Raw genomic sequence first — 56,152 nt, 5'->3', positions numbered from 1 at the left:
CGATGGATTTTTGTGGGATCGGTGAAGATGCCGCGCTTGCGGTCGCGCAGCACGGCGTCGTCCTCCCAGCTCCCTTCCCAGAGCTTGTAGACGACCTCCATATATTCGTCTGCGATCTCGTAGCGGTCGTCATGCCCGGTCTGCTTGTCCTTGCCGGCTCCACGCGCGGCGCTGTCGAGATAACCGGTGACGACGTTCCAGCCGATCCGTCCCTCGGTGAGATGATCCAGCGTCGACATCCGCCGCGCGAACGGATAGGGCGGCTCGAAGGAAAGATTGCTGGTGACGCCGAAGCCGAGATTCTGCGTCACCGCCGCCATCGCCGACAGCAGCAGCAGCGGTTCGTTCGACGGCGTCTGCGCTGCATTGCGCAAGGCTGCGTCAGGGCTGTTGCCATAGACGTCGTAGACCCCGAGCACGTCAGCCAGGAACAGGCCATCGAAGCGGCCGCGCTCCAGCGTTTTGGCGAGATCGATCCAGTAGGGCAGGCGGTTATATTCGGCCGTGCGGTCGCGCGGATGGGTCCACAGGCCCGGTGACTGGTGCGCGACGCAATTCATCGCAAAAGCGTTGAGCCTGATCTGCTTGGCCATGATGGTCCCCCGGCGCCCTATACCGGGCGCTCTTCGAATGATAGAGCTGCGCTCGAACTTGGCGAAGTTCTTGCATATAACTCGACCTTGGCAAGGCCAAAATCGGCGGTGCTGCTGCGCTTGGCAAGCCAATCTCAAGAGAGCAAGAACGAAATCCCAAGACTATCGAAGTCCCCGCCACTTTCGGAGGCCCACCCGTCTCGGGTATGCTCCTTCGTCTCGCAACCTAAAAAAAGAAAATAATGACCAGAGCCGATGCCATCGCCCGCGCCCGTGACGATTTCAAATCCGGCGCGTTCCTCACCGAACTCGACCGTCGCGTCGCCTACCGGACCGAGAGCCAGAATCCGAACCGGAGCGTCGAGCTGCGCGCCTATCTGGAACAGGAGATGGTGCCCGCTTTCGCCGCGCTCGACTTCGAAAGCCGCATGGTCGAATCTCCCAGCGGCAAGGCGCCGTTTCTGTTCGCCGAGCACCACGAGAGCGAGACGGCGCCGACCGTGCTGATCTACGGTCATGGCGACGTCGTCGACGGCATGGAGGGCGAGTGGCGCGACGGCCGCGATCCCTGGCGCACGACGGTTGCGGGCACGCGGCTCTATGGCCGCGGCACCGCCGACAACAAAGGCCAGCACAGCATCAACATGGCGGCACTCCGCGCGGTGCGCGACGCCCGCGGCGGCAAGCTCGGATTCAACGCCAAGTTCATCGTCGAGATGGGCGAGGAGATCGGCTCGCCCGATCTCGGCAAGGTCTGCGATCTCAATCGCGATGCGCTCAAGGCCGATCTGTTCATGGCCTCGGACGGGCCACGCCTGTCCGCCGACCGCCCCACACTGTTCCTCGGCTGCCGCGGCGGCATACGCATTCATCTCGATGTGAACCTTCGTGACGGCGGGCATCATTCCGGCAATTGGGGCGGCGTGCTCGCCAACCCTGCGACCGTGCTGGTCAATGCGATCTCGACGCTGGTCGACGGCCACGGCCGCCTTCAGCTCGATGCGCTGAAGCCGCCCCGGCTCACCAACCAGATCCGCAGCTATCTTGCCGACGTGCAGGTGGTGCCGACCGAGGACGAGCCGGCGCTCGCTGAGAGCTGGGGCGAAGAAGGGCTGTCGGCGGCCGAGCGGCTCTATGCCTGGAACACGCTTGAAGTGCTGGCGATGTCATCCGGCAATATCGAGAAGCCGGCCAACGCCATTCCCGGCCACGCCAATGCCGTGCTGCAGCTGCGTTTCGTGGTCGGCACCAAAATCGACGGCCTGATCGACGCCGTCCGCGCACATCTGGTCCAGAAGGGTTTTCCGATGGTCGAGGTGCGGGCGGCGCAGAGCTTTGCCGCCTCGCGCACGGATTTCGACAGCCCCTGGATCAAGTGGGCGGCGGATTCGGTGCAGGAGACCACCGGCAAGGTGCCGGCGGTGCTGCCGAACTTCGGCGGCTCGCTGCCCAACGACGTGTTTTCCGAAATCCTGGGCCTGCCGACGATCTGGGTGCCGCACTCCTATCCCGGCTGCTCCCAGCATGCGCCCAATGAGCACATCCTGCTGCCATTGACCGAAGAGGCCTTGACGGTGATGGCCGGCCTGTTCTGGGATCTCGGGGAATTGCCAGGACCGCTCACACGTCCGCTAACCCGAGCGTTAACCTGAGCCGCCATCCAGTCGAAAGTCACATTCTATTCCGGCTTGTTTTGTGCTTGCATCCCGCCGGCATCATCCTGAAAGGGGACCAAAAGTGAAACACTTCCGTAGCATCGGCCTCGCGCTCGCCGCGACCTTCGCCGTCAGCCAGGCTGGGGCCGAGGAGCTGACCGGTACGCTGAAGAACATCAAGGACACCGGCGCCATCACGCTGGGCTTCCGCGACTCCTCGATTCCGTTCTCCTATCTCGACGACAACCAGAAGCCCATCGGATTCGCGATGGACATCTGCTACAAGATCGTCGACGCCGTGAAGAAGGAGCTCAAGCTCGACAAGCTCGAGGTCAAGCTCAACCCGGTGACCTCGGCGACGCGTATTCCGCTGATGGCCAACGGCACCATCGACCTCGAATGCGGCTCGACCACCAACAATGTCGAACGCCAGAAGCAGGTCGCCTTCACCAATACCCACTTCCTGACCGCCAGCCGCTACGTCTTCAAAAAATCCAGCGGCCTGAAGTCGATCGACGACCTCAAGGGCAAGACGGTGGTCTCGACCGCCGGCACCACCAACATCAAGCAGCTCACCGAAGCTAATGTTGCGAAAAGCCTCGGCGCCAACATCATTCCGGCCAAGGATCACGCCGAATCCTTCCTGATGGTCGAGACCGACCGCGCGGTCGCCTTCGTGATGGACGACATCCTGCTCGCGAGCCTCGTTGCCGGCTCGAAGTCGCCGGACGACTACGTTATCTCCAAGGATGCGTTCTCCAAGCCTGAGCCCTACGCCATCATGCTGCGCAAGGACGACGCGCCGTTCAAGAAGGTGGTCGATGCGGCGACCGCTGCGGTCTACACCTCCGGCGAGGGCCAGAAAATCTACGACAAATGGTTCACGGCCAAGATCCCGCCGAAGGGTCTCAACCTCAACACCCCGATCTCGCCCGAGCTGAAGCACGAGTTCGCCAAGCCGAGCGACTCGCCGAATCCGGACGACTATAAGTAAGCTCCGATCCGTCCTGGAATCAGGACTTCGGGATCAAAATGATGTCCGGTCACTCTTGACACCAGGGTGGCCGGACATTTGCATAGGCGCCCGGGACATCTGTGATTGGCGCGTTCGCGCGGGGGACACGTGAACTACCACTGGAACTGGGGAATTTTCTTCGAGCCCAACCCGATGGGGACCGGCACCTACCTCGACATGCTGCTGTCGGGACTGGTGCTGACCCTGAAGACGGGCGTGGTCGCCTGGATCATCGCGCTGATTTTCGGCACGATCGTCGGCGTGCTGCGCACGTTGCCGTCAAAGACCGCGTCCTGGATCGGCTTTTGCTGGGTCGAATTCTTCCGTAACATGCCGCTGCTAGTGCAGCTGTTTCTGTGGTTCTTCGTGCTGCCGGAATTGCTGCCGAAATCGGCCGGCACTTGGCTGAAGCAAATGCCGAACGCACCGTTCTGGACGGCGGCGATCGGCATCGGCTTCTTCATGTCGGCGCGCGTCGCAGTGCAATTGCAGGCCGGCGTCGGCTCATTACCGCGCGGGCAGAGGATGGCCGCGACTGCGCTGGGCCTGACCACTGTGCAGGGCTACCGCTACGTGCTGCTGCCGATGGCGTTCCGCATTATCCTGCCGCCGCTGACCTCCGAATTCCTCAACACCATCAAGAACACGGCCGTGGCCATCACCATCGGCCTGCTCGAGCTCACCGGACAGGCGCGCTCGATGCAGGAATTCTCGTTCCAGGTGTTCGAGGCCTTCACCGCCGCAACCCTGCTTTATCTCCTCGTCAACGTCGTCGTCGTGACCGCGATGCGCTTCCTCGAGCGCTGGGTCGCGATCCCCGGCTACATCACGGGGAAATAGCGCCATGTTCAGCAATCTTGATTTCGACGTCATCCGCCGCGCACTGCCCTATCTGTTCTACGAGGGCATGACGTTCACGCTGATGCTGACGGCGCTCGCGGCACTCGGCGGCCTGGTCTTCGGCACGGCGATCGCGCTGATGCGGTTGTCCGGCTACAAGACGCTCGGATACATCGCCGGCGTCTATGTCGACTTCATGCGCTCGCTGCCGCTGGTGCTGGTGATCTTCTGGTTCTACTTCCTGGTGCCCTATATCGGGCAATGGCTGACCGGCGCGTCGCGCCCCATCGGCGTCGGCGCGTTCGCGTCCTCGCTCATCACCTTCATCATGTTCGAGGCCGCGTACTTCTCCGAGATCATGCGTGCCGGCATCCAGTCGATCTCGCGCGGCCAGCCTGCCGCGGCCAACGCGCTGGGGCTGACCTACGCCCAGACCATGCGCTACATCGTGCTGCCGCAGGCGTTCCGCAACATGCTGCCGGTTCTGATCACGCAAACCATCGTGCTGTTCCAGGACACCTCGCTGGTCTACGTGCTGTCGATTACCGACTTCCTGGGAGCTGCGAGCAAGGTCGCGCAGCGCGACGGTCGTTTGGTCGAAATGTATCTGTTCGCCGCAATCGTCTACTTCACCATCTCCTGTGTCGCATCCTACGGCGTCCGCCGCCTCCAGGCGCGCATCGCCATCATCCGTTAGAGCGTATCGGTCATGATCGAAATCAGCCACGTCGACAAATGGTACAGCCCGACCTTCCAGGTGCTGACCGACTGCACCACCAGCGTCACCAAGGGCGAGGTCGTGGTGGTCTGCGGTCCCTCGGGCTCAGGCAAGTCGACGCTGATCAAATGCGTCAACGCGCTGGAGCCGTTCCAGAAAGGCGACATCAGCGTCGATGGAACCAAGGTCAACGATCCCAAGACCAATTTGCCGAAGCTGCGCTCGCGGGTCGGCATGGTGTTCCAGCACTTCGAGCTGTTTCCGCATCTGAAGATCATCGACAATCTCTGCCTCGCACAGCAGAAAGTGCTCGACAGGTCGCGCGACAAGGCGGTGGCGAAAGGCATGCAGCTGCTGGAGCGCGTCGGCCTGAAGGAACAGGCGCAGAAGTTTCCCGCGCAACTGTCCGGCGGCCAGCAGCAGCGCGTGGCGATCGCCCGCGCGCTCGCGATGGATCCCATTGTCATGCTGTTCGACGAGCCGACCTCGGCGCTCGACCCCGAAATGGTGAGCGAGGTGCTCGACGTCATGGTGGACCTCGCCCATGAGGGCATGACCATGATGGTCGTCACCCACGAGATGGGCTTTGCCCGCAAGGTCGCCAACCGCGTGATCTTCATGGATCGCGGCGAGATCGTCGAGGACGCCCCGAAGGAGGATTTCTTCGGCAAGCCCCGCAGCGACCGCGCGCAGAAGTTCTTGTCGAAGATTTTGTCGCACTGACTCCAGCGCCGTCGTCCCGGGTTCATTCGCTGCGCGAACGCCCACATTGCGCAAGTGCGCAATGGAGAATGATGAAACGAGGGGTGATCGGTGCCCCCGATTCGCGTATAACCGCGCCAATTTCCTCTTCCCGCCAGGAGACCTGCCTTGGACTCGATCGCCTACGTCAACGGCTCATTCGTCCCGCTCTCGGACGCTAAAATCTCGGTCCTCGATCGCGGTTTCCTGTTCGCCGACGGCATCTACGAGGTCTCGGCGGTGCTCGACGGCAAGCTGATCGACAACGCCTCGCATCTGACGCGGCTGGAGCGCTCGGTCGGCGAGATCCAGCTGAAGCTGCCCGAGACGGTCGAGCGCATCACCGAGATCCAGAAGGAACTGATCGCGCGCAACAAGGTCGAGAACGGCCTCGTCTATCTCCAGGTCACGCGTGGGGCCGACAAGGGCCGCGACTTCGCCTTCCCCAAGGGCGACGTCAAGTCGAGCCTGGTGATGTTCACCTCGGAGAAGGACATCATCAACGCGGCGTCGGCCAAGACCGGCATCAACGTCATCACCGTGCCGGACATCCGCTGGGAGCGGCGCGACATCAAGAGCGTCGCGCTGCTGGCGCAGGTGCTTGCGAAACAGGCCGCGGCCGAAGCCGGTGCGGGCGAGGCCTGGATGCTGGAGGACGGCTACGTCACCGAGGGCGGCTCGTCCTCGGCGTTCATCCTGACGCAGGACGACGTCATCGTGACCCGCAAGAATTCCAACGCGATCCTGCCGGGTTGCACCCGCAAGGCGGTGGTGGCGCTTGCCGAAGAGCGCCAGCTCCGGGTCGAGGAGCGTTCCTTCACGGTCGCCGAAGCGCTCGCCGCCAAGGAGGCCTTTGCCACCTCGGCGTCGCTGTTTGTCCAGCCGGTGGTTGCGATCGACGGCAAGAAGATCGGCGACGGCAAGCCCGGCCCGATGGCAACAAGGCTGCGCGAGATTTATGTGGAGTTCGCCAAGGCGACGGCGGTCTGACGAAGCTGCCGTAGGTGGGCAAAGGCGCGCTTGCGCCGTGCCCACCTGTTCTCTCGCGTTCGCTGAAAGACGGTGGGCACGCTTCGCTTTGCCCACCCTTGTATTAGCGCGCCGCAGCTCACGCCACCGACGCCTTCACCTTCACCGGATGAACCGCACGGAACGCGATCGCCAACCTGTTCCAGGCATTGATGGCCCCGATCAGCATCGTCAGGTTGACCGTCTCCACCTCGGAGAATTGTGCGCGGACCTGTTCGTAGACGTCGTCAGGCGCGTGCGTCTCGGAGATCAGCGTCACCGACTCGGTCCATGCCAGCGCGGCGCGCTCGCGGTCAGTATAGAGCGGGGATTCGGGCCAGGCGTTGAGCAGATAGATGCGCTGCTCGGTCTCGCCGCGCTTGCGGGCGTCCTCGGTGTGCATGTTGATGCAGAAGGCACAGCCGTTGATCTGCGACGCGCGGATCTTGACGAGCTCGATCAGCGACTTCTCCAGTCCCGTCGACTGGATCTGCTCTTCCAGCGCCATCAGCGCCTTCATTGTGTCGGGTGCGGCCTGGTAGAAATTCATGCGGGATTTCATGGTCGTTCTCCTTGCTTGCTGGGTTGATGTCAGTGGGCGCCGCCGGCCGAGGCATGGCCGGCCTTCTTCAGGAAGAGGGTAGCGATCAACGCGACGATCAGTGCCACGCCGAGCAGATAGAAGGTGTCGCTGAAGGCGAGGATATAGGCCTGCTTCTGCACGATATGGCCGATCGCGACATAGGCGCGATGCGACGCGTCCGCACGGTCGAGGATGCCGTGATTGACGAAGTATTGCGTGAGCTGTTCCAGCCGCGTCCGCGTCGCCTGCTCGAACAGCGAGACCGACTGCATCAGCACGTTGGAGTGATACTGCTCGCGCTTGGTCAGCAGGGTCTGCAACAGCGCGATGCCGACGGCGCCACCGAGATTGCGCATCATGTTGAACAAGCCGGAGGCCGAGCCCGCGTTCTCCGGTTCGATGCCTGACGTCGCCACCGCAGACAGCGGCGCCATCACCAGCGCCTGCCCGATCGCACGAACCACGTTGGGCCAGAGCAATTGATCGGCGGCATAGTTGCCGGTCATGTAAATGTTCATGAAGTTGGAGGCCGCGAACAGGACGAAGCCGACGCCGATGATGAGCCGCGCATCGAGCCTCTGCATCAGGCGTGGCACCAGCGGGATCAGCAGGAGCTGCGGCAGGCCGGTCCATGCCAGTACCATGCCGATCTGCTCGGCATTGTAGCCCTGGATGCGGGCCAGATATTGCGGCAGGATGAATACCGAACCGTAGAGAGCGATTCCCAGCAGGAAGTTCGCGAGCATGCCGAAGCCGAAATTGCGGCGGACCAGCAGACGCAGGTTCAAAAGCGGCTTCTTGACCGTGAGCTCGATGATCAGGAAGGCGGTCAGCGCGACGGCCGCGATGACGGAGAGCTTGACGATGAAAGGCGAGCCGAACCAGTCGTCCTTGTTGCCTTCCTCCAGGACGGTTTGCAGCGCGGACAGTCCGATCGCCATGGTGATGATGCCGGCCCAGTCGCCCTCGCGCAGCAACGACAGCTTCATCGGCTTTGCGTCCAGCGCGTACCAGAGCATGCCGACCATGATCGCGCCGGGGACGACATTGACGTAGAAGATGTACTGCCAGCCAAAATTCTCGGTGAGATAACCGCCGATGGTTGGGCCGATCGCGGGCGCGAACGTCGCCGACAGCGCAAACAGCGCAAGCCCGACCGGCTGTTTTCCGCGCGGCAGCAACGTGATGATCAGCGTGAACGCCATCGGGATCAGCACGCCGCCGGTGAAACCTTGCACCGCCCGCAGCACGATCATCTGCGGCAGGTCCTGCGCCAGCGCACAGGCGGCCGACAGGATCAGGAACAGGACCGCGTTGGTGAGGAGATAGATGCGGATCGAAAACACCTGCGCGAGCCAGCCGGACAGCGGGATCACCACGATCTCCGCGATCAGATAGGAGGTCGAGATCCAGCCGCCGTCGTCGATGCCGGCGCCGATCGCGCCCTGGATGTCGGCGAGCGAGGCGTTGACGATCTGGATGTTCAGCACCGCCATGAATGCGCCGAGCGTCGCGCCGATCACGGCGATCCAGGTCTTGGTGGAAACCGCCGGCGTGGCGGGAGCGGCTCGAGCGGGAATGCCGGCGGCGGAAGCGGCGTTCAGGGCGGGTTGGAGAGTGCTCATGGAAGGCCTCGTCTCGGATACGAGACAGGATGCATCAGGCGAGTGTTTTCGATAATCGAGGAAGCGTTGGAAGGATCGTCCGGCAGGACTTGATAATGCTGCCGGAGTTGGCCTTTAGCCGCCGTTGGGTCGCGTCGCATTGTCGGCGAGGCGCTTGGCCGTCTCGCGCTCGGCCAGCACGGTCGCCTTGGTGTCGACTGTCGGCTGCGCCGACATACCGGGGCGCAGCAGCCCGGTCAGGCGGTGGTCGTCGAGCACGATCTTCACCGGCACGCGCTGCACGATCTTGGTGAAATTTCCGGTGGCGTTGTCGGGCGGCAGCAGTGCGAATTCGAGGCCGCTCGCCGGCGACAGGCTGTCGACATGGCCGCGCAGGATCTGGTTGCGGAAACTGTCGACATGCAGTTCGACCGGCTGGCCGGCGCGGACATGGGTGAGCTGGGTCTCCTTGAAATTGGCGACCACATAGACCGCATCGAGCGGCACCACCGCCATCAATTGCGTGCCGGCCTGCACGAACTGTCCCACGCCCAGTGAGCGGGCGCCGACCGTGCCGTCGACCGGCGCGGCAATCTCGGTGTAGGAGAGATTCAGCGTCGCCTGCTCCGCGACCGCGCGCGCGTGTTCGAGCTGGGCTGTGGCCTGCGCGCGCTGGGTGGTGAGTACGTCGATCTTGCGCTGTGCGGCCACGAGGCCCGACTTCGCGTGTTGCAGTTGCGCGTTGCTGGCGCGCAACGCAGCGTCAGTCTGCTGGGCGCGCTGGATCGTGCCGGAGCCCGACTTCATCAAATCGTCGTAGCGGGCGCGCTCCTCCTGCGCGAATTTCAGATTCGCGTACGCGGCAGTCACATCGGCCGTGCTCTGCTCGATGATAGGCTGCTGAAGTTCGAGTTGGGCATCGAGGTTACGCACCGACGCTTCCGCCGCAGCCACATCGGCGCGCGCCTGGTCGAGCGCCGCCTTAAAGTCGCGGCCGTCGATCTTTGCCAGCACCTGGCCCGCTTTGATCTTTTCGTTGTCGCTGACCAGCACCTTGGCGATATAGCCCGAGACTTTTGGCGCGATGATCGTGGAGTCGGCCTTCACATAGGCATCGTCGGTTGTCTCGAGGTAGCGCCCGGTGGTCCAGTAATCGTGTCCGTAATGGACAATCGCTGCCGTGCCCGCGAGAAGGGCGAGCACCAATGCCGCGCGCCGGACGATATTCCGCGCCGGGACCGGAAGCGGAACCTTGGGGTTATCATGAGTGATTTCAGTCGCTTGCTGGAAGTTTTCGGTGCGGGGCATCTCGGACATCGCGATCTCCTATCGGCTGACTGAGAGTATCGGTCTTCCTGACTCGCGCGATAATCGGCAAAATGCCGGAAGGATTATCCATTTTGAGTGGATAGTTGGGGCCATCGCTTGGGTGTGGGGTATACCGAGCCAGGGGGGCGACTGCCCCAGAGCGATTGCCGCGTCTGTCGCGCGATTGCTGCTAATGCATGCGCGAACCGTGGGACGATCGGACGGATAATCCGACTAAATTCCTTGCGATTATCGAACAAGAGCGGATAATCAGCCTGCATGGATCGATTGACCAGCCTTGAAGTCTTCAGCCGGGTGGTCGAGACCGGCGGCTTCTCTGCAGCGGCCCGTAAGCTCAACATGTCGACCACCATGGTGAGCAATCACGTTCAGGCGCTGGAAGACCGGCTCGGCGTGAGGCTGCTCCAGCGCACCACGCGCAAGGTCAACCTCACCGAGATCGGCAGGGCCTATTACGACCGCTGCATCCAGATCCTCGCCGATATCGAACAGGCCGACGATATCGCGAGCGAGTTGCAGTCGGTGCCTCGCGGCACGCTACGGATCCACGTCGCCACGCACATGGTGCCGTTCGTCGCGCCCGTGGTGGCGAAGCTCCTGTCGACCTATCCAGAGCTCAGGATTGATCTGCGCATGGGCGAAGCCGACATCGACCTCATCGAAGAAGGTTATGACGTTGCCCTGCGCATGACCTCACCGCCGGATTCGAGCCTGATCGTCCGCAGCCTCGCCACCTGGCGCCACGTGCTGTGCTGCTCGCACGACTATCTCGAAAGGCACGGTCGCGTGCAGAAGCTCGATGAGCTCACCGCGCACAATTGCGCCCGTCACTTGAACTATCCGTTCGGCGACGATTGGCGCTTCTTCGATCGCAAGGGCACGCCGGCATCGGTGCGAATTTCGGGCAGCTTCATCACCAACAGCGGTGAGGCCTTGCGAAAGGTGGCGCTGGAAAGCGCTGCCGTCTGCCTGATGGCGGGTTTTCTCGTCCAGGACGATCTCGAAGCCGGTCACCTCGTTCGCCTTCTGCCAGAATATCGTCCCGTCGAGATGTCGATGAACGCGGTCTATCCGCACCGGCATCATCTGTCGGCGAAGGTCAGGACCTTCATCGACATGCTCGTGCATCACAGCGCCGAGCAGCAGAAGCTGATCAATCCCTACTCATGACCGGGGCGGCGCCGGCAGCCGCCCGAACACTTTTTCGAGCGCCATGCCGACCGCAAGCAGGCAGCGATCGCTGCCTGCGGGACCATCCAGCTCGAGCCCGATCGGCAGTTTGCTGACCGCGCCGAGCGCAATCGGAATCTGGATTCCGGGAAGCCCGGCATTGCTGCCGGGATCGGTGTTCTGGATGAACAGGCCAAAATTTTCGGGGCTGCTGGCGTCGGGGTTGGAAGCGATCGCAACGCGCGGCGTGGTGGGGAAGGCGATGGCGTCGAGCCGGTTGTCCGCAAAGGTCCTGCCGTAGAGCGCCTGCAGGGCGGGACGCGCGGACTTGATGGCGGCCTCATAGATCGGGCCGGCATCGACCAGGGTAGTGTCGGGACCAGGCAGTTTGCGCGGGATCACGAGGCCGTCATAGGTACCCTTGACGTCGGGGCTCGCGATCTCCCGCGCCAGTGCGTCGATGGTGATGCCGGTGCCGGTGTGCGCGAGATAGGCCACCATGTCGTCATAGGCCTCGTACAGCGCGACGGGAAAGCCGACCTGGCCGTTAAGTTCGGCCAACTGCGGCATCTCGATCTCGACGACCGTGACGCCCTCTGCCTTCACTTTCGCGACCGCCGCCTGGAAGGCGGCATCGGTGTCGGTATCAAGATTGATCAGCATCGACCTGACGATGCCGATTCGTATCTGCTTCAGATCAGCCGGCTGAACGGCGTCGCCGCCCGCAATGACGCGGTCGAGCAGTTCGACATCCGCCATGGTCGCGGCCATCGGGCCCGCGGTGTCGCGGGTGTGCGAGATCGGCGCGATGCCAGCTTGCGGATAGCGTCCGACCGTCGGGCGCAGCGAGGCACATCCATTCAGTGCGGCGGGCACGCGGACCGATCCGCCAGTGTCGGTTCCGAGCCCGCCCGCAACGATCCGCGCGCCGATCGCGGCACCCGTGCCAGACGAGGAGCCGCCCGCGATCAGGGCGCGGTTATAGGCGTTGCGCACGCCGAACTCCGTGCCGGACTTGAACGCAGTGTTGTAGCCGGAGATGCCGAAGGCGAGCTCGTGCATGTTGGTCTTGCCGATGATGATCGCGCCCGCGGCGCGCAGCTTTGCGACAACAGGCGCGTCAGCCTTCGGAACGTATCGCTTCAGCGCCGGCGTTCCTGCGCTACAGGGAAGCCCCGCGACCTCGATATTGTCCTTGATCACGATGGGCACGCCGCCGAGAGGCTTGCTGTCGCCGGTCGCGTCGAATGCGGCCGAGGCCTTCAAGGCACCAGCCTCGTCCAGGGTGACGAAGGCATTGAGATCGGCATTGGCCTTGGCGCGGGCAAGAGCTTCCGTCGTGAGCGCGGTGCTCGTGATTTTTCCGGCGCGGAGGTCGGCCACGGCCTGGGTCAGGGTTAACCGGTCGAAATCCATGATGCGTCACCCGATTGCAGGAGCGCCATCAGGGCGCCCCTCAGGTTCAGAGGCTGAAGCCTCATCGGCGCCCCGTCAACCGTAGGCACGCATCTTTGCAGGTGACGGCGCATCGAGCTCGGCGAACAGCCGTTCGACCTCGGCCTTCACCTTTCCGATCGCGGCATCTTTAACCGGCCCGTAGCCGCGGATATCCATCGGGGCTTTTGCAATGGCGATGAGGTCAGGCAGATGCGCTGCGTCGAGCCCGCCGAGCAGCCGTTCGATGACGCGATCGTACCAGGTGATCAGCTCCCGTTCGGCGCGCCGTTCCGCCGTGTAGCCGAACGGATCGAACGGCGTCCCGCGCAATCCCTTCATCCGCGCGAGCATGGCAAGCGGTGTCTGGATCCATTGCCCGAAGGCGCGTTTGCGCGGACGTCCGCGGGCGTCGCGCCTCGACGGCAGGAACGGCGGGGCGAGGTGATATTGGATGCTGAAGTCGCCTTCGAACTCGCCTTTCAACGCGTCGAGGAAACCACCCTGCATATGCAGCCGCGCCACCTCGTACTCGTCCTTGTAGGCCATCAGCTTGAACAGGGCGCGCGCGACGGCCTCGGTCAACGCCTCGCTATTCAAATTGGCTTCGGCATTGCGAACGTTTGCAACGAGTGTCCGATAATGCGTCGCGTAGGCGCGGTCCTGATAAGCGGTGAGGAAATCGGCGCGGCGGTTGATCAACTGGTCGAGCGTCTCGGCCTTGGACGCCTCGTCCGTCTTCGGCAGAAAGTCCGGATCGGCGGTCGCGATCCGGCCCCAGGCAAAGGCCTGCTTGTTGCGCTGGACCGCGACGCCGTTGAGCTCGATCGCGCGCAACAGCGCCGACAGCGAGACCGGCAGCAGCCCGCGCTGCCAGGCAAAGCCCAGCATGATGATGTTGGCATAGACGGCATCGCCGAGCAGGCGCTCGGCAAGCGCGTTGGCGTTGATGGTGTCGAGATTGCCGTCGCCGATCACCTGGCCGATCGCGCGCAGGCGAGCGGGTGAAGCGAGATCGGCGTCGCGGAAACGGACGACGTCGCCGGTCGGCATCTCCGCGGTGTTGACCGCGGCGCGCGTGCCTTTCCGATAGGTGCCGGACGCCTTTGGCGACGAACTGACGACGAGGTCGCAGCCGATCAGCGCATCGGCCGCGCCCTGGTCGATACGCACCTGATGCAGCGCCTCGGGGGTTGAAGCAAGCCGGATATAGCTCAGCACTGGCCCGAATTTCTGCGCAAAGCCGGTAAAATCCAGCACCGAGACGCCGCTTCGTTCGAGATGCGCCGCCATGCCGATCAGCGCGCCGACTGTGATCACGCCAGTGCCGCCGACGCCCGTGATGAGCAGATCATATGGACGGTCGAGCGTTGCGGGCGCGGGCAGGGGAAGCGTGGCCGCGTGGCCGACCGCGTCGATCTGGCTCGCGCCCTTCTTCCGGCGCGTCGCCCCCTCAACGGTGACGAAGCTCGGGCAGAACCCGTTGAGGCAGGAGAAGTCCTTGTTGCAGGACGAGAGATTGATCTGGCGCTTGCGGCCGAACGGCGTCTCCTTGGGCTCGACGCTGAGACAGTTGGATTCGACCGAGCAGTCGCCGCAGCCTTCGCAGACGAGATCGTTGATATAAGCAAAGCGTTTGGGGTCGGCCATCTCACCACGCTTGCGCCTGCGCCGTTTCTCTGTGGCGCAGGTCTGCTGATAGATCAGCACCGAGACGCCGGAGATTTCGCGCAGCTCGCGCTGCACGCTGTCCATCTCGTTGCGCGGATGGATGGACACGCCGACAGGCAGGTCCCCTGGCGAAAATTGCGTGGGATCGTCCGACACCAACGCGATGCGCGAAACGCCCTCGGCGCGGACGCTGTGCGCGATGGCGTGCACGCTGACCGGGCCGTCAACAGGTTGGCCGCCGGTCATCGCGACCGCATCGTTGAACAGGATCTTGTAGGTGATGTTGGCTTGAGCCGCGATCGCCTGCCGGATCGCCATCGAGCCCGAATGATAATAGGTGCCTTCGCCGAGATTCTGGAAGACGTGCTTTTTGCCGGTGAAGCGTGACGAGGCCGCCCAGTTCACGCCTTCGCCGCCCATCTGGATCAGCGACGATGTCTCGCGGTCCATCCAGCTCGCCATGAAATGGCAGCCGATGCCGGCCAGCGCCTTCGATCCTTCCGGCACTTTTGTCGAAATGTTGTGCGGGCATCCGGAGCAGAAATACGGCGTGCGCGTCGCACCGCTGACATTGATCGTGCGCGCGGCCTCAGGCATCAAGCCGGCTGCGCGTGCGGCGAGATTGAGCCCCGGAAACATCGGATCGAGCCGGCGCGCCAGCACGGACGCCAACGCGCGCGGTGACAATTCGCCGATCCAGGAGATCAGCCGCGCGCCGGTCTCGTCATGCTTTCCGACCATGCGCTCGGGCTTTGCGCCGGGATAGTCGTAAAAATATTCCTTGAACTGGCTCTCGATGATGCCGCGCTTCTCCTCGACCACGAGGATCTCGCGCTTGCCCTTCACGAACGCCATCGCGTCATGCAGCGCCAGCGGCCAGACCATGCCGACCTTGTAGATGTCGATGCCGATGCTGCGGCAGGCCGCTTCGTCCAGGCCCATCAGACGCAGCCCTTCCATCAAATCGAGATGCGCCTTGCCCGTGGTGACGATGCCGTAGGTGGCGCCCGGGATGTCGTAGATGTGACGGTCGATCGGATTGGCCTTTGCGAAGGCGTAGACCGCGTGCTTCTTCGCCTCCAGCCGCTCCTCGATCTGCGGCCCCGGCAGATCGGGCCAACGATAGTGCAGCCCGCCCGGCGGCGGCGCGAAGTCCGGCGTGTGGAAGGCGCGCGGCGGGCGCAGCGCAACGGACGCGCCGGATTCCACGATCTCCGAGATTGCCTTGAAGCCCACCCACATGCCGGAGAAGCGGCTCAGCGCATAGCCATATGCGCCGAACTCGAGATATTCGGCGACGCTGGCGGGGTGCAACGTCGGCATGAACCAGCTCATGAAGGCGACGTCGGACTGGTGCGGCATCGAGGATGAGACGCAGCCATGGTCGTCGCCGGCGACCACCAGAACGCCGCCATGCGGCGAGGAGCCGTAGGCGTTGCCGTGCTTGAGCGCATCGCCGGAGCGGTCGACGCCGGGACCCTTGCCATACCAGAGCCCGAACACGCCATCGACCTCGCGGTCGGCTTGCGTCTCGACCTGCTGCGAGCCCAGCACCGCGGTCGCGGCAAGATCTTCGTTCACTGCGGGGAGGAATTCGATGCGGTCGCGCTTCAGCCGCTCCGGGATGCGCCAGAGCTCGAGATCGACGCCGCCGAGTGGCGAGCCGCGATAGCCTGAGATGAAGCCGGCCGTGTTCAGCCCCGCGGCACGGTCACGCCTGATCTGGTCCAGCGCGATGCGGACGATGGCCTGCGTGCCGGTGAGGAAAACACGGCCCTCGTCGCGATCGTAGCGGTCGGACAGCTCGTAGGCGTCGAGTGACGGAATGGCGTCCATGGCGGACCTCCCGCGGCATCCTTGCCGAATGGGAGAAGAGTAGGCTTGGGTGACTGGTAGGTCTTACCTGATTTTCCCGATGACGGGCCTGTTCTGGTAGAATTATCCGGTACGGTCTATAAGGTGGTTGGATAATCCATCTTAGTGGTTTGCATGATCGAAGACCAGGACGCGCGGATTCTCGCCTACCTTCAGAGGGACGGCCGCGCCACCAACCAGCAGCTCGCCGACGCGGTCGGCATGTCGACCTCGGCGTGCTGGCGCCGGGTGCGTGCGCTGGAGGAGAGCGGAGCCATCCAGGGCTATGCGGCCCTGGTCGCGCGCGAGCAGGCGGGCTTTGCGATGTCCGCGATCCTCCACGTCTCGCTGGAACGACACGACGCCAAATTCGTCGACGAGTTCGTCGCGCGGGTGACCACGCGGCGTGAGGTGCTGGAGTGCTTTGCGACCACGGGCGATGCCGATTATCATTTGCGTGTCGTGGTGCAGGACATGGCGGCCTACAACAGATTCCTCGACGAGTTCATGTTCCGCATCCCCGGCATTCGCTACGTCCGCAGCAACGTGGTGCTGAAGGAAATCAAGACCAGCGTCGCGTTGCCGTTTTGAGGCAACTTCATCCGCGTCGACGCAGTTGGCGCAGCGACAGCATATGCAACACGATCGAGCTTGGCACCACGAAGGCAGGGGTCAGCACATTCGGAAAGATGTCTACAGCCATGGCCGGGCCCTCTGGAATGATGAGCTGGAACGGGCCGGGCGACATGATCATCCCCAAGGTGATCGCGACGGCCAAATCAGCGAGGCCGAAGATGTTCCAAAGCATCGCCGCTTTTCGACCCTCGGCCGTTCCGGTCGCCACGGCAATCGCCGCCGGTACCGCGAACAGGCCGGTCAGCACATCGCCAGTTCCTGCCGGCAGCGCCCATAGGCCCGGCATCACCCCCCACAGCCACTAAACGAGCCATTGGCTGCCAAAGACGCGGTAAAGCTGCAGCGCGATGAGCCACGTCATCGGCATTGCATCGAGCAACTGTCCCACCCGCTTCGACAGCAGCAACACCGGAGCAGCGACGATCACGGGCAGCAGCATCGCCGCCGGAAGCAGCGGCAGGGAGGAGGCACCGGTGCGGAATGCGCCGTTGATGGCTGCCGTCCAGGTGACGGCTGCCCACAGCGTGAAAGGGACCATGACGGCTAGCCAGGTCGCCTGGCGTTGTCTTGGCGTGAACGCTGTGCTTTCGAGACCGATCCACAAGCCAAGCGCTATCAGCCCGTGGGCCATCAGCCGAACGCCAAGGGCCGGAAAGCCGCTCTCCGGAAGCGCGGGTAGCGCGTAGACCAACCAGGTCCATAACGTCGTGAATGCAACGATCCACATCAGGCTGAGCCAGGCGGGCCGCGGGGCCATCACGGCAGCGGAAACAGTATCGGCGTTCATCGGCGTTCCTCCCGCTGCGTCACGGTGCTTTCTTCCGCTGATCCGGCCCTCAAGAGAAGCATGAAGACGAGAATATGGCTGACGAGCAGCAGCGGCACGTAGAGGGCCGGGATATAAATCCCGGCGCCGAACAGGCCCGGATTCTGGATTTTGGTTACGCCCATGTAGTACGCATTTAAAAGGTCCAGCGTGCCCCAGACGTTGAATATCCAGACCATCGGAATGGCGATCGACCATCGCCAGGACAGCGCTGCCATTGACATGAGAGCGAGCGTGGCGGCGATGAGATCTCCCCATCCGACCTCGCTGGCGAAATCCGGGCTCAACTCCGAAGACACGAATCCGGCAACCATGAAGTTCATCCCCAAAAACCTGAACGCATGGAACGCAGCGAGAAGTCTCAGGGCGTCATGGCGCGTCATGGCGCGGAGCGCCGGCCAAACATAGATGGCGGCCACCACCGAGCTTGTCAGGAAAGCCCCGGCGACGCTGAGAACGAACGGAAGATTAAAGCTCGGTGGCACGTTCGGATGTCCTTGTGATTGTCCGTCCGGTCGAGTGAGTCGAAGCCGGTAGTTTCGATCCGGCGTCGACGCGCGCTCAGGGTTTGGTCATGAGCAGGCGGAGCGGCATCAGCGGACCGACTGCAATGTATTCGTGATCGATGAGATCCTGCTTGGCGAGCGGCAGGGCGTCCATGATGGCGTGCCCTTCGATGACATCCTTGACATCCAGCAGGAAGACGGCTCCGCGCCCGTCGGACCGCGAATACCATTCACGAACCTTTCCATTGAGATAGAGCTGTACGGTCTGCCTGATTTCATCGGGCATGACGGCCATGACCTGTTCGCGTGTGACGCCTGGCTTGACGGACAGGATGACCATCACCCCGGTTGTGGGCGATGCGGCTTGTGCTTGGGCAGGGGATGTATCGGCCATGGAAGTCGCACCTATCAATGTGAGGGTGAGTGCCAAGACGGCGTGACGGATTGCTTTCATTGGTCTCATTTCTCCGATCACGGCGGTCGCTGTGGTGTCGCGAGTGTCAGCGCATGCAGCGGTGCTGCTTGCAGGCTGGATGTAAGTCTGCTTTGCACCGGCGACTATTCGCGATAATGTTGACGGGTTATGAAGCAGAACTTCACAGTCAGGCATGGTGCACTCGACGGCGTGGAGGCCTTCCTGAGTGTCGCCCAGCACCGCAGTTTCCGCCGGGCGGCCGCTGAACTCGGGGTCACGCCATCGGCCATCAGTCAGGCGGTACGAGCGCTCGAGGCGCGCGTGGGCGCGGCGCTCTTCATCCGCACGACCCGCAGCGTCGGTCTGACCGAAGCCGGCGAAAGGTTCTTTGCTCGCGCAAGACCAGCCTTCGAAGAGCTCATCGCAGCAAGCGGGGCGGCGCGTGAGCTCGGACAGCGGCCAGCCGGTCTCCTGCGTCTCACCGTACCGCGCTCGGTCGTGCCGATCCTGCTGGAGCCGGTGGTCGCGTCGTTCTGCCGGGCGTTTCCCGAGATTGAGGTGGAGCTTGCTGCGAGCGAAGAGCTGGTCGACCTCGCTGCCGGAGGTTTTGACGCCGGCATCAGGATGGGCCAGTTCATCACCCCAGACATGATCGCGGTGCGGCTGACGAAGCCGCTGCCGCTCATCATCGTGGGCAGCCCGGCTTACCTCGACCGCCGCGGCTGGCCCGAGCGCCCGGACAATCTGCGTGAGCACGCGTGCCTGAGATTGCGGCGATCGAACGGTGCGCTTGCATCATGGTCCCTCAACGACAACGGGCGTTCGATCGAGATCGCCGTTTCGGGACCTTTCATCGCCAACGACTTTCCCACGATGCTCGGCGCTGCCGTCGAGGGTGTAGGTCTTGCGCAAGTGCCCGCACCGCTCGCCGCCGGTGCCTTGACGACGGGAAAACTCGTCCACGTGCTGGAGCAATTCGCGCCGATGACGCCGGGGGTGTTCCTCTACTATCCCGGCCATCGACAAATCATGCCGAAGTTGCGAGCCTTTATCGATCATGTGAAGGGCCGCTCAGGAGCCACAAGCTGATCCGAGTCCGGATCTAACGAACTGACGCTGCCGTTTTGATCGAGCTGCGGGGTGCGCAAAAGTGTTCCTGCGCCGTGCCCCACCACGCAAGCAGCCTACCGCTCCTCCCGCACGAACCTGTTCCGCAGCGTCCCGACACCGGTGATGTCGATCTCCACGACATCGCCGTGCTTGATGTCCGGCGACGCACCGTCGGTGCCCATCCAGATCACATCGCCGGGCCATAGCGTGAAGTATTTCGTCAGCTCCACCAGGAACGCCACCACGCCGAAGATCATGTCGTTGGTGTGGAAGCGGTTGGTCTCCTTGCCATTGACCCGGACGACGGTTTCCATTTTCGCAAGATCGGCCTCGGTTTCGATCCATGGGCCCATCGGCTTGAACGTGTCGGCGTTCTTCGACCGCCACAGGCTGCGGTCGGCCTTCTGCCAGCTCCGCTCGCTGACGTCGTTGCCGATGGTGTAGCCGAACACGCAATCCATCGCGTTCTGTTTGGTGAGATGCTTCACCTTCTTGCCGATGACGACGACGAGCTCGCCTTCATAGTGGATCTTGTCCGTCGCAAAAGACGGGATCACCACCTCCTCGTCATGGGCGATCAGCGCGTTCTGTGCGCGATAGCCGATCTCGGGCCGATCAGGCACGGCCGGCACCTCGCCGCGCTTGTCGGCGGCCTCTTTCAGGTGTTTCAGGTAGTTCAGGCCGACGCAGTAAAACGTGCGCGGGATCAGCGGCAGCTCGATCTTGACCTGCGACAGCGGATGCGTGCGCGAGGTGCGCTGCCATTCGCCAAAGGGATCGCCGGTGACCGCGATCACCTGGTCGCCCTCGACGATTCCCCATGAAGCCTTGTCCGAGGCGGTGAATTTCAGCCAGCGCATGCCGTGTCTCCGTTGCTATTCCGCGGCATGGCGCGGCTGCATTTTCCAGGCGCCGGCAGCCGGCCGCTTGAGCCCGAGATTTTCCCGCAGCGTCTTGCCGCGATACTCCTTCTGGAATAAGCCGCGCCGCTGCAATTCCGGTACGATATGTTGCACGAAGTCGGCATAGGACCCGGGCACATAGGTGGCGGCGATGACAAACCCGTCGCAGCCGCGCTCGACGAACATCTCTTCGAGCTTGTCCGCGATCTCCTTGGGACCGCCGACCATCGCATCCTGGACCTGACCGCGGCCGGAAAAGGTGACGAAGTCGCGCGCGCTCGGATTGCACTTTCCGGAGTTCTTGAGCACACCGTCGCGAATGCCCAGAATGCCCTGCATGCTCTTCAGCTCTTCCGTCGTCAGCGGCTCGTCGAGATCCTTGGAGGCGAAATCGTAGTTGAGCGCTTCGGCCAGCAGCGACAGCGCGTCGATCTGCAGCGGCAGCTTGTTGATCAGCGCCATCTTGTCTTCAGCCTCGGCTTTGGTTGCGGCGCAGACCGGCGTCGTCAGGTTGCAGAGGAACATCGCTTCCGGATCGCGGCCGGCTTTCGCGGCCTCGTTACGCACCGCCGCATAGCCTTCCTTGGCGGCGGCGAGGTTGCGCGCGGCGGTGAAGATCACCTCACCCCATCGTCCTGCAAAGCGCTGGCCGCGGCCGGACGCGCCGGCCTGGATGATCACGGGATGGCCCTGGTCCGAACGCGGCACGGTGAACGGACCGCGGGACTTGAACGCCGGTCCCCTGTGATCGAGCCGCTTTACTTTGGCCGGATCGGCAAAGCGGCCGCTCGTCTTGTCCATGATGAGCGCGCCGTCTTCCCAGGTATCCCAATGGCCGAGCACCACCTCCATGAACTCGTCGGCCTTGTCGTACCGCGAATCATGTTCGGGATGAGAGGCGCGCCCCATATTGTGTGCCTCGCCGTCGTTGAGCGAGGTGACCACGTTCCACCCGGCGCGTCCACCGGACATCAGATCGAGCGTTGCGAAGCGGCGGGCGATGTCGAAAGGTTCGAAATAAGTCGTCGAGCCGGTCGCCCCCAACCCGAGCTTCTCTGTAACCATACCCATCGTGGTCAGCACGATCAGCGGGTCCATCTTCACGCAGCGGATGCCGTATTCGACGGTGTGGGCGTGATCGTTGCCGTAGCGGTCCGGCATCGCCAGGCGATCGTCGAAGAACGCCATGTGGAACTTGCCGGCTTCGAGGATCCTGGCGATCTCTTGATAATAGTCCGCCGACATCGAATCGTCGCGCGAGTCCGGATGCCGCCACGAGCTCGGCAGATTCGTGCAGTTTTGCGCCTGGAGGAAGCCGACCAGTACCATCTGCCGCGCCATGCTGCTGTTCTCCAAAATACCGTCAGGCCAGATCGAGGACCGTATCGAGTCTGTATTCGCGCGCCAGCGCTCGCAGTTTTTCCCAGGTCGCATCCTCGATCTCGATGCCGTCGCGCAGGCGCTGCTGCTCGCGCACGCCTTCGATCTCACCGGGATAGTAGACGCCCTTGCTGCCCTCGGACGGCGGAGTCGATTTCAGGTATCGCGCGAAATCCGCGACCTCACGCTTGAACGCCTTCAGCGGGCGGAACGCTGCGACGTTGAACACCGCCATGAAGCAGCCGTCATTGTGCCGGCCCGTCGGCTCGACGCCGAAGCCGAGGCCGGTGAGCAGGCCACAAAGGACCTCGACCATGGCGGCGAGGCCGCTGCCCTTGTAGCCCTCGGTGCCGCCGAGCGGCAGCAGGGCGCCGCCCTTGCGGTATTGGGTCGGATCGGTGGTGTGTCGTCCTTCGGCATCGATGATCCATCCCGTCGGAATCTCCTCGCCGCGGGCGACCGCGAGCTGGATCTTGCCGGCCGCGACCGCAGAGGTCGCCATGTCCAGGTAGAAGGGCGCATCGAGATCGGACGGCACCGCGATCGAGATCGGATTGGTGCCAAGCCGTGCCTCCTTGCCGCCGAACGGCGCCACGTGTTTCGGCGAGCGGCCGGAATCTGCCGTTGCGATCCCGATCATGCCTTCGCGCATCGCCATCAGCGGATAGGCGGCGAGGCGGCCGACATGGCTTTGCCGGAACACGGTGCAAGCGGCGACATTCGCCGTCTTCGCCTTCTCGATCGTCAGCGCCATCGCCTTGGCGTTGACGTGGAAGCCGAAACCCCAATGGCCGTCGATCACGGTCGTCGTCGGCGATTCCTGGACGATGCTCCATTTGGCGCCGGGCACGATGTGGCCAGCCTTGATACGGTCGATGTAGGTGGGAACAGCGATCACGCCGTGGGAATCATGGCCGGCGAGATTGGCGTTGACGCAGCCGATCGCGACCGCGTCGGCCTCTTCCTCGGAAGCTCCGGCGGCACGGAGCAGCGCGGCGCTGACGCGCGTGAGGCGGCTGGCCTTGACGATGGGCATCGCGTTTCCTCGGTCATCGCCCTTGGCGGGCGGTTGCTGAGAGCCATCGTCTCAAAGCGTGGGAGCGATATCAATCTCCCGTAAACCAATACAGGGCTGCAAATTCGTAGAGAGCACGCGCCTTTGGTCGAAGATTCGTCCCGTGCGGCGGTATTTTCGACAGTTTCCCGCCGGCTGTTCGCAGCTCGTTCACTTTGATCGAGGGTTTGCGGCGCGCAATAACGACCACTTAGGCGATCGCCGGTCATAACGTCATCCGGGAAAAAAGGCAGAAATGCCCGGGGAGTTGAGATCGTGCCGACGACACTCGCGCGCACCTTTGCGGCGTTGAGCGCCATAAACGAAGCGATCCTCTACGCGAAATCGCCCGACGAGCTGTACCAGAAGGTCTGCGACGCCGGGTTTTCGAGCGGGGATTTCATGGCGGTCGCCGTGTTCCTCGTGGATTCGGACGGCCGTCTGCTGCGCTTTGCCGCCGGTCGCGGCGACGACGTCGCGCGGCTGAGCGCAATCGAGATCACCACGGAAGCCGGAAGTGCCGAGGGATCGGGCGTCAGCGGGGAGGCCTTCCGCAGCCGGAAGCTCTGCATCAGCAACGATTTTCTGAACGATCCGCGCTCGCTCGCGTGGCGCGAGGGCGCGTTTAAGGCGCATGTCGGCGCCGCGGCGGCGTTGCCGCTTCTGTGCAGCGGCAAGAGCGTCGGCGTGCTGCTCGTGACCCGCAGTGAGGCCGGTTCGCTAAGCGATCAGATGGTATCGCTGTTCGAGCGCATGTCGGCCAACATTTCCTATGCTCTGGACAATTTCGCGCGCGAGACTGCACGGCAGACCGGCGTGCGGGCGATGCGCCGGCTCAACCGCATGTACGGCGCGATCAGCGCAACCAACGAGGCCATCCTGCGCGCCAAGAGCGAGCAGGAGCTGTATCAGCTCGTGTGCGACGCATCCGTGCACAGCGGCGAATCGCTGGCGACTATCGTGTTGCTTCGCGAGCCGGATTCTCACTGGATGAAGCCGGTCGCCTCCACCGGGCAGAACCTCGAGCTGGTCACCCAGGCACGCTATTCGATCGATCCGGAAAATCCCTGCGGCAAGGGCATATCCGGCGAGGTGTTCCGGACGCAAAAGCCGATCGTCGAGGACGATCTCGCTCGCCGCACCAGGGGCACTCCGTGGGAGCGCGCCAACGTCAACACTGGCGTTGCCGCCTGCGTGGTCGCGCCGCTGATCAGGCACGGTGAAAGTGTCGGCGTGCTCTTGTTCTTCATCAGCCGATCCTGGGCCAAGGACGAGGAGATCGTTGCGCTCCTCTTGCGGATGGCTGAGAACGTCTCGTTCGCGCTCGATAATTTCGGGCGCGAGGCTGAAAAAGCCAAGATCGCCAGAGAAGAAGAGCGCCTGGCACGCATGTATGCGGCGCTCAGCGCCACCAACGAGGCGATCTTGCGCGCGCGGTCGCGCTCCGAGCTGTTCGACCTTGTCTGCGAGGCGACGGCGAAGGGAGCCAAGTTCACTTCGGTCACCATTGCGCTCGCCGATCGTCACGCCGAACTGCTGCGTGTCGTCTCCTGCTACGGACCGAACGCGGATCAGGTTCGCAACTTCAAATTCTCGATCTCCGACGATGTGCCCGAAGGCCGCGGGCTGACCGGCACCTCATTCCGCACGCTCCAGCCCGCCGTCAGCAACGACGTGCTCGCCGACGACCGCATTGCGCCGTGGCAGGCCAGCGCCCGCCGCAACGGGATCGCGTCCTCCGCGGCGTTGCCGCTCTTCAACGGCGACCAGGTCGAAGGCGTGTTCCTGTTCAACTCTCCGGAGCGCGACACCTTTACGGGCGAATTCATCGAGCTGCTGCGCAAGCTCCAGGCCAATGTCGCCTTCGCGCTGGAGAATTTCGACCGCGCCGACGAGAAGGCCAGGGCCGATATGCAGCGCAACCGTCTGCGCGGCATGCTTGAGGCGCTGAGCGCGACCAACGAAGCGATCATGCGGGTGAAGACCCGCGCCGAACTGTTCGAGGTGGTCTGCGAGGCGGCGGTGCTCGGCGGCACCTTCTCCTCCGCGACCATCGCACTCGTGGACGACACCGGGCACTACCTCGACATTGCCATGACCAAGGGCGAGAGCTGCTATCAGGTCAAGCAATGGCGGTTCTCGACGTCGGCTGGCGATCCGGAAGGCCGGGGGCTGGCCGGCACGACGTTCCGTACGCGCGCCCCTTGCGTCGCCAACGAGCTTCTTACCGACATCCGTACGGCCCATTGGCATCAGATCGCTCGCATCCAGGGCACGAAATCGGGCGCCTGCTTCCCGTTGCTCAGCAATGGCTGTGAGGCGATCGGCGTGCTGCTGTTCCTCTCGCCGGACGAGGGCACGTTCACGCCGGATCTCATCCAGCTGCTGGGACGGCTTGCCGAGAACGTGTCGTTCGCGCTCGACAATTTCGAGCGCGCCGAGGAAAAGGCACGCACCGAGGCGCAGAAGGAGCGCCTGACGCGCATGTTCGCGGCGCTGAGCGCGACTAACGAAGCGATCATGCGGGCGAAGTCGCGGGCCGAGCTGTTCGGCCTCGTTTGCCTGGCAGCGTCGAACGGCGCTAAGTTCACCTCGACCACGATTGCGCTGGCTAGGTCAGGCAGCGACCAGCTCGAGATCGTGTCGGCGGCCGGGCCGTCCGCCGACACCACGCGCAACGTCCGTCTCTCCGTCGACCCCGAGCGACCCGAGGGGCGCGGAATGAGCGGCACGGCGTTCCGCACCCGCCAGCCCTGCATCAGCAACGACTATCTGAACGACGACCGCGTCCGCGTCTTCCACGCTATCGTCCGCAACGATGGCGCGCGGTCTGGCGCGGCGTTTCCGCTCGTCGTGCACGATCAGGCCGTCGGTGTCATGATCTACATGTCGACCGAACCGGGTACCTTCACGATCGAGTTCGTCGAGCTGCTGCAGCGCCTCGCCGACAACGTCTCCTTCGCGATGGAGAATTTCGATCGCGCGGACGAGAAGGACGAGGCGGACGAGCGGATCGAGTACCTCGCCTCTCACGACAGCCTGACCGACCTGCCGAACCGAGAGACGTTCAACGGGCTGCTGCGCGAGGCGATCGACGCGGCGCAGCGCCACGATCACCGCTTCGCGGTGCTTTTCATCGACCTCGACCGCTTCAAGGTCATCAACGATTCACTGGGACACGAGGCCGGCGACCTGCTCCTGCTCGAAGTGGCGAACCGGCTGCGCGGTGCGCTGCGGGCAAGCGACGTCGTGGCGCGGCTCGGCGGCGACGAGTTCGTGGTGATTCTCGACCAGTGCGGTGAGATCGACGACGTCCAGCGCATCGCGACCGGGTTGCTGAAGGCGCTCGCCGAGCCCATGGAGCTGGCCGGGCACGAGTGCCACACCACGGCCTCGATCGGCATCGCGATGTATCCGGCCAACGGCGCCGACGTGCAGACGCTGACCAAGAACGCCGATATGGCGATGTATCTCGCCAAGGAAGACGGCAAGAACGGTCACCGCTTCTTCTCCAAGGAAGTGAAGACCCAGTCGATAGAACGGCTGTCGCTGGAGAGCGCGTTGCGCCGGGCGCTGGAGCGCGAACAGTTTTCGCTGAACTATCAGCCCAAGGTGGACATGGAGACCGGCCAGATCACCGGCGTGGAAGCGCTGCTGCGCTGGACACATCCTGATCTCGGCAGCATCTCGCCGGCGCAGTTCATTCCGCTTGCGGAAGAGACCGGGCTGATCGTGCCGATCGGCCGCTGGGTGGTAAGGGAGGCCTGCGCGCAGGCCATGGCTTGGCAGCGCCGCGGCTTGTTGCCGGTGTCTATGGCAGTCAACCTGTCGCCGCGCCAGTTTGTCGACGAACATCTGTTGCAGGACGTCGACGAGGCGCTGGCCGCCAGCGGCATGTCGCCGGTGCTGCTCCAGTTGGAAGTCACCGAGAGCATGATGATGCGTAACGTCGGGCGCGCGCTGAAGGTGCTCGACGCCATCCAGAGTCGCGGCATTCGCCTCGCCATCGACGATTTCGGCACCGGCTATTCGTCGATGTCGCTGATGAAGCATTTCCCGATCGACACCATCAAGATCGACCGCTCATTCGTGCGGGACCTGCCGCAGGATTCGGAAGACCAGGCGATCGCACAGGCGATCATCAGCATGGGCAAGGCGCTCGGCATGACCGTCGTCGCGGAAGGCGTCGAGAACGTCGAACAGGAAGCTTTCTTGCGCGCCCATGGCTGCGACGAAATGCAGGGTTTCCTGATCGCCAAGCCGTTGCCGGCGCGCCAGATGGCGGAGTTGCTGCGACCGATTGAGCTGGCTGTCGCACCGCCGCTCCAGCCGGAGCCGGACCAGGCCGCCACCGAAGCCGCTGTGCTACGGTTGAAACGAGCTGTCGTCTAACGGCTGCGGGTGCAGCTCGCGGACGTCGTCTTCCTTGATTTCCGCCTTGCGCGGAAAATCATCCGGCCAGGTCAGCGAGGTCTGCTTGGCGAACAGGGCGAGCAGGGCATGCGCGCCTTCGGCAAAGCTCGAGTCGTGGCTCAGACCGAGTTCAGAACACCACGCGTGTGGCATCGGCTCGTGCGCGTCGAACAACGCCATTGCCGGACCCCACCACCAGGCCGGCGCCGGCGATCGTTCGTCCTCCGGCACGGCATGCCAGAGGACGAGTTCATCCATCACGCGCTCGAATTGCAGGCTTGCAGCCTGATGCATTCGTTCCGTGCTCCCTCGGGTCGCGCCTGAAAGCAGGCCGACGGATAGTCCGTCGCTCGGCCATCTCGACGTCTCTCAGCGATTGAAGGGCCGTTTGCGGCTGAAGAGAAGATAGATCGCGCGGGGATTGGTGGTCAAATAGCGCCAGAACAGGCGTCGCGGCTCCAGCAAGGTGCGCCAGACCCATTCGAGTCCGATCTTCTGCATCCATTGCGGGGCGCGCGACCGGCTGCCCGACAAGAAGTTGAACAGGCCGCCGGATGTCTTGATGACGCCGACATTGGTGAGATGCGGGGTGAATTCCTCAACGAATGCCTGCTCGTTGGGCACGCCGAACGCGACCCACAGATAGTCCGGCGCGAGCGCGTTGATCTCCTCGACCTTCGCGCGCAGCGTCTCGCCCCGGAGGTAGCCGTGGCTGTGTCCGACGATCTTGAGGTCCGGATACAGGCGACGAACATTCTCGACCGCTGCGGCGTTCTCTGCCTCGCTGGCACCGAACATGTAGAAGGTGCGGCCCAGCGCTTCCGCCTTGCGTGCGACGACGTGAAACAGGTCGGTGGTCGCGACGCGCTCGGGCAGCGGAAACCAGGATTGCAGTTTTGAGGCCGCCACCAGCGGCTGGCCGTCGGCGTTGATCAGGTCGGCGGCACGGAACAGGCGCTCGGTCTGCGGTTCTGTCGAACACCGCGCCAGCACCTCGCCATTCGCCGAAGTCAGGAACAGCGGGCGGCCGATGCGATGACGCGGATCGGTTGCCTCGATCATGAAGTCGGCGGTCGCTTCCAGGTCGAGTGCGGCCATGCGAAGGCCGCCGACCGTGATCCGCGGCACGTCGGCGGTTGCGGCCCGGCCCTCCAGATTGATGCGACGCTCAAGCATATTGTCTGCCTCGTTGGCGCGCTTGGGTTGCGGGGGTGAGCTCGTCGAGCACGACGCCGACGAGCTTGCGCTCCGCGCGGCCGAGCGTGTTCAATATCTCTTCGAGGCCATCGTTGATGTCGAGGCTGGTCGGCAGCACCGCCACCAGCGCGTCGGCATCATCGAGCAGTTTGCGGCTGGCGCCCGTGAGTGGCGCCGCGGGGCCGTCGAGGATCACGAGGTCATAGCCGCCGGCGGAGCGCGCCTGCTCGATGGCCTTGCGGATGGCGTCAGTGGCCTTGCCGGCGTCGCTTTCGGCGGCCGGCAATACCGAGATGCCGTTGAGTGTCTTGATCTCGCGCGCGGCCTTGCTGCCGATCGAAAGCCAGCCGAGCTTGCTCGGCTCGCTCTTGCCGGCACGGTTGACCTTGTTCGAGAGCGAGTGTGCCTGATGGTCGGCATCGATCATCAGCACGCGAGCGCCGTCGCGCGCCGCCGCGAGCGCGAAATTCAGCGCGGTTACGCTGCGCCCGGTGGTCTCACTGGCACCGACGAGCGCGATGACCGGCATCGCCTTGCCGTCCGTACGGCGTGCCACCGCGGCGCGCATGTCGCGCCAGGCGTTGAGCAGCGTCGTCAGCGGAAAACCCGGGCGCAGCGTCGGCCAGCCCAGACGGGTGAGGTCGACGCCGCTGCCGGTGGCAAGAATGGCGCCGAGCGTGTGGATGACGTCGGCCTCCTGGAGGCGGGCGATCAGCGGCTTTTCGATCAAGGGCTTTTCAGCCGTCGATGGTTGCAGCGGTGGTGCGGCAAGCTCCGGGAGGGCCTGCGCGACTTCCGGGGTTCGCGAAACCTGCTGAGGTCGTGCAGTCTCCTGAGCCCGCGAAGGCTCTGGAACTCGGGGAGCTTGCGGCACCGGAGCACGATGGGGACGGGCCGGCGCGGGTGCCGGCACGGACGCACCGGCGAGCAACAGTTCGGCCGCGACGAACCAGCTCGATGCAGCGATCGCGCCGAAGACGAAGCCGATCATGGAGAACAGGCTCATCGCCGGTGGGAACGAACGCCGCTGCGGCACCGTCGCTTCGCCGATGACGCGGGCCGCCGAAGTGTTCAGCGTCTCCTGCTCCTCGGTCTCGCGCGAGCGCTTGAGGAAGGATTGATAGACGTCGCGGCTGGCATCGACTTCGCGCTCGAGCTCGCGCAGACGCACGGCGGCCTGGCTGAGCTGGACGCTCTGCCGCTTCTGCGCCTCCAGCGCCCGGTTGAGCGAGGCTTCAAAGTCGCGGGCGCGCGTCAAATCGTTCTTGGCGGACTGGGCGAAGCGGTCGATCTCTTCGTTGATGGTGCGCTTGAGATCCTCGACCTGCTTCTCGGTCTGGCGCAGCGCCGGATGACGGGGGCCGAGCTCGCCGGTCTGCTCCGCATATTTCTTGCGCGCGTCGGCGTATTGTGCGCGCAGGTTCGCGATGGTCGGCGATTGCAGCGCCTCGGAATTCGCCCCCGCATCCGCTGTCGTGCGCCGGCTCGCCTCGATTTGGTCGAGACGCGCCTGCGCATCCATCGTCGCCGCGCGGGCGGCGGAAAGCCGCTGGTTGCTGGCGGAGAGCTGCTGGTCGCTGATCAGGGCGTCCTGGGTGCCGACGAAATTGTTCTGGGCCTTGTAAGTCGCAAGCCCGGTCTCAGCGTTGCGCAGCCGCTCGCGCAACTCCTTCAGGCGGCCGGAGAGATCGTTGGTGGCGCGCCGCGCTGCCGAAGCCTGCGAGTTGCGGGATTCCGCCAGGTAGGTGCTGGTCAGCGCGTTGGCGAGCATCGCTGCTTTCGCCGGATCGGTCGACCAGACCTCGATGTCGACAATGAAACTCTTCTCGGTCTTGCGGATCGTGATGTGCCGGTTCAGCGCCTCGAGGGCCGCGAGCTGCACTTCCTTCTTCTCCGCGGTCGAGGGCGTGCGGGGCTGAAGGCCGATCAGGCTGAGCAGTGACGAGATCAGGCTCTTGCCGTCACCGCCGCCACCGAATTCGGGGTCCTTGTCCAGATCGGCCTGTTGGATGACTTTGAGCAGCACGCTGTTGGAGGTGATCAGGCGCGCCTGGCTCTCGATCACCATCGCCATGCCGGAGACGTCCTGCGCGCGGGGCGTGAGCTCACGATCGACGAGCTGGAGCTCGCGCGGGTCGACATAGAGCTGGGCGGTGGCGGTGTAGTGGGGCGTCAGGCTCTTGCCCAAGGTGACGGCAAGGGTCGCGCCGAGCAGGGCTGCAGCGGCAATCGCGATCTTCCGCCGCCAGAGTAAATTGACAAGCTCCAGCACGTTGAAGCCGGCCTGAGGCCGCTGTTGCGGGACCTCTGGTCTGGCCGGGTCTATCGGCTGGTTATAGTCTAGCATGATCCCCAGCTTTCATTCCAACTGTCGCGTGCTGAGGGGTTACTCTTCGCTCTACGCAACGCACCTGAGATATAGGTGCCCAATCAACGCAACAGGGAAAATTAACCATACTCATTGAGGGACTATTCACCGAAATGGCAAACAAAGCGTTTAAACGCATGCCACCCTTCGACGCGTCGCTGCGACGCGTGCGACGGCGCGGTCCTTCAGAGATTAACGGTTCGTTACCGCGTGCGGCGTGGCCACGAGGCTTCGCTCGTCGTGCGATCGGCCGCGCGCTCACCATGGCCGTCAATTTTTCCGCAGGATGACGTGATAGTCGCCGCGGCGGACGTCGGTCCCGCGCGGAAGCACGGCGTTCAGCACGGCGGCGCCGGCGTCCACCAGGGTTGCGAACAGCGGCTTGCTCCGGCGCATCTCGGGATAGCGCGGGCTCTCGACCTCACGGCGGTAGACCATCTCAAGGCCATTGGCGACCGCGAACGCTTCGAGCCTCGGCAGCGTCACCAGGGGATGGAAGAAAGTCGGGAACGGTGGCTCGCCCGGCAGGCCGGCATCCTTGATGCCGCGGATGTGCCGGTAGAACCAGACGTGGAACCAGTGCGGCGAGTATTTGGTGACGACGCCGGACAGCGAGCGTGGATTGGGCGCGCCGATCAGGATCATCCCACCGCGCTTGAGCGCATCGCGGAAATTAAGGAGCGCGGCGTCGACATGGGGCAGATGCTCGATCACATTGTAGCAGATCACCAGATCGAAGGTTTCGCGCCCGAAGCGGTAGGTCTGGACGTCGCCGAGGATCGCTTCGTCCGCGTAGCTGTTGTTGCGGACCTGGTCCTCGTCAATGTCGACGACGGTGACCTTGCTGCGGCTCAGCAATTCCGGTGGCAGAACGCTGCACGAGCCGCCGCCGGCTTCGTAGGTCGCGAGCTGGCCCTGCGGCAATATGCGGCGCAGTACGTCGTGGACGGCGAGCAGGCTGTCGCGCGCCTCTCCGGGAACGAGATCGTGCAGCGCCTGAGGGGGTGCAATGGCCGCGGGAATTTGGACCGCCGTGGCTGTCGCGAAATCGATCGTGGCTGGCTTGTTCATATTTTCTGACCGCGCTTGTTCGACTTAAATTTACAGGAGAAATCTCGCATGCCCGAAGAGCAAATCGGATGCCGCGCAGCTTCACCGGTCTTGGTGCTTACGGTCGAGTTAACGCGCATGGGCGTTAACTACGGCATCATCCATGTCGGGCCGCCGCCCGCGCGATGGACCGCGAATTGCACTACCACGTGCGCAAGGTTTTGCAGCAGAAACACGCGATGGCGGTTAAGCGAATGGTATTGCACCGTGATGGCCGGAGATTTGCGCCGTCGCGAGCCCCATGCCAGCCGTTCATTCTGGGGCGGATCTGTGCCGCGGCGCTGTGCCGTTGCGAAACGGCGCCGATCCGCGGGATCGAAGCAGGGCTTTTTCAATCTATATCGGACATCTAGAACGTCATGACATTAATCCCGACAGACTTGTCTGCCGCGCGTATCTCGGATGCCGTGCGCGATCCCAACCGGGAGATCGCGGCGAGCTCCCGAATTATCGACCTGTCGGTCGGCATCGTCGTCTGCATCCCCTGCTTCCGCCGTCCGCAGCATCTGCGGCTGACGCTGGACTCGCTCGTCAGCCAGCGTACCCCGCGCTCCTTCGCCGTCGTCATGGTCGAGAACGACGCGCTACGGCGCGAAAGCGCACCGGTGGCCGCGGAGTATCTCGCCGGCGGAAGGCTCCAGGGCGTCTGCCTGGTCGAAAAACGGCAAGGCAACGTCCAGGCGATCAACGCCGCGTTCGAGACGGCGCAGGCGCTGTTTCCCGCCGCGACCCGCTTCCTGATGATCGACGACGACGAGATCGCTTCGCCCGACTGGCTCGAACTGATGGTTCGCACCGCGGATGCGACCGGCGCCGATGTTGTCGGCGGGCCGGTGCTGCCGGTCTTCGAAGACGACAGCAAGCCCTGGCTTTCGCGCCATCCCGCCTTCTGCCCCGCCTATGATTACAGCGGCGCGGTGCCGCTGATCTATGGCTGCGGCAATTGCCTGATCACGCGCGCGGCGTTCGAGCGGTTCGACCGTCCCGCCTTCGACCTGCGCTTCAACTTCCTCGGCGGCGGCGATTGCGATTTCTTCGTGCGATGCCGCGATGCCGGCATGACGTTCCACTGGACTGCGGAGGCAGTCATCTCCGAGACGGTGCCGCAAAACCGCACCAGCCCCGGCTGGATCGCCAAGCGTGGTCTGCGTATCGGTGCAATCAATTATCGTGTGCAGTCGAAGGCCGCGCAGGGCGCGGGAGCGCGGGCGCGGGTGTTCGCGCAGATGCTCGGGAGGTTGCCGCTGTCGCTGGTCCGATCCGCTCGCCTGCTCGTGACGTCAAAGCCCGTCGTCGCGATGCATCCCGCGCTGGTCGCGCTCGGCTCCATGCTTGCGGCGTTCGGCATCGAGCCGAAGCCCTATGAAGCCTCGAAGATCGTATCCTGACGCCGGAGTGAGGGATTAGATGCCGATGCAGGCGAGGGCGACCCTGACCGCGGCGCGTGGCAGCGATTTGAGCGAGCGGCGGCCGACCATCCCGAGATAGGCGAAGGCCTGGCGATATCTGCCGAAGCGGACCGCTTGCATCGCCGAATATGTGACGAGATGAACCTCGGCGGCCTGGCGCAGCCCGGCTGCCATGCCCGCGGGCAGTCGCGCCATGATCAGCCCGTCGTCGAACACCCGCGCGATGGCCGGGAAGAAATCCTGCGGCGTCCGCGCCGCCGCATTCATGGTGTTGGCCGTGTGCAGGCGGTAGTCGAGCAGAAGGTTTGGCGCAAACTCGAATTCACCGATCGCGGCAAGACGGCACCAGCAGTGCCAGTCCTCGCAATATCTGAGTGAGACGTCGAAGCCGCCGATGGCGCGAAACGCCTCCGCACGCGCGAGCGCGATGCCGCCATTGACGATGAAGTTGCCGGCCGCGAGTCGCGCCAGCACATCACCGGATGGTTTGCGGCGTCCTTTCAGCAGATCCCGTCGACCGATCTGCCGTCCGTCGCTGTCGATCGTGTTGTAGTCACCGTAAACGAGAACCGCGCGCGGAGCACCACGCGCGGCCGCCAGCAGCGCGGCGACCGCGCCGGGCCGCAGGCGATCGTCGGCATCGAGGAAGAGCAGCCATTGGCCGCTCGCATGCCGCGCGCCGAGATTGCGCGCCGCCGATACGCCGGCGGCGTCGTTGGTCAACAGGCGCAGCCGCGGGTCACGGATGGCACGAACGATGGCCGTGGTGTCGTCGGTCGAACCGTCGTCCACGACGATCACTTCGGTGATTTCGGCTTGCGCCAGTGCGCTGGCGAGGGTTTCGCCGACATAGGCCGCGACGTTCTTGGCCGGAATGACGACGGACACCGATGTAGTGGAGCTGATCTGCAGCGGCAAGCGCGCCGCCGGAGCGACGCGTGATGTGGCCGGTAGTTCGAGAATTTCTTCGGCGGTAATCAAGCTACGGCTCGCCTTTAAGGGTCTGTTAACCAGGGTGCGTCTGCGCATTGGCAATGCGATTGATCGCAACCTTGGGCGCCGCAAATGATACTCGCATTCCGGTGAAATCGTTGCCGCGAAGGCCGGCGCGGCGCTGGTTTTGTAGAATAGCGTTAAGCCGGCGGCATTAAGCCTGTGGCAAATTTGGAAGAGTGCGACAGCCGGTCCCATGCGAGAATGCGCACCGAACTTCCCGCGGATGGACCCAGTGCCCGCAAAGACATTCGACTACGATCCCGACGACATGGTTCTCAACCTCTTCTACGAGGACAAGGACGATCGCTGGTTTTCCGGCGACCGGCATCTGCGGCGCATGGCGCGCCGCATGCTGCTCGGCGAGCCGCGTATGAGCGGGCAGCTCCGCGTGTTCCTCAATCTCCGTGCGGGGCTCGATCGGCTCGGCATCCGCTATCGCGTCAACGATTATGGCTACATCGCGCAGCATCCGGACGAACTCGCCTGCATCATCGGTCGCACCTTCCTGCTCGACAAGTTTGCGTGGAAGAATCCGATCCTGCTCGGCGTCGCCGCCCATAATCATCCGCTCGACGATCCCGACCTGTTCAAGCGCCTGCCGGTCAAGAAGGTGGTGGTGCCCGGCCCGTGGTACGCCGACATGTACCGGCCGCATTGGCCCGAAACGGAGGCCTGGCCGGTCGGTATCGACACGGATCTCTGGGCGCCGTCGCTGACGTCGCAAAAGACCGTCGACGTCCTGATCTACGACAAGGTCAACTGGGACCGCGAGCGCTATGCTTCGGAGCTGATCGAGCCGGTTCGCGCCCGGCTCACCAGAGAGGGCCGCTCGTTCACGGAACTGCGTTACGGCAGTTACAAGGAGGACGACTATCAGGCCGCGCTCGCGCGCTCGCGTGCGATGATCTTCCTGTGCCAGAACGAGAGCCAGGGCATCGCTTATCAGCAGGCGTTGTCCTGCGGCGTGCCGGTGCTCGCCTGGGATCCCGGTGGCCCCTGGCGGGACGCCGATTATTATCCGCATCGTGTCCAGTTCGCGCCTGTGTCGTCGGTGCCGTATTGGGACGATCGTTGCGGCGCCAAGTTCGTCGACGTCGCGGGGTTCGAGGCGGGTTGGGACGATTTCTGGACCGGGTGCGCCGCTGATACGTTCGATCCGCGCGGCTTCGTGCTCGACAATCTCACGTTGGAACAGCGCGCGCTGCAATATTACGAGATCGCGCGGAGCATCGTGCGGCAGCAGGCTGTGCCGCAGAGCTCCGGTGTACTGGTTGACGGATGCTTAACAGGGATCGGCTAAGACTTGGAGCTTCCCCAGTTTCCCGAGCAGCCTTGAGCCATGGATCGCAGCGTCGCTGACATGACTGACGTCGAGGCCCGATCGTTCGGCTACGTCCTGCGCGATGGGCTTGCGGGGGTCAACGCCGTGCGGGCGGGGCGTTGCCTCGTCGCAGTCGCGGCGCTGCTCCTTGTGCTGGTAACGCTCGATCCGTTTCCGGATCTGCGCAGCGAGGATGTCATCACCGTCGTCGGCGGACGGATGGCGCTCACCTATGTCTCCTGGGGCCTGATGGCTGCAGTCGCGGTGCTGTTCGTCGCCGCAACGGATGCGCCCGCGCTGAAGACCCTGGTGACACCGCTGCATCTCTGCCTGGTCGGCTGGCTGTTGATCAATATCGTCTTTTCCGAGAGCCGCGGCGTTTCGATTCAGCGCCTCGTGCTTGCGGCCAGCGTGATGTCGCTTGCCGTGCTGTTGCCATTGCTGCCGCCGACGCAGCGCAGCTTCAACCTGTGTCTTGGTGGCGCCGCGCTCGTCCTGCTCGCACTCTGCTATCTCGGCGTCTTCCTCGCGCCGCAATATTCGATCCACACCGCACTCGACGTCACGGAGCCGCAGCTGGCCGGCGACTGGCGCGGCAGCTTTGGCCACAAGAACATCGCCTCGCCGGTGATGACCATCCTGGTTTATGTCGGCATTTACCTGTCCGCCGTCGGATCGTTCGTGATGGGCCCGGCGATCGCCGCGCTGGCCGGAATCTTCCTGATCTTCACCGGCGGCAAGACGTCCTCGGTGCTATGCCTGGCAATCTACGCGCTCGCGTCGCTGGTCTGCGTCACGCCAAGCTTGTGGCTGAAGCGGATCATCTGTTTCGTGCCGCTGATCATGATGAATTTGCTGACGGTCGGCAGTGTCTTGAGCCCGGCGCTCGGGGCGATGACGCGGCTGCTTCCGCTCGACCCCACCTTCACCGGCCGCTCCGCCATCTGGGATTTCGCGCTCGCAGCCGTCGCCGAAAAGCCGATCACCGGCCACGGCTATGCGGCCTTCTGGGACGACGTCACCGCACGGCAGACTGCCCAGGGCGCCGAATGGGCGACGACCGCGGCGCATAGTCACAACAGCTATCTCGACCTCGCGGTCACCATCGGCCTGCCGGGTCTTGTGCTCGTGGTCCTCGTCTTCGTGCTCGCGCCGCTCGGCAATTTCCAGTCGGCCCGGACACACAATCGTAGTCGCGCGCTGGCAAAGCTGTTCCTGACCGTGTGGCTGTTCGGCCTGTACTACGGAGCGACCGAGACCTTCCTGCTCGAACGGCAGAATCCGATCTGGTTCATGTTCGCTGTTGCTACGGCCGGCCTGCACTTCCTGGCCAGGTTCCAATGTGTGATGCAAAAGGAACCTGAAACCTGACAGCTTGTCGCAACCGGTGCGGCAGTGGCATTGGCTTAACGATAAGCAGTGACGTCGCTTGTGGTCTGCGACAAAACACAATCTATCTGGAAACATTCTGTAATCGTAAGCACCGCGGATGACGTTCCTCAGCGTCGAGCAACCAAATGGTCTTGTGTCCAGCACGTCGGGAATCGCGGTCGATTTCGTGCGTGACTGGCGGCACGCCGCATCGCGCCTGAACGCTGGTCATCGCACTGCGTTTCAGCATGGTTATTGGCTCGGCGCCTGGTACAAAGCATTCCACGACCTCGCGCCGCTGATTGCATTGATCTCCGATGCCGCGACCGGCAGGGACATTGCGGTGGTGCCAATGATCAGCCACCTCAGGCGCGGCATCCGCATCGTCGAATTCGCGGATTTCGGCGTCTCCGACAACAACGCGCCGATCCTGGCGCTCGATGCCGCGTTGGACGCGGCGGCAACGGATGCGATCGGCAAGGCGCTGATCGACGCATTGCGCGCATTGCCCGATCGATTCGATCTGCTGCGCTTGAAGAAGATGCCAGCCCATATCGGCGGCAACCCGAATCCGCTGGTGTCGCTCGGCCGGATCGGGTCCTGCTCGCTCAACGGCAACCTCGTGCTGACCGGCGACGACTATGAAGACTACCAGGCTTCGATCAAGCGCATGCAGATGCCGCGCTGCTGGCGCGTCTTCTGCCGTCATGCCGGCGCGCGATTCGAGGTCGCCACCGATGTCGCGCGTGCGCGCGAGCTACTGGACGTGATGGATGTCCAGCAGCAGGCGCGCATGCAAAAGCTCGGCTCGCGCTTCGTCCTCAACGACGAAACCCATGCGCAGTTCTATCGCGAAATCGCCCGCCAGGGTGTCGCGGACGGTTACGCCGTCATCTCGGCGCTGGTGTGCGACGAGGCCATCGTCGCCACCACGCTCGGCGTCAGGTTTGGTGCGACCTATTTTCTCCTGCGCATCAGCCACGCCAGCAATTCATGGTCGAGCTGCTCGCCGGGGCTGCTGGTAACCGAGCGCACCATGGCAGCGCTGCATGCAGAAGGCGTGCGCCGTTTCGACCTCAGCATCGGCAACCAGGACTACAAGCGCCGCTTCGGCGCCGAGCCGGTGCGGCTGACCGATGTCAGCGTCGCGCTGTCCTGGCGCGGCCTGCCCTTCGCGTTGCGCGATCATGCCGCGCAGGGCCTGCGCCGTCACCCCAGGCTCGCCGCCCTTGCCGCGCGGGCCATGGGCAAGGGGAGGCGCTGACGCCGCCCCCTCGCATCAGCCGTGAAGCCTAGCCATGTAGCTTCTTGGCGGTCTCCGCGATCTGGCGTCCCTGATAGCGTGCGCCGGCGAGTTCGTTGGCGCTGGGCTGGCGGCTGCCGTCGCCGCCGGTGATCGTGGTGGCGCCGTAGGGCGCGCCGCCGGTGACCTCGTCGAGCCTCATCTGGCCGGCGAAGCCGTAGTTCATGCCGACCACGACCATGCCGAAATGGAGGAGGTTGGTGATGATCGAGAACAGCGTCGTCTCCTGACCGCCGTGCTGGGTCGCGCTCGACGTGAAGGCGCCGCCGACCTTGCCGTGCAACGCGCCCTTGGCCCAGAGCCCGCCGGCCTGGTCGAGGAAGTTCGCCATCTGCGAGGCCATGCGACCGAAGCGGGTGCCGGTGCCGACGATGATCGCGTCGTAGTTGGCGAGGTCTTCGATTTTGGCGACGGGTGCAGCCTGATCGACCTTGTAATAGGACGCTTTGGCGACCTCGGCCGGCACGAGTTCCGGCACGCGCTTGATGTCGACAGTGACGCCGGCTTCGCGCGCGCCTTCGGCAACCGCGTTGGCCATTGCTTCGATGTGGCCATAGGCGGAGTAATAGAGGACGAGAACTTTGGTCATGATGGTCTCCGTTGAAGGGTGATTTGAGGTGTTCCGTGTGAGTGGCGCTTACGCCGCGTCGACGAGCACGAGCTCGGTGTCTTCCAGAGCCGTGATCTTCAATCTGTCCTCGTCGCGGATCGCGGCGCCGTCGCGAGCATTGACGCGGACGCCGTTGACCTCGATTGAACCCGCCGCGGGCACAAGATAGAGGTGCCGCGACTTTTGCGGTTGGTATTCCGCGCTCTCGCCGGCTTTCAGCGTGGTGGCGAGCACCCGCGCATCGGCGCGGATCGGGAGCGCGTCCGTGTCACCCTCGAAGCCGCTCGCGATGGTGACGAGGTTGCCCGAGCGGTCTCCTTTCGGAAACGGCTTCGAGCCCCAGGTCGGTTGTCCGCCGCGCGCGGTCGGCTCGATCCAGATCTGGAAGATCCGTGTCTTGGTCGGCTCGAGATTGTACTCGGAATGTCGGATGCCGCTGCCGGCGCTCATCACCTGCACGTCGCCCGCTTCAGTGCGGCCCTCGTTGCCGAGGCTGTCCTGATGGGTGATCGCGCCCTCGCGCACATAGGTGATGATTTCCATGTTGGCGTGGGGATGGGCGGGAAAGCCCGTGTTCGGCGCGATCTCGTCGTCGTTCCACACCCGCAAGGCGCCGTGACCCATGTTGTTGGGGTCGTAGTGACTCGCGAAGGAGAAATGGTGCTTGGCGTTGAGCCAGCCGTGATCGGCGCCGCCGAGCTTTGCGAAGGGTCTGAGTTCGATCATCTGCGTAATTCCTTATATTGGGATATTGGGGCGCCTAGGCGCCGAAACCGCCGTCGACGTTGAGGACGGTGCCGGTGACGAAGGAGGCTTCCGGGCTTGCGAGGAAGACGACGCCGGCCGCCACCTCCTCGGGGCGGCCGAAGCGCTGCAGCGCGTGCTGCTTGCGCTGGGTCTCGGCGAACTCGCCGCCGTCCTTCGGATTCATATCGGTGTCGATCGAGCCGGGCTGCACCACATTCACGGTGATGCCGCGCGGGCCGAGGTCGCGCGCCGCGCCCTTGGTGTAGCCGACGACGGCCGCCTTGGTGGCGACGTAGTCGGCAAGGCCCGGGAACGAGGCGCGGTCGGCAAGCATCGAACCAACAGTGACGATGCGGCCGCCTTCACCCATCAACTGCGAGGCGGCGCGGATCGCCGCGATCACGCCATGCACGTTGATCGCATCCTGGCGGGCCAGCGCCTCGGTGTCGGCATTGGCATCGTCGATCGCACCGCCGCTCGCTACGCCAGCATTGTTGACGAGAATGTCGAGATGGCCAAACTCCTTCGCCACGTCGTTGACGAGCTGCGTCACGTCCTTGGCCGAGGCCTGGTCCGCCCTGAAGGCGCGGGCCCTGACGCCCTTTGCCTTCAGTTCAGTGACGACCGCTTCGGCCTTTTCGGGTGACGCGACATAGCTGATGGCGACGTCCGCACCTTGATCGGCGAGTGCGCGGGCAGAGGCCGCGCCGATACCGCGCGAGCCACCGGTGACGAGGGCAATCTTGCCTGAGAGCTTCTTGGTCATTGGATTTCTCCATTCCTGAATTTCTGATGACCCTTGGATAAGCCTCCGCTTGTGGTATAGAAATAGAAACTGTTGAAACACATTGTTTCCATTAATAACCCAATTGGACCGGTTCCATGGCAAAACTCCCCGATTTCGAGGCGCTCGCGATTTTCGCAAAAGTCGTGGAATTACGGTCGTTTGCGGGTGCCGCGGGCGAGCTCGCGATGTCCAAGGCGACGGTGTCCAAGGCGGTCACGCGCCTCGAAGAGCGGCTCGGCGCCCGGCTATTCAACCGCACCTCACGCCGGCTCGCGTTGACCGATGCCGGGCATAAGCTCGCCGAGCGTGCGACGCGCCTTTTGTCCGACGGCGAGGCGGCGGAGAACGAGGCGCTGGCGCAATCGGTAGCGCCCCGCGGGCTGGTGCGGCTCGCCGTGCCCATGACGTTCGGGATCAAGGCGGTGGCGCCGTTGCTACCGGAGTTCTTCGAAGTCTATCCGGAAGTCTCCGTCGATTTGCATCTGAGTGATGCGACCGTCGATTTGATCGGCGAAGGTTTCGACATGGCAGTGCGGATCGCGCGGTTGCCGGATTCCTCGCTGATCGCGCGACGGCTGTTCACCATGCCGCGCTTCACGGTGGCGGCGCCGACCTATCTCAAACGCCAGGGACGGCCGACGCATCCCATGCATCTCGCCGAGCACAAGTGCTTCAGCTACGCCTACCTCTCGACGCCGAATGTCTGGCACTACACCAATTCGGCCGGCGAACAGGCCAGTGTACGTCCGGGCGGACAGCTTCGCGTCAACAATGGCGAAGCCGTGATGCCGGCGCTGATCGCGGGTCTCGGCATCGCCGAACTGCCGGAGTTCATCGTCGGCGAGGCCATCGCCTCCGGCGAGGTCGAAGTCATCCTGAAAGACTGGAAGCAGGCCGAAGGCGCCGTTCATCTGGTGACGCCACCCGGCGGCCCGCGCCCCGCACGTGTCGAAGCGCTCGGCGATTTTCTCGCGGCGAAGCTGCCGGGGACGTGCAAGCGGCAGGCGCGCGGAAAGGCAAAGCCGTCGTAGCAAAGTCGTCGTAGAGCGAGCGGCTTCAACACCCTCGTCATTGCGAGCGCAGCGAAGCAATCCAGACTCCCTCCGCGGTGACACTCTGGATTGCTTCGCTGCGCTCGCAATGACGGAGTCTGAGCTACGACACCTTCACGCCATCCTTCGCGATAATTCGCAAGCTCGGCTTCAACGTTTGTTCCAGCCGCGACTTCAATTCATGAACATGCGGATCGCTCGAGCGCTTCGCGCAGACCGCGTATTGATGCACCGATTGCGCCAATGCGCGCCGTGCCTGCGGCGTTCGCGTCATTTCGGGCTTTGAAAGCCGCAACACGATAGCGGCGAGATTCACCAGCATCTCGTCCAACGCCACGTCGATGGTTCGAAGTCTGTTCATCGCTCGACTCCCTGGGAGGCAACGGTGGGTCCAGGGGGGCGTTCCTGACCGGGCGAAACATGGATAATGCTTCGTAAATCCCGCCGCACGGCTTGTTCTTGCGGGCGGTCACGGACGCGCCGGCGTTTGCCGAGTTCGTCGCCACCGACAGCATGCGGCTGATCGCGGCGGTGAAGAAGATCGGCAAGGTGGAGTAAGTTCCAATCGCGCTTTCACGTTTTTTTGTTGGTCCAGAACCTCCCCGCGTCTCATTGATTGAAGACAATTCAAGAAACTCGAGAAGGATCGGGACATGCGGACAGAGCGGATTGTGCTGGGTGTAGCGCTCGCGATCGGCGGCATCGTCGCACATAGTGCCGCGTCCGCCGAAGAATATCGCGGAACCATGGAACAGCAGATGGCCTGTACGCCGGATGTGTGGCGGCTGTGCAGCGACCAGATCCCGGACGTGAGCCGCATCACGGCCTGCTTGCGGCAGAACACACCACAGCTTTCCAGCGGCTGCCGTGCGGTGTTCCAGTCCAACAACCAGATGCAGCCGCAGCAGCGGGTCCCGAGCAATCGAGCTGCAGCGCCGCCGCGCTATAACAATGCGCCGCCACCACCTCCGCAAGCGCAGCCGCGGCCTTATGATCCTTATGATGATGACAATGATTAGCGCACGATCGGAGCGCGGTTGGCGCTAGGCGCAAAGATGCTGCCGGTGCCGCCTCGTTCAGCGCTCCCCCTTGCTGTCCGACTCAGGTCGATGTCGGAGCGCCGTCCGCAGGATGGCGCCGAAGAGCAAAGCCGCGACCGGCCAATGGAACCAGATCCTGTGCATGCCGGTGAAAATATTGATCAGAATCAGAAAGGCCGACACCGTGAGGGCCGCTGCAACCGGGCGGGGAAGCTTCGCTAGCCCATCTGAAACGAAGCCCATCCACGTGGACGACTCGTATCGGTCGCGGTGTACGGCGTCAGTTTGCGAGCCCGCAATTGCGTCCTGAGAAGTCAGGCGTTCGCCAGGCGGAAGGCTCCGTGCTTGAGCGGTTTGGCCGCTCATGGTCACACGATAACTGGTCACGGGAGCAATGTTTTTCATTGGACGCTGGCCGAGGCAGTCGAAGCCAACAGACAATTTGTTGTGCACCTGATCATAGGTGGAGCTGGAGATCACGATGCCCCCGGGTTCGGCAAGCTCTTGCAGACGCGCCGCGATATTGACCCCGTCTCCATAAAGATCGGAACCATCCACCATCACATCGCCGAGATTGATGCCGATGCGAAAACGCATCGGGGGAGGTGGGTCCGAATCCTGGTTGGAAATTTCCTGCTGAATCTCGACCGCACATTGCACGGCCTCGACGACGCTGGCGAATTCGGCGATGACAGCATCACCCCAGGTATTCACGATCCGCCCGTCATGGCGCTCCACCAATCCCGCAATGGCCGTGCGGTAGCGGCGGAGTGTCTCCAGCGTTCCCGCCTCGTCGGCTTCCATGAGGCGAGAATAGCCGTGCACATCAGCGCACAGCACGGTGGTCAGCCGTCGTTTTACCTTATCGTCGGGCATGGTTCATACATTAGCCTCCTTGACTGGCAAATGCATCAGGCATCCCGCAGCTGCCTTACGGCCTGACCTCGCAGACATCGACCCATTCGGCCGCCGTCAGCTCGGCCATGCGGTCCGGCGTGATGCGCACCGCGCTATGGGTCGAGCCTGCGGCCGGCACCACCATGTCGAACGCCTTTAAGGACACATCGCAGTAAATCGGCAGCGGCGACTTCAGCCCGAACGGACAGACGCCGCCGACCTCGTGCCCGGTGATCTCGGCGACCTCTTCCAGACCGAGCATCTTCGGCTTGCCGCCGAACGCCGCCTTCACCTTCTTGTTGTCCATGCGTGAGGTGCCGGCCGCGACGATCAGGAGCACGCGCTCGCCGATCCGCAACGACAGCGTCTTGGCGATCATTCCAGGCTCGACGCCATAGGCCTCGGCGGCCAGCGGCACAGTCGCGGAGCTGATCGGGGATTCGATGACGGTGATGTCGGGGGCTTTTTCAGCGAAGAAATCGCGAACGGATTGAAGGCTCATTCAGGTCTCACGGGCGGGCGGCGATCCTTGGGCGATCCTTCGGCGATCCTTGGCAGCTCGGAGAGCGAACGGACGCGGTGGTCCGGCGCGAAGCCGAGCTCATCCATCTGGGTGCGGATCGCCTTGAACATTGTCAGCGGTGCCACGAGTTCATTCTCGACGCAAGCCAGCGCCATCGCTTCGGGTGTCACCCGTTCGATCCAGGCGACGTTCAGCCCGAACGCCTTCGCGCCCGCGACGTCCCAGGGGTTGGACGAGACGAACAGCACCTCGTCGGGCGCGGTGCCGAGTACCTCGCCGATCAGCACGTAAGCTTCCGGGCTCGGCTTGAAGATCTTCTTCGCATCGACGCTGATCGTGGCATCAAGCAGGGCGTCGAGCCCGGAATTGCGCACGAGCGCACCCAGCATGTTCGGACTGCCATTGGAGAGGATCGCGAGTTTTCGCGGTTTCAACGCCGCGAGCGTGGCTGCCGCATCCGGATAGAGATCGAGATGCAGGTATTTCTCGATCACCCGCTCGAACGCATCGCTTTCATAGGCGAGCCCGAGCACGCGCAGCGTATAGGCAAGCGAGTCGCGCGTGACGGCGTTAAAATCCTGGTAGCGCCGCATCAGCGAGCGCAACCAGGTGTATTCGAGCTGCTTGATGCGCCAGATCTGCGTGATGATCTCGCCGTAGCCCGGAAACGCATCCTCGGTGGTCTCCGCGACCGACTGGATGTCGTAAAGCGTTCCGTAGGCGTCGAAGATAACGGCTTTCAGGCTCAATTGACCGGTCCTCCGGATCGCTGCGGGCGCATGGACTATACTCGGCGCAGCTGCATCGATCCAAGGGGGAAACGCGAATCGGGGCGTCGGCTTCTAAAGCTTTACAACGATCTTGCCGAAGTGTGAGCCGGTCCGGAGGTGAGCATATGCTTCGGGGACCTCGTCGCGTGAACTGATCGCACGCAACGCGGCCATCGGATTCACCGCGCCAAGGCCGCCATCCGCCGTCTGAGGCCTTGAGGGCCTGAGCGTGAGGGCTTCGATAGCAGCGCCGAAGCCCTCAATGCGCTGACGAATACGCGCCTAGATCCCTAGCAGCTTGCGCGCGTTGGCCTTCAACACCTTCGGCCGGATGTCGTCGCGGATGTCGATCTTGGCGAAGTCCGACAGCCAGCGGTCCGGCGTGATCACCGGCCAGTCCGAGCCGAACAGCATCTTGTCCTGCAGGATCGAGTTGATGTAGCGGACCAGGATCGGCGGGAAATATTTCGGCGACCAGCCGGACAGGTCGATATAGACGTTCGGCTTGTGGGTCGCGACCGACAGCGCCTCTTCCTGCCAGGGGAAGGATGGGTGGGCGAGGATGATCTTGAGGTCCGGGAAGTCAGCCGCGACGTCGTCCATGTACATCGGGTTGGAAAATTTCAGCCGCATGCCCATGCCGCCGGGCATGCCCGATCCGACGCCGGTCTGGCCGGTGTGGAACAGCGCGATCGCGCCGCCATTGTTGATCTCTTCGTAGAGCGGATAGGCCATGCGGTCGTTGGCGTAGAAGCCCTGCATGGTCGGGTGGAATTTGAAGCCGCGCACCCCGTATTCCTCGATCAGCTTGCGCGCCTCGCGGACGCCGAGCTTGCCCTTGTGCGGATCGATCGAGACGAAGGGGATCAGGACGTCGAGATGGTCGGAGGCGATCTCCAGCATCTCCTCATTCTTGTAGCGGCGGAAGCCGGTCTCGCGCTCGGCGTCGACCGGGAAGATTACGGCCGCGATGTTCTTCGAGCGGTAATACGCCGCCGTCTCCGGCACGGTCGGTGGATGCTTGTGCGGCGACTTGAAGTAATCCGCCATCTGAGCCTGAAAATCGTCATAGCCGTCATCGGGATGGGTGCCGCAGGGCTCCTCGGCATGGGTGTGGATGTCGATGGCGACGACGTCGTCGATGTTCGGCAGCTTCAGCTTCGGCATTGGTTTCCTCCCGAGGGGTTGCCGAATTGATTATATGATATAACGAAATTGGCAAGGCATCGTGGAAAGCGAGGCCGGCAAGCGACTAGATTGAGGCCGATCCGGCAGTTTCTACTTTGCATGGGGTTGTTTTCCAGAATTTCCTGGTTCGCAACATGGCAGTTAACATTGACATCCACTCCCGCGATGCCTTAGAAATCGCCCCGTCCCGGGCGGTCGTCCGCCAGCGGGAAAGATCTCATTTTGCCACATTCGCGCGTGCCGAAACGGTAGTGCCGAACACGGCCTTTCGAACGTTCAGGATTCTGCCATGAAGGTCCGTAACTCGCTGAAATCACTGCGCGGTCGCCATCGCGCCAACCGCCTGGTCCGCCGCAAGGGCCGGGTCTATGTGATCAACAAGGTGCAGCGCCGCTTCAAGGCTCGCCAAGGCTGATCTGGGCGGCTGATATTGCCCTGCCGGACGCCCGAGCGCGCGCCCCGCAAGACCACGGCCTCACACGAGTTTGACGCCGCCCCTGCTATGCAAGGGCGGCCTTGCGCGTTTACACTTCGATCATGGCAGTGAGATTCCTCTTCGCGCGCACCCTTTGTCTGGCTCTTGTGCTGGGAGCCGCCGGCCTCGCTCCGGCGCTGGCGCAGCAGATTGATCGACCGCCTCCGCCCGGCAAGCAGAAAAAGCTTCCGGAAGCGCCGGCCAAGCTGCCCAAGGTCGACCGCACCAAGAATCTCGATTTCCTGTTCGGCGCGCTGAAAGCTGCGCCCGACGATGCCAGCGCCAAGCATGTCGAGGCACGGATCTGGGCGATCTGGATCCAGACCCCGAGCGACACCGCGGCGCTGCTGATGGCGCGGGCCAAGACCGCGGTCGACGCAAAGAAGATCGAGGTCGCGATCAAGCTGCTGGATTCGGTCGTCAAACTCAGGCCCGACTACATCGAGGCCTGGAACCGGCGCGCGACGCTCTATTACATGCAGAACGACTATGGCCGCTCGCTCGCCGACATCCGCGAGGTACTGATCCGCGAGCCCCGCCATTTCGGCGCGCTCGCAGGCCTCGGCATGATCATGCAGGAGGTCGGCGACGAGAAGCGCGCGCTCGAGGCCTACCGCAAGGCGCTCGCCGTCAATCCGCATCTCGAGAAGATCCCCGATCAGGTCAAGGCGCTAACCGAGAAGGTCGAAGGCCGCGATATTTAGCGGACAAGTCGATCATTGCTCGAGCGAATTCGGCGCAGGCGGATTAACCACGATGACACGCGCGGCGATACGAGGGGTATGGGTGACACCGCCGCGGGCCTACCTTCACGGCGGGAGCACAGCCATGAAGCGTTTGATCTTTGCAGGTATATTGCTGCTGGCGTCGGGGACGATGAGCCTCGCCGACGGGCTGTTCTGGGTGGTCGGCAACAACGCCACCGGAAAATGCAGCATTGTCACCAGTAATCCCGTGATCATCGGCGACGTCTGGTTCGGTGATGGCCCCTACAAGTCCAAGGCCGATGCCAAGCTTGCCCGTTCGACGATCCGCGCTTGTCCCGCGCTCACATCAGACGAGCAAAAGGACGAGGACAGCACGAACTAGGTCGACAGCGACCTAGTGCAAAACGCTGCCTTCGCGCTCGGCGAGGCCGTGATCGACCGCTGCGGCGTAGGCCTTTGCAAGCTCCGACTCGAGGTGCTCGTTGATCAGCAGCAGCGCGCGCACGGCACCGCGCAGGTCGCCGTTGCAGCTTGCCACGATCTCATCGATCGGAGTGTCTTTGGATCTCAAGCTCATCGAAATTCTCCGGTTCAAATCAGGACAAATCCTGCCGGTCTTTCCCGCATCCCCCTCGGGTTGCGAGCAGGATCGGCGCCCACCCGCGTCCAAATGGCGGAACCGACCGTGGCGATTATATGGAAGCCGCGATGACGAGTGCATGAAGCTGTTTCGAAGCTTGCGCGCTGCGGGGAGTAGCATTGATTTCGTTGCGTTTTTCCCGCCGGAATTATGCACATATCCACAGCCCCGGCATTTCAAGTGGAGCGCGGGGTCTCCCTGGGCGAAACTGCCGTCCCCAAGCCCCGTAACTGCCCTGTGCCCTCGATCGCCCGGATTCTCTCCATGATCGTGATGTCAGTCGTGACCGCGCTGGTTCTGCTGGCGCTGGTCACGCAGGCCGGCGTCCGCGTCCTGCAACGCGCCTTCCCACCGCAAGGCCGGATGATCGAGGTCGATGGTGCTGTGCTTCACGTCGTCGATATCGGCCCGCGCGATTCGGGCCTGCCGATCGTGATGTTGCACGGCGCGAGCTCCAACCTGGAAGTGATGCGGCGGCCGCTCGGCGATCTCCTCGCCCAGAACCATCGCGTCATCCTGATCGACCGTCCCGGCCATGGCTGGAGCACCCGCGCGCGGCGGCAGGATTCGACGCCGGAAGTCCAGGCGCGGATGATCGATGAGGCGCTCGGCAAGCTCGGGATCGATCGCGCGGTCTTCGTGGTGCATTCCTGGAGCGGCGCGCTCGGCGCGCGGTTGGCGCTCGATCATCCCGCCCGCGTTGCCGGCCTCGTGATGCTCGCGCCCGTCACCCATCCCTGGCGCGGCGGCGTCGGGCGCTACAACGAGATCATCTCAACGCCCGTGATCGGCCCGCTGCTCGCCTACACCGTCACGCTGCCGCTGGGGTATTTCGTTGCCGAGGCCGGCGCGCGCAGCGTCTTCCTGCCACAGACGATGCCGGATGGTTTCGTGCATGACTCCGCGACGCCACTGCTGCTGCGCCCGCGCGAGTTCATCGCCAATGCCTATGATCTGGTGACGCTGAAGGAAGCGGTCGCCGCGCAAGTCGCCCGCTACGGCGAGATATCGGCGCCGGTCACGATCATCGCCGGCGAAACCGACAAGACGGTGAAGACCAACATCCACGCGCGCCCGTTCGCCGCGACTGTCCAGAATGCGAAGCTGATCGTGCTGCCTGATCTTGGCCACATGGTGCAGAACGCGGTGCCGGATCTCGTGAAGACCGAGATCGAGACGATGATCGGAAAAATCGTCCCGGCGCCGGCGGTCGCCGATTAGAGCGTTTTCGAGCGAAGTGGATACCGGTTCGCGTGAAGAAAACGCGTCAAAACAAGACGGTGGAGCTTCGGTTCTGATTCAATCAGAACCGAAGCTCCAGCGACCGCCGTTCACGGGCTTACTGCTTGATCTTCCCGTCCTTGTCGAACTGCGACACATAGGTCCAGAGATTGTTGATCTCGGTCTGGTTCTTGATGCCGGCGAACGCCATCTTGGTACCTGGGATCTTGGCCTTGGGGTCCTTGATGTATTCCTTGAACTGGGCCTCGTTCCAGGTAATGCCCGAATTCTTGTTCGCGTCGGAGTAATTGTAGTCCGGCGCGGTACCGGACTTGCGGCCGTCGAGGCCGTTGAGCTCGGGGCCGACCTTGTTCTTGGCGCCTTCGCCGATCGCGTGGCAGGCCAGGCATTTGTTGAACGACGACTTGCCGGCCGCGGCATCCTGCGCCATCGCGGCAGGTGCGGTGGCAATCGCGGTGAGGATGGTCAGTGCGCCAAAAATCAGTTTTGTCATCGGGTGCTCTTCGTCTCTTCCCTGGGGGTCTGGTCAGTTACTTGCCTGATCGGCAATCGTCGGACCTGCCGGTTTTGGCAGGCCTGCCCGGCTTGGACAAGCCGCCAAACCATGACAGGTTTCACGATTTCCTACTTGTCCCAGAGCGAACTCGCGCAAGATCGTCGATCCGACTTTCGGATGGCCTACCCAAACCACCGCGGACGTGGTTGATTTGTCGCGACAAATCGATCGTGCGGCGTCAGCGGGAAGGATACGCCATGAAGGATGTGATATGGCCATCATGATGCCTGCGAGCGACCAGGCCGTGCTCGCGCGCCGCGCTGAGATCGTGGCTGCATTGCGCGCAATCGTCCCAGGCGAAGGCGTGATCGACAGCGCCGCCGAGATGCGGGCCTATGAATCCGACGGGCTGACGGCCTATCGGCAGCCGCCGATGGTCGTGGTGCTGCCCGACACGACCGAGCAGGTTTCGCTCGTCCTGAAATATTGTGCAGGGCGGGGCATCAAGGTGGTGCCGCGCGGTTCCGGCACCTCACTGTCCGGCGGCGCGCTGCCGCTGGAAGACGGCGTGCTCTTGGGCCTCGGCAAGTTCAAGCGCATCCGCGAGATTGATTTCGACAACCGCGCCGTCGTCACCGAACCCGGCGTCACCAACCTCGCGATCAGCCAGGCCGTCGCCCATGCCGGGTTCTACTACGCGCCGGATCCGTCCTCGCAGATCGCCTGCTCGATCGGCGGCAATGTCGCGGAGAATTCCGGCGGCGTGCACTGCCTGAAATACGGCATGACCACCAACAACGTGCTCGGTTGCGAGATCGTGCTGATGAGCGGCGAGATCCTGCGCATCGGCGGCAAATCGGCGGAGAACGCCGGCTATGACCTGATGGGCGTCATCACCGGCTCGGAAGGGCTGCTCGGGGTCATCACCGAGATCACGGTGCGCATCCTGCAAAAACCGGAGACGGCGCGCGCGCTGATGGTCGGGTTCGCGCAAGTCGAGGCGGCCGGCGAATGCGTGGCGCGCATCATCGGCGCGGGCATCATTCCCGGCGGCATGGAGATGATGGACAAGCCTGCGATCCACGCCGCGGAGGCCTTCGTCCATGCCGGCTATCCGCTCGATGTCGAGGCGCTCCTCATCATCGAGCTCGACGGTCCCAGGATCGAGGTCGACGAGCTGATCACGCGCGTCGAGACGATTGCGAATGCTTGCGGCTCGACCACCTGCCAGATCTCGACCTCGGAGGCCGAGCGCAATCTGTTCTGGGCCGGTCGGAAAGCTGCGTTCCCCGCCGTCGGCCGCATCTCCCCGGACTATCTCTGCATGGACGGCACCATCCCGCGCGGTGCGCTGCCGAAGGCGCTGGCGCGCATCCGCGAGCTATCGGAAAAATACCAGCTTGGCTGCGCCAATGTGTTCCATGCCGGTGACGGCAATCTGCATCCGCTGATCCTCTATGACGCCAACAAGCCCGGCGAGATCGAGCGCGCCGAAGCCTTCGGCGCCGACATCCTGCGCGCCTGCGTCGAGTTCGGCGGCGTGCTCACCGGCGAGCACGGCGTCGGCATCGAGAAGCGCGATCTGATGCCGGAGATGTTCAGCGAGATCGATCTCAACCAGCAGCAGCGCCTGAAATGCGCCTTCGACGCGCAGGGCCTGCTTAATCCCGGAAAGGTGTTTCCGACCCTGCACCGCTGCGCCGAGCTCGGCCGCATGCATGTCCACGCCGGCAAGCTGGCGTTTCCGGACATCCCGCGGTTCTAGCGTCGCCCCGCAGCAACGCGCCAAATTTGATTTCCGCTGCAAACTTGGATACCGGCTCAGTCGTGGATACGCTCAGGGTTAGAGACGCCAAAGACGTCGAAGAGGTGGTGCGCGCGGCGATTGCCAATGAGCAGCCGCTCGAGATCATCGGTCATGGCAGCAAGCGCAGCATCGGTCATGCGATGGCGACCAACGCCGTGCTCGACGTCTCCGCGCTGAATGCCATCACCGCCTACGAGCCCAACGAACTCATTGTCACGCTCCAGGCCGGGGCGCCGCTGGCCGACGTGCTGTCGCTGATCGATGCCAAGAACCAGCAATTCGCCTTCGAGCCGATGAACACGGCGCCGCTGCTCGGCACGCCCGCGCTCGGCACCATTGGTGGCATGATCGCGGCTGGCCTGGCCGGTCCGCGCCGGATCAGGGCGGGCGGGGCGCGCGACCATCTGCTCGGGGCGCATGCCGTCTCCGGTTTCGGCGACAGCTTCAAGACCGGCGGCAAGGTGGTGAAGAACGTCACCGGCTACGACCTCTGCAAGCTTCTCGCCGGTTCCTGGGGCACGCTGTCGGTCATGACCGAGGTCACGCTGAAGGTGATGCCGAAGCCGGAGGCCGAGCGGACGCTGCTGCTGCGCGGGCTCGACGATGCCGCCGCCAACAAGGCGATGACCGCGGCGCTCGGCTCGCCCTTCGACGTTTCCGGTGCCGCGCACCTGCCAAAATCGGCGTTCCGGACCAGGACCGAAGGTCTCGGCGATATAGCGGGCCAGGGCGAGGCGCTGACCGTGCTGCGGCTCGAAGGCATTACTGCCTCCGCCGCCCACCGAGCTGGCTCGCTGCGCGAATTGCTGGCCCCGTTCGGAACCGCGACGCTGGTCGAGGACGTCGCGTCCGCGGCGCTGTGGGCCACGATCCGGGACGTCGTGCCGTTCGCTGCCAGTGGCGCGCTGGGGGCCTGGCCGGTCTGGCGGATCGTCTGTCCGCCGGCGTCGGGCGCAGCGCTCGGGACGCTGCTGGCGCGCGAGATCGGCGGCGACGTGATCTACGATTGGGGCGGCGGACTGATCTGGGCGGCGTTGCCACCGAAATCGGACGCCCACGCCCCGGCCGTGCGCGAACGTACGAAAGCGGTCGGCGGGCACGCCACGCTGATCCGGGCCGCTGAGGACATCAGGCGCGGTGTCGACGTGTTCCATCCGCAAGCCGTTGGCATTGTCGCGTTGAGCGAACGAGTCCGCGCGAGTTTCGATCCGAAGACCATCCTCAACCGGGGCCGGCTGACGCGGGGCGCTACGGCATGAAGACCGAATTCTCACTCGCGCAGCTCGCCGACCCCGACATCGCGGAAGCCGACAAGATCCTGCGCGCCTGCGTCCATTGCGGCTTCTGCACCGCGACCTGTCCGACCTATGTGCTGCTTGGCGACGAGCTCGATAGCCCGCGCGGCCGCATCTATCTGATCAAGGAGATGCTGGAGAAGGACCTGACGCCGACGGCTGAAGTGGTCAAGCATGTCGACCGCTGCCTGTCGTGCCTGTCCTGCATGACGACCTGCCCCTCGGGGGTCAATTACATGCACCTTGTCGACCAGGCCCGGGTCAGGATCGAGCAGCGTTATGAGCGGCCGCTGACGGAGCGGCTGCTGCGCCGGTTGCTGGCCTTCGTCCTGCCGGACCCGCGGCGTTTCCGCGTGAGCATGGTGCTGGCGCGGCTAGCCCGCCCGCTGGCGGTGCTCCTGCCGACGCCCCGGCCATCGGCCACGCCCGGCCTGATCCAACGCCTCAAGGCGATGCTGGCACTGGCGCCGAACCGGCTGCCGCCGCCGGGGCCCGCCGCCGGCAGTGTGTTCGCAGCGCTCGGCAAGAAGCGTGGCCGGGTCGCGCTGCTCCAGGGCTGCGCCCAGCAGGTGCTGGCGCCGCGCATCAATCAGGCCGCCATCAGTCTCCTCACGCGCCACGGCATCGAGGTCGTCCTTGTCAGGGACGAGCAGTGCTGCGGCGCGCTGACCCACCACCTTGGTAACGACCAGGACGCACTGGCCCGGGCTCGCGCCAATATCGCGGCGTGGCGTGCGGAAGCGGCCGGCGAGGGGCTCGACGCCATCCTGGTGACGGCGTCCGGATGCGGCACCGTGATCAAGGACTACGGCTATCTTCTGCGAGAGGACGCTGCGTTTGCCGCCGATGCGGCGATGGTCTCCGCACTCGCCAAGGACATCACCGAATACGTCGCCGGCCTCGGACTCGCGGCCACCGCGCGACAGGACAACATCGTCGTCGCCTATCACTCAGCGTGTTCGCTGCAGCACGGGCAGAAAATCACGGGCCTTCCGAAAGAATTGCTTTCCAAGAATGGATTCGTGGTGAAAGATGTGCCGGAGAGCCATTTGTGTTGCGGTTCGGCGGGGACCTACAACATTCTCCAGCCCGAGCTTGCGGGCCGGTTGCGTGATCGCAAGGTCGCCAACATCGCGAGCGTCAAGCCGGACATGATTGCCACAGGCAATATCGGCTGCATGGTGCAGATTGCCAGTGGCACGTCAGTTCCGGTCGTACACACGATTGAGCTTCTCGATTGGGCTACGGGCGGATCGCGGCCGGCATTGAACGCGCAAGTTTGAGCTTTCAAAGGCCTGAGCTTTCGTCCGGAGGTGACGGCTGAAGACGCCCGATCGACCATTGTTCGGCGGCAACAGGAGGACCACGATGGCGAAAGCGAAGAAGAAGAAAAGCAAGAAGGCCAAAAAGGCCAAGAAGGCTGTAGCGGCGAAGAAGTCCGCAAAGAAGGCAGCCAAGAAGTCCGCGAAGAAGTCTGCCAAGAAGTCTGCCAAGAAAGCCACCAAGAAATCAGCGAAGAAGGCCGCGCCGAAGAAGGCCGCAAAGAAGTCGGCCAAGAAGGCAGCTAAGCCGGCTGCGCCTAAGAAGGCCGCCAAGAAGGCTGCCAAGAAAGCGGCACCGAAGAAGGCGAAGGCAGCTCCCGCGCCGAAGCCGTCAACGCCAGCAGCTCCGGCTCCCGAGCCTGCCGCCGAGACAAGCTGGGCGATGCCTTCGTCTTCTGCGGAAGCGACGCCGGCCGAGGGACAAGGTTAGGCCAAAGGCTGGATCCAATCCGACGACCATGATCGACAACAGGAAGGCCGCAGCGGTGATGCTGCGGCCTTTTTGCATCGGCGCGACGGCGCGCGGAGATTGTCTTGTCCGGGAGCAGCCTGATTCGTAGCGCGGACAGCACGGTACCGCGGGTCCCGTACTAACCCGGGCATGTCTGTGCGCTTTGCAATGCAAATGATGTGATCGGGAAGACACACAGGCTGACAACCTTTCGTGGAATCGTCAGAACGCCCAAAAAGTCGGCAGATGCCTGCGATATTTGCTTCACGGTTCACGTCACCCCATCCAAATTGCCGCGGTTACGAAATTTGCAATCAGGTCGTGCGTTCCGGGGGGCTTCCGGGATCCGACTAGGGTCTTAGAACTGGTGATGGGGATCGAAATGAAAAAAGTGGCTTTGTTGGCAACGGCGCTGGCAATGGTGACGGGTTCGGCTTTCGCGGCAGACATGGCGGTGAAGGCCAAGAAGGCCCCGCCGGTGGTTGCGTTTGACCCCTGGGATATCGCCTTCGGCGGCGCCATCATGAGCGACTACATCTTCCGCGGCGTCACGCAGTCGAACCACAAGCCGTCAGTCGCGGCCTATTTCGAGCCGCGCTACAACGTCAACAAGGACCTCCAGCTCTACGTCGGCGTGTCCGCGGAGAGCATTTCGTTCGCCAATCGCGCCGCTGCTGAAGTCGATATTTACGGCGGTATCCGCCCGACCTTCGGCGCCTTCGCCTTCGACATTGGTGTCTGGGGCTACCTGTATCCGGGCGGCAGCTGCGCCGACAACGTGCTCACCGGCGGCATTCCCGGCGGCAACGTCTGCGGCGTCAGCACGACCACGATCTTCCTCGCCGACGGCAACGTCATGAAGAAGGACGTCAGCTTCGTCGAAGTCTACGGCAAGGTGAACTACACCATCAACGACAGCTTCACGGTCGGCGCGACCGAGTATTACTCGCCGAACTTCCTGAACTCGGGTGCCTGGGGCAACTACGCTTCGTTGACCGCCAAGTACACGGCGCCCAGCACAGCCTTCGGCGCCTCCGGTATGGGCATGTACGTGTCGGGTGAATTCGGCCGGCAGTGGTTCGGTACCTCGGACGCCTTCTACGGCACCGGTGTCGGCACCGTTTTCGCCAACGGTATCCCCTACAAGGACTACAACACTTGGAATATCGGCATCGGCTTCACCTACAAGGTGTTCACGCTGGACTTGCGTTACTCCGACACCGACCTGAACAAGGGTGACTGCAACGCCTTCACCAGCGCCTTCAACGCCACCGGCACCACCAACGTCACCGCGATCAACCCGGGCGGCGCCGGCTCCAACTGGTGCGGCGCGGCCGGCATTGCCAAGCTGTCGTTCGACCTGACGGCGATGAGCAACCTGAAGTAAGCTTCTTCTCGAAGCGACTAGATAAGGGCGGCAGGGCAACCTGCCGCCCTTATGCTTTGGGCGCGGGGGCATGGCCGGACTAAACAGTCGTCCGTGAAGAATTCCCAAGTCGTTGATTTAGAATCTGGAAACGGCGCACTGGGCTAATTGAGCTTGCCGGGAATCGGGTGCAACGAAGGGGATT

At 63.6% G+C, this 56,152-nt stretch carries 53 protein-coding genes (1 of these 53 cut by a window edge); 25 read left to right on the top strand and 28 right to left on the bottom strand.

The window, feature by feature from the left end; genetic code table 11:
• Positions 1-593: the 5' portion of an LLM class flavin-dependent oxidoreductase gene (locus IVB27_RS28290; protein ID WP_247446248.1), read on the bottom strand. Its footprint begins 784 nt before the window's first position; 593 of the gene's 1,377 nt are visible here — the first part of the coding sequence; its start codon is at positions 591-593; its stop codon lies beyond the left edge, outside the window.
• A gap of 242 nt (positions 594-835) precedes the next feature.
• On the opposite strand from IVB27_RS28290, the gene IVB27_RS28285 reads away from it, so the two are divergent.
• The 6 genes from IVB27_RS28285 (at position 836) to IVB27_RS28260 (ending at position 6,552) form a co-directional block, all read left to right on the top strand.
• The gene (locus tag IVB27_RS28285; protein WP_247446247.1) at positions 836-2,245 is read left to right on the top strand and encodes a M20 family metallopeptidase; all 1,410 of its coding nucleotides are present in this window, start codon (positions 836-838) and stop codon (positions 2,243-2,245) included.
• Positions 2,246-2,330: 85 nt separating this feature from the next.
• Positions 2,331-3,242, top strand: coding sequence for an amino acid ABC transporter substrate-binding protein (locus tag IVB27_RS28280; RefSeq protein ID WP_247339742.1), 912 nt, complete (start codon positions 2,331-2,333; stop codon positions 3,240-3,242).
• Positions 3,243-3,371: 129 nt separating this feature from the next.
• Positions 3,372-4,103, top strand: coding sequence for an amino acid ABC transporter permease (locus tag IVB27_RS28275; protein WP_247446251.1), 732 nt, complete (start codon positions 3,372-3,374; stop codon positions 4,101-4,103).
• 4 nt (positions 4,104-4,107) lie between these two features.
• The gene (locus IVB27_RS28270; protein ID WP_247446246.1) at positions 4,108-4,800 is read left to right on the top strand and encodes an amino acid ABC transporter permease; all 693 of its coding nucleotides are present in this window, start codon (positions 4,108-4,110) and stop codon (positions 4,798-4,800) included.
• Positions 4,801-4,812: 12 nt separating this feature from the next.
• Positions 4,813-5,544 carry an amino acid ABC transporter ATP-binding protein gene (locus IVB27_RS28265; protein ID WP_247339745.1) on the top strand — a complete coding sequence of 244 codons (732 nt, stop codon included), beginning with the start codon at positions 4,813-4,815 and terminating at the stop codon, positions 5,542-5,544.
• A 147-nt stretch (positions 5,545-5,691) separates the two neighbouring features.
• Positions 5,692-6,552, top strand: coding sequence for a D-amino-acid transaminase (locus tag IVB27_RS28260; protein WP_247446245.1), 861 nt, complete (start codon positions 5,692-5,694; stop codon positions 6,550-6,552).
• A gap of 118 nt (positions 6,553-6,670) precedes the next feature.
• Here IVB27_RS28260 and IVB27_RS28255 read toward each other — a convergent pair whose 3' ends face one another.
• The 3 genes from IVB27_RS28255 to IVB27_RS28245 form a co-directional block, all read right to left on the bottom strand.
• A complete protein-coding gene (locus IVB27_RS28255) occupies positions 6,671-7,132 on the bottom strand; it encodes a carboxymuconolactone decarboxylase family protein (RefSeq protein WP_247446244.1) in 462 nt (153 codons plus the stop codon).
• Between the two features lie 29 nt (positions 7,133-7,161).
• Entirely contained in the window at positions 7,162-8,778 is a 1,617-nt protein-coding gene (locus IVB27_RS28250; RefSeq protein WP_247446243.1) for an MDR family MFS transporter, read from the bottom strand.
• A 114-nt stretch (positions 8,779-8,892) separates the two neighbouring features.
• A complete protein-coding gene (locus IVB27_RS28245; protein ID WP_247446242.1) occupies positions 8,893-10,074 on the bottom strand; it encodes an HlyD family secretion protein in 1,182 nt (393 codons plus the stop codon).
• Positions 10,075-10,344: 270 nt separating this feature from the next.
• Between IVB27_RS28245 and IVB27_RS28240 the strand changes: the two genes are divergently transcribed.
• Positions 10,345-11,256 carry a LysR family transcriptional regulator gene (locus IVB27_RS28240; RefSeq protein WP_247339755.1) on the top strand — a complete coding sequence of 304 codons (912 nt, stop codon included), beginning with the start codon at positions 10,345-10,347 and terminating at the stop codon, positions 11,254-11,256.
• Here IVB27_RS28240 and iaaH read toward each other — a convergent pair.
• Both iaaH and IVB27_RS28230 read right to left on the bottom strand, forming a co-directional pair.
• Positions 11,251-12,672, bottom strand: coding sequence for an indoleacetamide hydrolase (gene iaaH / locus IVB27_RS28235; protein ID WP_247446241.1), 1,422 nt, complete (start codon positions 12,670-12,672; stop codon positions 11,251-11,253). The genes IVB27_RS28240 and iaaH overlap by 6 nt on opposite strands.
• A gap of 75 nt (positions 12,673-12,747) precedes the next feature.
• Complete coding sequence (locus tag IVB27_RS28230; protein ID WP_247446240.1) at positions 12,748-16,197, bottom strand: indolepyruvate ferredoxin oxidoreductase family protein; 3,450 nt, start codon at positions 16,195-16,197, stop codon at positions 12,748-12,750.
• Positions 16,198-16,350: 153 nt separating this feature from the next.
• On the opposite strand from IVB27_RS28230, the gene IVB27_RS28225 reads away from it, so the two are divergent.
• Positions 16,351-16,806, top strand: a complete 456-nt coding sequence (locus IVB27_RS28225; protein ID WP_247339761.1) for an Lrp/AsnC family transcriptional regulator — start codon at positions 16,351-16,353, stop codon at positions 16,804-16,806.
• A gap of 7 nt (positions 16,807-16,813) precedes the next feature.
• On the opposite strand, the gene IVB27_RS28220 is transcribed toward IVB27_RS28225, so the two are convergent.
• The 4 genes from IVB27_RS28220 to IVB27_RS28205 all read right to left on the bottom strand — a co-directional run bounded on the left by IVB27_RS28220 (position 16,814) and on the right by IVB27_RS28205 (position 18,577).
• The gene (locus tag IVB27_RS28220) at positions 16,814-17,137 is read right to left on the bottom strand and encodes a DUF8737 domain-containing protein (RefSeq protein ID WP_524536524.1); all 324 of its coding nucleotides are present in this window, start codon (positions 17,135-17,137) and stop codon (positions 16,814-16,816) included.
• A 15-nt stretch (positions 17,138-17,152) separates the two neighbouring features.
• Complete coding sequence (locus tag IVB27_RS28215; RefSeq protein ID WP_247446238.1) at positions 17,153-17,638, bottom strand: hypothetical protein; 486 nt, start codon at positions 17,636-17,638, stop codon at positions 17,153-17,155.
• On the bottom strand, positions 17,635-18,162 hold the full coding sequence (locus tag IVB27_RS28210; RefSeq protein ID WP_247446237.1) for a DUF8737 domain-containing protein: 528 nt from the start codon (positions 18,160-18,162) through the stop codon (positions 17,635-17,637). The genes IVB27_RS28215 and IVB27_RS28210 overlap by 4 nt, the downstream gene beginning before the upstream one ends.
• Before the next feature lie 76 nt (positions 18,163-18,238).
• Positions 18,239-18,577 carry a hypothetical protein gene (locus tag IVB27_RS28205; RefSeq protein ID WP_247446236.1) on the bottom strand — a complete coding sequence of 113 codons (339 nt, stop codon included), beginning with the start codon at positions 18,575-18,577 and terminating at the stop codon, positions 18,239-18,241.
• Between the two features lie 189 nt (positions 18,578-18,766).
• On the opposite strand from IVB27_RS28205, the gene IVB27_RS28200 reads away from it, so the two are divergent.
• Positions 18,767-19,687, top strand: coding sequence for a LysR family transcriptional regulator (locus IVB27_RS28200; protein ID WP_247446234.1), 921 nt, complete (start codon positions 18,767-18,769; stop codon positions 19,685-19,687).
• A 95-nt stretch (positions 19,688-19,782) separates the two neighbouring features.
• On the opposite strand, the gene IVB27_RS28195 is transcribed toward IVB27_RS28200, so the two are convergent.
• From IVB27_RS28195 to IVB27_RS28185, 3 genes are read right to left on the bottom strand one after another with little or no spacing between them, the layout of a single operon-like run.
• Positions 19,783-20,568, bottom strand: a complete 786-nt coding sequence (locus IVB27_RS28195) for a fumarylacetoacetate hydrolase family protein (protein ID WP_247446233.1) — start codon at positions 20,566-20,568, stop codon at positions 19,783-19,785.
• A 15-nt stretch (positions 20,569-20,583) separates the two neighbouring features.
• Positions 20,584-21,951 carry an LLM class flavin-dependent oxidoreductase gene (locus tag IVB27_RS28190; RefSeq protein WP_247446232.1) on the bottom strand — a complete coding sequence of 456 codons (1,368 nt, stop codon included), beginning with the start codon at positions 21,949-21,951 and terminating at the stop codon, positions 20,584-20,586.
• 22 nt (positions 21,952-21,973) lie between these two features.
• Positions 21,974-23,026 (bottom strand): Ldh family oxidoreductase, encoded by a 1,053-nt coding sequence (locus IVB27_RS28185; protein ID WP_247446231.1) that lies wholly within the window; start codon positions 23,024-23,026, stop codon positions 21,974-21,976.
• Positions 23,027-23,320: 294 nt separating this feature from the next.
• Here IVB27_RS28185 and IVB27_RS28180 point away from each other — a divergent pair, with 294 nt between their 5' ends.
• Positions 23,321-27,436, top strand: coding sequence for a bifunctional diguanylate cyclase/phosphodiesterase (locus IVB27_RS28180; protein ID WP_247446230.1), 4,116 nt, complete (start codon positions 23,321-23,323; stop codon positions 27,434-27,436).
• Here IVB27_RS28180 and IVB27_RS28175 read toward each other — a convergent pair.
• From IVB27_RS28175 to IVB27_RS28160, 4 genes are all read right to left on the bottom strand, one after another.
• Positions 27,410-27,751 (bottom strand): hypothetical protein, encoded by a 342-nt coding sequence (locus IVB27_RS28175; RefSeq protein WP_247446229.1) that lies wholly within the window; start codon positions 27,749-27,751, stop codon positions 27,410-27,412. The two genes, IVB27_RS28180 and IVB27_RS28175, sit on opposite strands and share 27 nt — an antisense overlap.
• A 75-nt stretch (positions 27,752-27,826) precedes the next feature.
• Positions 27,827-28,633 carry a WecB/TagA/CpsF family glycosyltransferase gene (locus IVB27_RS28170; RefSeq protein ID WP_247446228.1) on the bottom strand — a complete coding sequence of 269 codons (807 nt, stop codon included), beginning with the start codon at positions 28,631-28,633 and terminating at the stop codon, positions 27,827-27,829.
• Positions 28,626-31,001: an exopolysaccharide transport family protein gene (locus IVB27_RS28165; RefSeq protein ID WP_247446227.1), complete on the bottom strand. Its 2,376-nt coding sequence runs from the start codon at positions 30,999-31,001 to the stop codon at positions 28,626-28,628. The genes IVB27_RS28170 and IVB27_RS28165 overlap by 8 nt, the downstream gene beginning before the upstream one ends.
• Before the next feature lie 291 nt (positions 31,002-31,292).
• On the bottom strand, positions 31,293-32,093 hold the full coding sequence (locus IVB27_RS28160) for a class I SAM-dependent methyltransferase (protein ID WP_247446226.1): 801 nt from the start codon (positions 32,091-32,093) through the stop codon (positions 31,293-31,295).
• Between the two features lie 398 nt (positions 32,094-32,491).
• Here IVB27_RS28160 and IVB27_RS28155 point away from each other — a divergent pair, with 398 nt between their 5' ends.
• Positions 32,492-33,520 (top strand): glycosyltransferase family 2 protein, encoded by a 1,029-nt coding sequence (locus IVB27_RS28155; protein ID WP_247446225.1) that lies wholly within the window; start codon positions 32,492-32,494, stop codon positions 33,518-33,520.
• Between the two features lie 15 nt (positions 33,521-33,535).
• Here the strand turns inward: IVB27_RS28155 and IVB27_RS28150 are convergent, their stop codons facing one another.
• Positions 33,536-34,522, bottom strand: a complete 987-nt coding sequence (locus tag IVB27_RS28150; RefSeq protein WP_247446224.1) for a glycosyltransferase — start codon at positions 34,520-34,522, stop codon at positions 33,536-33,538.
• Between the two features lie 247 nt (positions 34,523-34,769).
• Here IVB27_RS28150 and IVB27_RS28145 point away from each other — a divergent pair, with 247 nt between their 5' ends.
• The 3 genes from IVB27_RS28145 to IVB27_RS28135 all read left to right on the top strand — a co-directional run bounded on the left by IVB27_RS28145 (position 34,770) and on the right by IVB27_RS28135 (position 38,493).
• Positions 34,770-35,837: a glycosyltransferase gene (locus IVB27_RS28145; protein WP_247446223.1), complete on the top strand. Its 1,068-nt coding sequence runs from the start codon at positions 34,770-34,772 to the stop codon at positions 35,835-35,837.
• 39 nt (positions 35,838-35,876) lie between these two features.
• Positions 35,877-37,229 (top strand): O-antigen ligase family protein, encoded by a 1,353-nt coding sequence (locus tag IVB27_RS28140; RefSeq protein ID WP_247446222.1) that lies wholly within the window; start codon positions 35,877-35,879, stop codon positions 37,227-37,229.
• Positions 37,230-37,347: 118 nt separating this feature from the next.
• On the top strand, positions 37,348-38,493 hold the full coding sequence (locus IVB27_RS28135; RefSeq protein ID WP_247446221.1) for a GNAT family N-acetyltransferase: 1,146 nt from the start codon (positions 37,348-37,350) through the stop codon (positions 38,491-38,493).
• A 28-nt stretch (positions 38,494-38,521) separates the two neighbouring features.
• Here the strand turns inward: IVB27_RS28135 and wrbA are convergent, their stop codons facing one another.
• From wrbA to IVB27_RS28120, 3 genes are read right to left on the bottom strand one after another with little or no spacing between them, the layout of a single operon-like run.
• A complete protein-coding gene (wrbA, locus tag IVB27_RS28130; protein ID WP_247446220.1) occupies positions 38,522-39,121 on the bottom strand; it encodes an NAD(P)H:quinone oxidoreductase in 600 nt (199 codons plus the stop codon).
• 48 nt (positions 39,122-39,169) lie between these two features.
• Entirely contained in the window at positions 39,170-39,868 is a 699-nt protein-coding gene (locus tag IVB27_RS28125; RefSeq protein WP_247446219.1) for a pirin family protein, read from the bottom strand.
• 34 nt (positions 39,869-39,902) lie between these two features.
• Positions 39,903-40,655, bottom strand: a complete 753-nt coding sequence (locus IVB27_RS28120) for an SDR family NAD(P)-dependent oxidoreductase (protein WP_247446218.1) — start codon at positions 40,653-40,655, stop codon at positions 39,903-39,905.
• A gap of 116 nt (positions 40,656-40,771) precedes the next feature.
• Between IVB27_RS28120 and IVB27_RS28115 the strand changes: the two genes are divergently transcribed.
• Positions 40,772-41,707 (top strand): LysR family transcriptional regulator, encoded by a 936-nt coding sequence (locus tag IVB27_RS28115; RefSeq protein WP_247446217.1) that lies wholly within the window; start codon positions 40,772-40,774, stop codon positions 41,705-41,707.
• Positions 41,708-41,831: 124 nt separating this feature from the next.
• On the opposite strand, the gene IVB27_RS28110 is transcribed toward IVB27_RS28115, so the two are convergent.
• Positions 41,832-42,089 (bottom strand): hypothetical protein, encoded by a 258-nt coding sequence (locus IVB27_RS28110; protein ID WP_247339802.1) that lies wholly within the window; start codon positions 42,087-42,089, stop codon positions 41,832-41,834.
• A gap of 292 nt (positions 42,090-42,381) precedes the next feature.
• Between IVB27_RS28110 and IVB27_RS28105 the strand changes: the two genes are divergently transcribed.
• Positions 42,382-42,747 (top strand): hypothetical protein, encoded by a 366-nt coding sequence (locus IVB27_RS28105; protein WP_247339804.1) that lies wholly within the window; start codon positions 42,382-42,384, stop codon positions 42,745-42,747.
• A 57-nt stretch (positions 42,748-42,804) separates the two neighbouring features.
• Here IVB27_RS28105 and IVB27_RS28100 read toward each other — a convergent pair whose 3' ends face one another.
• The 4 genes from IVB27_RS28100 to IVB27_RS28085 all read right to left on the bottom strand — a co-directional run bounded on the left by IVB27_RS28100 (position 42,805) and on the right by IVB27_RS28085 (position 46,125).
• Positions 42,805-43,644: an adenylate/guanylate cyclase domain-containing protein gene (locus IVB27_RS28100; protein ID WP_247339805.1), complete on the bottom strand. Its 840-nt coding sequence runs from the start codon at positions 43,642-43,644 to the stop codon at positions 42,805-42,807.
• Positions 43,645-43,699: 55 nt separating this feature from the next.
• Complete coding sequence (locus IVB27_RS28095) at positions 43,700-44,167, bottom strand: YbaK/EbsC family protein (protein ID WP_247339806.1); 468 nt, start codon at positions 44,165-44,167, stop codon at positions 43,700-43,702.
• On the bottom strand, positions 44,164-44,937 hold the full coding sequence (locus IVB27_RS28090; protein ID WP_247339807.1) for a haloacid dehalogenase type II: 774 nt from the start codon (positions 44,935-44,937) through the stop codon (positions 44,164-44,166). The genes IVB27_RS28095 and IVB27_RS28090 overlap by 4 nt, the downstream gene beginning before the upstream one ends.
• 303 nt (positions 44,938-45,240) lie before the next feature.
• The gene (locus tag IVB27_RS28085; RefSeq protein ID WP_247339808.1) at positions 45,241-46,125 is read right to left on the bottom strand and encodes an amidohydrolase family protein; all 885 of its coding nucleotides are present in this window, start codon (positions 46,123-46,125) and stop codon (positions 45,241-45,243) included.
• 310 nt (positions 46,126-46,435) lie between these two features.
• Here IVB27_RS28085 and ykgO point away from each other — a divergent pair, with 310 nt between their 5' ends.
• The 3 genes from ykgO to IVB27_RS28070 all read left to right on the top strand — a co-directional run bounded on the left by ykgO (position 46,436) and on the right by IVB27_RS28070 (position 47,710).
• Positions 46,436-46,561 (top strand): type B 50S ribosomal protein L36, encoded by a 126-nt coding sequence (gene ykgO, locus IVB27_RS28080; protein ID WP_006611362.1) that lies wholly within the window; start codon positions 46,436-46,438, stop codon positions 46,559-46,561.
• A 122-nt stretch (positions 46,562-46,683) separates the two neighbouring features.
• Positions 46,684-47,325: a tetratricopeptide repeat protein gene (locus IVB27_RS28075; protein ID WP_247446216.1), complete on the top strand. Its 642-nt coding sequence runs from the start codon at positions 46,684-46,686 to the stop codon at positions 47,323-47,325.
• A 124-nt stretch (positions 47,326-47,449) separates the two neighbouring features.
• Entirely contained in the window at positions 47,450-47,710 is a 261-nt protein-coding gene (locus IVB27_RS28070; protein WP_247446215.1) for a hypothetical protein, read from the top strand.
• A gap of 12 nt (positions 47,711-47,722) precedes the next feature.
• On the opposite strand, the gene IVB27_RS28065 is transcribed toward IVB27_RS28070, so the two are convergent.
• Positions 47,723-47,905, bottom strand: coding sequence for a hypothetical protein (locus tag IVB27_RS28065; RefSeq protein WP_247446214.1), 183 nt, complete (start codon positions 47,903-47,905; stop codon positions 47,723-47,725).
• A gap of 327 nt (positions 47,906-48,232) precedes the next feature.
• Between IVB27_RS28065 and IVB27_RS28060 the strand changes: the two genes are divergently transcribed.
• The gene (locus IVB27_RS28060; protein WP_247446213.1) at positions 48,233-49,189 is read left to right on the top strand and encodes an alpha/beta fold hydrolase; all 957 of its coding nucleotides are present in this window, start codon (positions 48,233-48,235) and stop codon (positions 49,187-49,189) included.
• Between the two features lie 118 nt (positions 49,190-49,307).
• Here IVB27_RS28060 and cycA read toward each other — a convergent pair whose 3' ends face one another.
• Entirely contained in the window at positions 49,308-49,703 is a 396-nt protein-coding gene (cycA, locus tag IVB27_RS28055) for a cytochrome c-550 CycA (protein ID WP_247343671.1), read from the bottom strand.
• A 274-nt stretch (positions 49,704-49,977) separates the two neighbouring features.
• On the opposite strand from cycA, the gene IVB27_RS28050 reads away from it, so the two are divergent.
• From IVB27_RS28050 to IVB27_RS28030, 5 genes are all read left to right on the top strand, one after another.
• Positions 49,978-51,471, top strand: a complete 1,494-nt coding sequence (locus IVB27_RS28050; protein ID WP_247446212.1) for an FAD-linked oxidase C-terminal domain-containing protein — start codon at positions 49,978-49,980, stop codon at positions 51,469-51,471.
• Between the two features lie 62 nt (positions 51,472-51,533).
• Positions 51,534-52,772, top strand: a complete 1,239-nt coding sequence (locus IVB27_RS28045; protein WP_247446211.1) for an FAD-binding protein — start codon at positions 51,534-51,536, stop codon at positions 52,770-52,772.
• Entirely contained in the window at positions 52,769-54,091 is a 1,323-nt protein-coding gene (glcF, locus tag IVB27_RS28040; RefSeq protein WP_247446210.1) for a glycolate oxidase subunit GlcF, read from the top strand. The genes IVB27_RS28045 and glcF overlap by 4 nt, the downstream gene beginning before the upstream one ends.
• Positions 54,092-54,176: 85 nt before the next feature.
• A complete protein-coding gene (locus IVB27_RS28035; protein WP_247446209.1) occupies positions 54,177-54,560 on the top strand; it encodes a histone in 384 nt (127 codons plus the stop codon).
• Positions 54,561-54,963: 403 nt separating this feature from the next.
• Positions 54,964-55,968, top strand: a complete 1,005-nt coding sequence (locus IVB27_RS28030; RefSeq protein ID WP_247446208.1) for a TorF family putative porin — start codon at positions 54,964-54,966, stop codon at positions 55,966-55,968.
• The last annotated feature ends 184 nt before the right edge of the window (positions 55,969-56,152 follow it).

Origin of the sequence: Bradyrhizobium sp. 197, assembly GCF_023073375.1 — a bacterium.
In the GTDB taxonomy this organism is placed as follows: Bacteria; Pseudomonadota; Alphaproteobacteria; order Rhizobiales; family Xanthobacteraceae; genus Bradyrhizobium.
Note: the sequence above shows the minus strand (reverse complement) of the source record. Positions and strands in the feature narration are given on the sequence as shown.

Excerpts from the sequence above, each read along its gene's own strand:
- IVB27_RS28285 (WP_247446247.1), top strand. The coding sequence starts at position 836 with ATGACCAGAGCCGATGCCATCGCCCGCGCCCGTGACGATTTCAAATCC.
- IVB27_RS28270 (WP_247446246.1), top strand. The coding sequence starts at position 4,108 with ATGTTCAGCAATCTTGATTTCGACGTCATCCGCCGCGCACTGCCCTAT.
- IVB27_RS28265 (WP_247339745.1), top strand. The coding sequence starts at position 4,813 with ATGATCGAAATCAGCCACGTCGACAAATGGTACAGCCCGACCTTCCAG.
- IVB27_RS28255 (WP_247446244.1), bottom strand. The coding sequence starts at position 7,132 with ATGAAATCCCGCATGAATTTCTACCAGGCCGCACCCGACACAATGAAG.
- IVB27_RS28250 (WP_247446243.1), bottom strand. The coding sequence starts at position 8,778 with ATGAGCACTCTCCAACCCGCCCTGAACGCCGCTTCCGCCGCCGGCATT.
- IVB27_RS28245 (WP_247446242.1), bottom strand. The coding sequence starts at position 10,074 with ATGTCCGAGATGCCCCGCACCGAAAACTTCCAGCAAGCGACTGAAATC.
- IVB27_RS28240 (WP_247339755.1), top strand. The coding sequence starts at position 10,345 with ATGGATCGATTGACCAGCCTTGAAGTCTTCAGCCGGGTGGTCGAGACC.
- iaaH (WP_247446241.1), bottom strand. The coding sequence starts at position 12,672 with ATGGATTTCGACCGGTTAACCCTGACCCAGGCCGTGGCCGACCTCCGC.
- IVB27_RS28230 (WP_247446240.1), bottom strand. The coding sequence starts at position 16,197 with ATGGACGCCATTCCGTCACTCGACGCCTACGAGCTGTCCGACCGCTAC.
- IVB27_RS28225 (WP_247339761.1), top strand. The coding sequence starts at position 16,351 with ATGATCGAAGACCAGGACGCGCGGATTCTCGCCTACCTTCAGAGGGAC.
- IVB27_RS28220 (WP_524536524.1), bottom strand. The coding sequence starts at position 17,137 with ATGCCGGGCCTATGGGCGCTGCCGGCAGGAACTGGCGATGTGCTGACC.
- IVB27_RS28215 (WP_247446238.1), bottom strand. The coding sequence starts at position 17,638 with ATGAACGCCGATACTGTTTCCGCTGCCGTGATGGCCCCGCGGCCCGCC.
- IVB27_RS28205 (WP_247446236.1), bottom strand. The coding sequence starts at position 18,577 with ATGGCCGATACATCCCCTGCCCAAGCACAAGCCGCATCGCCCACAACC.
- IVB27_RS28200 (WP_247446234.1), top strand. The coding sequence starts at position 18,767 with ATGAAGCAGAACTTCACAGTCAGGCATGGTGCACTCGACGGCGTGGAG.
- IVB27_RS28195 (WP_247446233.1), bottom strand. The coding sequence starts at position 20,568 with ATGCGCTGGCTGAAATTCACCGCCTCGGACAAGGCTTCATGGGGAATC.
- IVB27_RS28190 (WP_247446232.1), bottom strand. The coding sequence starts at position 21,951 with ATGGCGCGGCAGATGGTACTGGTCGGCTTCCTCCAGGCGCAAAACTGC.
- IVB27_RS28185 (WP_247446231.1), bottom strand. The coding sequence starts at position 23,026 with ATGCCCATCGTCAAGGCCAGCCGCCTCACGCGCGTCAGCGCCGCGCTG.
- IVB27_RS28175 (WP_247446229.1), bottom strand. The coding sequence starts at position 27,751 with ATGCATCAGGCTGCAAGCCTGCAATTCGAGCGCGTGATGGATGAACTC.
- IVB27_RS28170 (WP_247446228.1), bottom strand. The coding sequence starts at position 28,633 with ATGCTTGAGCGTCGCATCAATCTGGAGGGCCGGGCCGCAACCGCCGAC.
- IVB27_RS28165 (WP_247446227.1), bottom strand. The coding sequence starts at position 31,001 with ATGCTAGACTATAACCAGCCGATAGACCCGGCCAGACCAGAGGTCCCG.
- IVB27_RS28160 (WP_247446226.1), bottom strand. The coding sequence starts at position 32,093 with ATGAACAAGCCAGCCACGATCGATTTCGCGACAGCCACGGCGGTCCAA.
- IVB27_RS28155 (WP_247446225.1), top strand. The coding sequence starts at position 32,492 with ATGACATTAATCCCGACAGACTTGTCTGCCGCGCGTATCTCGGATGCC.
- IVB27_RS28140 (WP_247446222.1), top strand. The coding sequence starts at position 35,877 with ATGGATCGCAGCGTCGCTGACATGACTGACGTCGAGGCCCGATCGTTC.
- IVB27_RS28135 (WP_247446221.1), top strand. The coding sequence starts at position 37,348 with ATGACGTTCCTCAGCGTCGAGCAACCAAATGGTCTTGTGTCCAGCACG.
- wrbA (WP_247446220.1), bottom strand. The coding sequence starts at position 39,121 with ATGACCAAAGTTCTCGTCCTCTATTACTCCGCCTATGGCCACATCGAA.
- IVB27_RS28125 (WP_247446219.1), bottom strand. The coding sequence starts at position 39,868 with ATGATCGAACTCAGACCCTTCGCAAAGCTCGGCGGCGCCGATCACGGC.
- IVB27_RS28120 (WP_247446218.1), bottom strand. The coding sequence starts at position 40,655 with ATGACCAAGAAGCTCTCAGGCAAGATTGCCCTCGTCACCGGTGGCTCG.
- IVB27_RS28115 (WP_247446217.1), top strand. The coding sequence starts at position 40,772 with ATGGCAAAACTCCCCGATTTCGAGGCGCTCGCGATTTTCGCAAAAGTC.
- IVB27_RS28110 (WP_247339802.1), bottom strand. The coding sequence starts at position 42,089 with ATGAACAGACTTCGAACCATCGACGTGGCGTTGGACGAGATGCTGGTG.
- IVB27_RS28105 (WP_247339804.1), top strand. The coding sequence starts at position 42,382 with ATGCGGACAGAGCGGATTGTGCTGGGTGTAGCGCTCGCGATCGGCGGC.
- IVB27_RS28100 (WP_247339805.1), bottom strand. The coding sequence starts at position 43,644 with ATGCCCGACGATAAGGTAAAACGACGGCTGACCACCGTGCTGTGCGCT.
- IVB27_RS28095 (WP_247339806.1), bottom strand. The coding sequence starts at position 44,167 with ATGAGCCTTCAATCCGTTCGCGATTTCTTCGCTGAAAAAGCCCCCGAC.
- IVB27_RS28085 (WP_247339808.1), bottom strand. The coding sequence starts at position 46,125 with ATGCCGAAGCTGAAGCTGCCGAACATCGACGACGTCGTCGCCATCGAC.
- ykgO (WP_006611362.1), top strand. The coding sequence starts at position 46,436 with ATGAAGGTCCGTAACTCGCTGAAATCACTGCGCGGTCGCCATCGCGCC.
- IVB27_RS28075 (WP_247446216.1), top strand. The coding sequence starts at position 46,684 with ATGGCAGTGAGATTCCTCTTCGCGCGCACCCTTTGTCTGGCTCTTGTG.
- IVB27_RS28070 (WP_247446215.1), top strand. The coding sequence starts at position 47,450 with ATGAAGCGTTTGATCTTTGCAGGTATATTGCTGCTGGCGTCGGGGACG.
- IVB27_RS28065 (WP_247446214.1), bottom strand. The coding sequence starts at position 47,905 with ATGAGCTTGAGATCCAAAGACACTCCGATCGATGAGATCGTGGCAAGC.
- IVB27_RS28060 (WP_247446213.1), top strand. The coding sequence starts at position 48,233 with ATGATCGTGATGTCAGTCGTGACCGCGCTGGTTCTGCTGGCGCTGGTC.
- cycA (WP_247343671.1), bottom strand. The coding sequence starts at position 49,703 with ATGACAAAACTGATTTTTGGCGCACTGACCATCCTCACCGCGATTGCC.
- IVB27_RS28050 (WP_247446212.1), top strand. The coding sequence starts at position 49,978 with ATGGCCATCATGATGCCTGCGAGCGACCAGGCCGTGCTCGCGCGCCGC.
- glcF (WP_247446210.1), top strand. The coding sequence starts at position 52,769 with ATGAAGACCGAATTCTCACTCGCGCAGCTCGCCGACCCCGACATCGCG.
- IVB27_RS28035 (WP_247446209.1), top strand. The coding sequence starts at position 54,177 with ATGGCGAAAGCGAAGAAGAAGAAAAGCAAGAAGGCCAAAAAGGCCAAG.
- IVB27_RS28030 (WP_247446208.1), top strand. The coding sequence starts at position 54,964 with ATGAAAAAAGTGGCTTTGTTGGCAACGGCGCTGGCAATGGTGACGGGT.